Below are 57121 nucleotides of genomic sequence, written 5' to 3' on the forward strand. Positions count from 1 at the left end.
GGGGGGGAGGGGGGTGGTGTTTGCGGCTTCGGTCTGTTGTGGGTGTTTTTGGTGTTGGGGGGGGGGGGGGGGGGGGGTGGGGGGGGAAAAACCCCCCCCCCCCCCCCCCCCCCCCCCCCCTCCCCCTTCCCCCCCCCCCCCCCCTCCCCCCCCCCCCCCCCCCCCCCCCCCCACGACCTCGTACGGGCGCTGTCCTGATCGAGGCGCATCAAGCGCCCTTCGCCTGGCCCCCGCGATGAAGCGCCCGGGCGAAGCATGCGGCGGTACGGTCAGGTCGAGCCGAGGTCGAGCCGTCCCGGCCGGTTCCGCTGACCGCTCGACCACCGGGCGGTCGTCACCGTCTCACCGTCGGTTTCCGGCGCCAACGTCCGGCGGGCCGGGCCCGCATCCTGCCGTCGCTCGTAGGCGGCGGCCAGGTGGTCCTGGAGTTCGGCGTGCCGAAACTGGTACACCACACCAGCCTGGCGCAGCACCTGCCGCCGCAGTGCCTCCCGGAACAGCACCGGGAACCGCACCGGCGGACGTCCGTGCAGCAGCAACACGACCTGGGCGAAGCCCGTCAGCACTGCCGGGCCGAGGCCGGTGATGACGCCGTACATCGCCCCGATCACGATGCCGAGCTCCGGTCCGACCGACCACGTCCCGGGCCGAGGCGGATCCGCGACGTTGAACAGCGCGAACACGACGCCACCGAGGATCACCCCACAACTGACGGTGACCAGGGTGCGGCGGCGGTCGGCCCGAAACGTGCCGCCCGGGGTGCTCGCCGGTGAGTCGGCCAGCGGCGTCAGCCAGATGCCGAGCAGGCCGAACGTGACGTTGGCCCGGCCGATCGACGGACCGACGATCAGGAGGCCCATGAGAGCCAACCCGGAGAGCACGCCGGCGAACGGGCCGAGGACGAGTCCGACGCCCACCCCGACAGCCAGCGGCGGTCCCGATCCGGCCAGCCACAGCATCCGCAGCTCCGCCCGAGTCGGCCACCGCAGGTCCATACCGATCGGTTCGGTCGGGGTCGGCATCGAGGCGGAAGGGGAGGAGGTCAGGATGAACCCGACCGCGGCGACAGCCACGAGAAAGGCGCCCAGGAACGCCAACAACACATCGGACCGAGCCCCGCCGGTCAACGCCACGCACGCGCCGGCCAGCACTGCCGTCGGCAGCCCGATCCCGGTGGCGGCCGCGATCGACAGAGCCCTGATCGGAATCCAGGTCGGGATCTCCCACCAGCGCAGGTCGCGGCGCCCCCGCAGGTGGTGAGCGAGCCAGGACAGGTAGAACAGGTGACGCTGGTCGCGCCCGCCGCGCCGGCCGGAACCGGACGGGTAGGCCCGCTGCAGGAACTGGCCGATCACGCGGGCCTTCACCGCTGCCACCGAGGTGAGCCCGATCAGCTCCGCAGGGTCGGGTACGTCGCCGTCCGGCCCGTCGAACGCGTCGCGGGCCAGACTCAGGATCAGCGGGGTGGCGAACGCTTCCGCGACCGGCGAGTCGGGTCGGCTGAGCAGATGCTCGGTGAGCCGGTGCCAGAACCGGCGTTGCCGGTCACTGTCGTGACCACGGCGCAGGTACTCGACGGCGGTCCTCGACTCGACCTTGTCGAGCTGCAGGACGACCGGGCGCGGCAACCGTCCGCCGGCACGCGCCTGATCGTACCCCTCGATCCGGGAGGTGAGCACGATCCGCAGGCCGGCGGCCTCGCGCGCGATCCTGGTGAGCGCGGCCCGTTGCCCCGCTGTGGGCATCTCGTCGAGGCCGTCGAGGAAGAGCGCCACCCGCTTCTGCGCGACCAGGCGGCGTGCGACGTCCGCGCCGTATCGCGGGTGCCGCAGCGCCGGGAAGTTCGTCTCCATCTCCTCGACCACGTGGTCGAGCAGCGACCTCTCGTCCGGGTTCCATCCGCCGAGGGTGACCCAGACCGGCACCGGCGTATCGGCGCGCTCCGGTGCCGAGGCCGGTCTGACGCACTCCCTCGCTGCCTCGATCAGCAGGATCAGCATTGTTGCGGTCTTCCCGCTGCCGGCCGGGCCGAGCAGGACCAGTTGCTGGCGCTGGATCCGCCGATACAGGTCGGCATACAGGCGGGTGACCACGCCTTGTTCGCCCGGGTGGTTTCCGTCCAGGGCTCGGCGGCTGGCGCTTCGACGGCGCGGAACCCGCCGAACGTTTCCCTCGGAAGCGCCGAACACCTCGTGCATCGGCAGCGACCGCTGATGGTCCCGGTGCCAGGTGACCCGCACCGGGTCGGCGTTCGTCCCGATGCCCCAGGCATCGGCGTGCGCTGACCAGTGCGACACGGTGGCCTGGGCCAGCATGTTCGCCGCCTCCGTGAGCTGCTCCGGCGCCGACAACTGCGGCTCCTCACGACCGCGCCGCCCCTCCACCACCACGATGGCCACCACCAGCAGGACGATCGCGACCCAGGGGGCCCAGCCGAGCCATGGCGGAAGGGGGATCGTCTCAGAAGCCAGGTTGACCGCGAGACCGAGTACGGCGGACAGCACCACGGCCAGCGGTAGAAGGAAACGCCGCATCCAGATCTCCTAGGTCAACGTAACCTGCGTGCCGTATCGACGTGAGTGCTCTCGTAGGGGCACCCGGACGTCGGTCGCCGGCGCCTCGAAGACCTCGTCGGCAAACCGCACCCGGCCCCGGCAAATTGCAGATCCTCGCAGTCCTAACTTGGGTCTTGGCGGTTCGGTGCCGGCCCTGGCTCCTTGTGGGCACGGCCCCGTGGTCGATCGTTCTTTCGTCCAGAGTAGAAGTCTGACAACCAAGGGCCAGCGCGGTGAACGGGAAAACCGATCTGATTGCCTCGCGGATCGCCTGCGCCCAGGCGCCGTGGCGGCTGTCCTCAGCAGACAGAGACCGGGGTACGAGACATCCCTCAGATGCGGAAGATCGAATGGTCAGACGCTGGCGGATAGGGGTGAGCCTGCTCGGAGTGGGCGGCCGAGATGCCGGCCGAGAGGGAAGCAGACGGCCGCGTGACGACCTGCCTCGACAGTTGGCTGCTGAAGAGCCAGCCGGACGGCGCGTGCGTGAGCGGTGGGCTGAGGCATGCGGTTGGGACACGTATCCTCGTTCGTAGCGCGACGACGGCGCGACCGTCGAATCACCGCATTGAAGGTCAGCATGGTTCCACCCGCTCAGGTCCGCATCAACGAAGCGCTGGAAACCCACGCCACCTCGTTAGACCTGACCCTCCTCGGCCTGCGCGAAGTGCCGGATTCGTTGGCCGACCTCACCGTACTCACCGACCTGCGACTGGACGGCAATCAGCTCACCAGCCTGCCGGACTGGCTCGGGAACCTCACCACCCTCACAAGGCTCAGCGTGTCCAGCAACCGCCTCACCGAGCTTCCGGACTCGTTGCGGAACCTCACCGCCCTCACCGAACTCAAGTTGGGCCACAACCGGATTATCGATCTGCCGGACTGGCTGGGGGACCTTCCGGCCCTCGCGGAGCTGCACCTGTTCGGCAACAAGCTCACCGACCTGCCGGATTCGCTGGGCAATCTCGGTTCCCTCGCCAACCTGTACCTGCACGACAACGCGTTCACCACGCTGCCGGTCACGTTGAGCAGGCTCACCACCCTCGCCTATCTCTGTCTGTCCAACAATCGCCTCGCGATACTGCCGGCCTGGCTGGGGAGCCTGACCTCCCTGACCCGCCTGGCGCTGGATCGCAACAGGCTGACCGTGCTGCCGGATTCGTTGCGCAGCCTCACCAACCTCACCACGCTCTGGCTGGAGGACAACGCGTTCACCGAGGTGCCAGACCCGGTGCGGGACCTCACCGGCCTGACCGCCTTGTACCTGGAAGGCAACCCGCTCACCGGTCTGCCCGACTGGCTGGGGAACCTCACCGGCCTCGCTCGCCTCGGCTTGTCCGATATCGGCCTCACGACATTGCCGGACTCATTGGGCAATCTCACCGCACTCACCATGCTCTGGCTGAGCAACAACCACCTCACCGTGCTGCCGGACTCGCTGCGAAATCTGACCGCGCTCACCGACCTGTACCTGGACGGAAATCCGCTCACCGAGCTGCCCGACTGGCTGGAGAGCCGCGCACCCGCATCGGCCCCACTTCGATACAGACGCTAGGGCGGGCAGTGGGTCAGGAGGCTGTGGCGGGCTTCTTGGTGGGGTCGGCCGAGGTGGCGCCGTGAGTGGGGCGGCGGGTCAGGACCTGGGGGCCGGAAGCCGTGATGGCGACGGTGTGTTCGGAGTGGGCGGTGCGGGAGCCGTCGGCGGAGCGGATCGTCCAGCCGTCGTTGTCGAACTTGATCTTGTCGGTGGAGCGGCAGAACCAGGGTTCGATGGCGATGGTGAGACCGGGGGCGAGTTTCACGCCGCGACGGGCGCGGCCGTCGTTGGAGACGTGCGGGGCCTCGTGCATGGTGCGGCCGATGCCGTGGCCGCCGAACTCGGCGTTGACGCCGTAGCCGTAGGAGCGGGCGACCTGGCCGATAGCGGCGGAGATGTCGCCGAGGCGACCGCCGGGCTGGGCGGCGGTGATGCCGGCCTCCAGTGCGACCTCGGTGGCCTCGATCAGCTTCAGGTCGGCCGGGTCGGGGGTGCCGACGACGACGGAGAGCGCGGAGTCGGCGACCCAGCCGTCGATGCTGGCCGCCATGTCGATGCTGAGCAGGTCACCGTCCCGCAACACATAGTCGTGCGGCAGGCCGTGCAGCACCGCGTCGTTGACCGACAGGCACAGCACGTTGCGGAACGGGCCGCGGCCGAACGAAGGGGCGTAGTCCCAGTAGCAGGATTCGGCGCCGCGTTCGGAGATCCGGCGGCGGGCGTGGTGTTCGAGGTCCATCAGGTTGACGCCGACTGCGGCGACATCGCTCAGCTCGGCGAGCAGTTCGCCGACGAACTGGCCGGCCACCGCCATCCGGCCGATCTCCTCGGCGGACTTGAGTTCGATCACGACAGCCTCCCCCTCCGGGTGCGGTATTTTTATACCGGCATTTTTATACCACGTCAGGTCGGGGCACTCCGGCGGGATATCCTGCTGGCATGGTTCGCCAACCACTCACCGCCGAACAGATCGCAGCGGGCCAGCGCCTCGGAACCGCCCTCCGGGCCGCGCGTGCCGGCCGCAGCCTCGTCGAGGTGGCCCTGGCGGCCGGCATCTCCCCCGAGACGCTGCGCAAGATCGAGGCGGGCCGCCTTCCCGCGCCGGCGTTCGGCACCGTGGTCTGCCTCAGTCAGGCCCTCGGCGTCCCCCTCGGCGACCTGGCCGACGTCTGGCTGGCCGACATGCCCATCCGCCAGGCGTCCTGAAGGCCAGCCGCCCAGATCCTCCAACCAGCGGGGGTCGGTCACTCGCAGCGGTCCTCGGCGCCTCGGCCGTACGGCTCGCAGCAGTCGGGGCGGTGCCGGTAGACCCGCAGGTCGCGGCCGTGCCGCTCGCTGTACTCGGTCGTGATCTCGTACAGGCAGGCCCGCCACACGACGGTTTCCCCGCCGCCGGGCAGCACCTGGCCGTCACCCGGCCCGCCGCGCAGCAGCACGTCCACCCTTCGACGGTACGTTTCCGGTGAGCGCGCGACGCGGCGTGTGAAACTCTGCCCCTCGAGCGGGCGGCGTTGCGGGCCACGGCCCAGTCCCGCCAACCGAACGCGCATCCCCCAAGGACCGCCCGCCGGTAGCTGCGGCGAGGCTCTCCACCTGCACGTGGCGCTCGGCCGAGCGTCAGGCGCGCGGCGAACGACCGCTGGGCATTCGTTGTCGCGGATCTGGACCCGAGGCAGCCCGTGTCTCTCCCACCATGACGTGGGGGTGGGTGGGGATGAGCGGGACGTGCGGCCGGCGTGGTGGGGACTGGACGTGACTCCCGCCCGCCCACCGGGGAGGGCCGGAGCGGAGCGGATGCTGCGTCGGCCGGTCGCGCCGATGCTCGCGGCGCCGGTCGACGTGGTGCCCGAGGGCGCGGGCCTTGTGCACGAGCGTGCGGCTGCATGCCGACGGATAGATGAAGGGGGTAGTTCTCGGGGCGTTCCCCGGACTGAGGTTCGCTGTCGCCACCGTCGTCCCGACGCGGCGGTTGACGCCTGCACATACTGCGACTTGACGCAACCCGAGTTCGTGATGGACGTCCTCACCCAGCCGAATCAGTCGTCAGCGCTCCGTCCGAGAGGGCGGTAGCGGAGGTGTACGACGCCGTTTCGGAATCGGCGCTCATCGAGGAGCTCAAGGTCGGCGCGCATGCCGGTCGGCAGCCCTGGTTTGCCCCCGCCGACGACAATGGGCAGGATGAACAGTTGGCACTCGTCGACCAGCCCGGCCGTGAAAGCCTGCGTCGCGAGGTTGGCACCTCCTACGGTGAGATCGCTGCTGGCCGTGGCCTTCAGTTCGCGTACTGCGGCGGGGTCGAAACGGCGTTCGAGTCGGGTGTCGGCAGTTGACACCGCGGCGAGGGTCGTGGAGTAGACGACTTTGCTCGCCGCCTGCCAGGCGCTCGCGAATTCGGCCATGAGGTCGGACTGCGCGGCCAGAGCGGCGTCGGTCTCCCAGACGGCCATCGCCTCGTACAGGCGCCGTCCGTAGAGAAACGTGCCCACAGACCGCAGGAGGTCGGTGTGGAACGCGAATACCTCGTCGTCGATTGGGAACCAGTCGAAGGCGCCGCGTTCGTCCTCGATGTAGCCGTCAAGCGACACGTTGTTCACGTAGATCAGCTTTGCCATGCCGCTACCTCTCGATGATTAGCTGCAACAGCCTGGACATTCATCAGCGTGACCTCCAGCTTGGTGAACGCTTGGCGCCAACCCTCCTCGCTGGGGTGCGCCAGATGTTCGGGGAGCCATTGGCGGATCTCCAGTCGCGTCCGTCCGTCAGCCTCGTCGTGGAACTCGACCCGCAGTCTCGTCTCGAACGGCTCGATGTCCTCCCGCAGCCGGCCACTGACGTGCATGACGCCTTCGAGCAGTTCGCCGTCGGCGACGTCGGTGAGGTCGACGTGGATCTGCACGCGAAGGTCGGGTTCGGCTGCGTTGACCTCCGTCCACCGTTGATAGCCGCCGGGGCGTACGTCGAACTCGATCTCGTCGCGCGGTAGTGAGTTGCCGATCGGGCCCCACCACGCCGCCAGGTGGTCGGGATCGGTGAAGGCTCGGTAGACGAGCTCCCGCGGCGCGTCGAACACGCGGGAAATGACAAGCTGCGGAGTTTCGGTGTTCATTCGAGCTCCCTGGGGTCGTCGGCCATCCGGTCCGTTGCCGGTCCGGCGGCCTGCACCGTGGCGAGGTGGGCATCGAGGCGGGTGAGGGACGAGTCCCAGAACCGCCGGTAGCGCTCGATCCAGTCGGCCGCCTCGCGCAGCGGGGCAGCTTCGAGGTGGCTCGCGCGCCACTTGCCCGACCGTGACCGCGAGATGAGCGCGGCGCGCTCGAGCACTTTCAGGTGCCGTGACACCGCCGGCATCGAGATGGACAGAGGAGCGGTGAGCTCGGTGACCGTGGCGTCGCGTGCGGCCAGCTCGGCGATGATCGCCCGTCGAGTCGGGTCGGCGAGCGCCGAGAACACCGCGCTGAGCTGATCGGTGCCAGCCATCGGAAGCTCCCTTCACTTAACCAACATGTTAAGCGTATTGAGACACGAGTGATGTTGTCAACGGATGGGTCGCCGGGCAGGCTCGGTCCCGCCGCCGACATGCCGCCGAACGACCTGCGGCAAGACGGTGTCCGATTCTGCCGCGGACCGCGCGCTACCCGACGTGACGACGTGCCAAGGCGGCTCGTGCGCAGACACCTGTCGCTTCCCTCGGCCCGACGGTGCGGTCAAGGTCGAAGTACCGCACCCGAATCGTCACCGAGGCGATCATCGGCGGGGTGACCGGCCGCCTGCGCGAGGCGGACACGCTGCTGCTGGGCCGGTTCGACCGGGCGGGCCGGCTCCGCTACACCGGCCGCACGCACCCGCTGAACGCCGAGGGGGACGGCAGGAGTCCGGGGCGATCCTGTCTCCGCCGCAGTCGCCGCGGCATCGGCGAGCCGACGTGGCGCATCCGTGGCCGCAGCCGTTGCCGGCGTCCTGGTCGGGGCAACTGGACCGGCCGGAGCCGCTGGAGTACGTGCAGGTGGAGCCGACGGTGGTGGCGGAGATCGAGGCGGACGTGGCGTTCGAGCACCAGCGGTGGCGGCACCGGGTCAAGGCCGTCCGGGCTCGCCCGGACATGTCGGTGTACGACGTACCGCTGCTGCTCGGAGAGGAGGAGGGCTACTTCGGCGAGACGTTGTACGCGGCTGCGCCGCCGTCGGGGAAGTTCTCGGCCACCGCCACTTCCTCGATCCAGCCGAGGGCGGCGATCGCGGTGGGAAAGCCGCACGTGGTGATGGCGCCGAGGGCGACGGCGCGCACCTCGTCGAGCGTTGCTCCGTGCTCGACGGCTTTGCGAACGTTGGAGCGCACCGCCCCCTCGGCCTCGGCTCCGATCGCCATGGCAAGTCGGATCAGCCGGTCGGTCCGCTCGTCGAAGGGGCTGCGCTCACGTACGCGGCGGGCGAGCACCCCCTGCGCCTCGGCGACCTCCGGGAAGCGTTCGAGGAACTGCTTGTAGATGGTGGGCAGGTAGTCGACCACGTCTCCTCCGCCGTCCGTGAGTTCTCAGTCCCCACCCTAGTTGTGACGCGGGGGTGACGTTCGTTCCTGCCCTCACCGAACCGGTGACCCGGGCCGGCGGGCGGTCGCCTCACGCACCGCGGCCGGCGAGGCGGGAGCGGCCGGGACGGGGCCGCGGCGCGCGCGGTAGACGACGTACGGGCGCCACAGGTAGGCCAGCGGCGCAGACCAGACGTGAACGAGCCGGGTGAACGGCCACAGCGCCAGGAACAGGAAACCGCCGATGGCGTGCAACTGGTAGACCAGCGGCGCGCCGACCATGAGGTCGCTGCGCGGCGCGAACCAGAAGACGCTGCGGAACCAGACAGCGATCGTCTCCCGGTAGTCGTACCCGCTCCCGAGCAGGTTGGTGGCGACCGTGGCGGTCATGCCGAGCGTGACCATGGCCGCCAGCGCGGCATAGAGCACCTTGTCCATGAGGGTGGTCTTACGCCGGATCCGCCCGTTGACGAAGCGACGGGCGATGAGCAGGACCAGTCCGGCAACGAGCATGAGGCCGGTGATGGTGCCGCCCCAGACGGCGGTCAGGTGGTAGGCGTGCTCGGGGATGCCGACGGCCTCGGTGACGGAGGCCGGCACCAGCAGCCCCATGGCGTGCCCGCCGATGACGCCGAACGCGCCGAGGTGGAACAGCGGCGATCCCAGGCGCAGGATCCGGTTCTCCAGCAGCTGGCTGGTGTGGGTGGTCCACCCGAACTGGTCGTGTCGCCACCGCCACACGTGGCCGGCGACGAACACCGACAGGCACAGGTAGGGCAGGACGATCCAGATGACGGTGTTCATCGCGGCGCCTCCGACGGGCGGCAGGTGGGGTAGGGGGCGAGGCCGACGCCGGTGAGCTCGTCGGGGCCGAGGGCGTCCAGGCCGACGGACTCGACGGGCGGGCCGTCGAGGGCGAGTGCCGCGATGGCGTCCCGGTCGGCGTCGGTCAGCGCGGGCAGGGCGCTGGTGATCGCGTCGAGGAGCAGGTGGTAGGGCGTGCGGAGCTCGGCCAGCGCGGCGCGCAGCAGTTCGATACCGCGCCGGTGCTGGCGCAGCGGGGCTTCCCCCGCACCGGGGCCGACGGTCGCGGCGAACTCGAGCACGACCGGCAGCAGGTCGGGCAGCTCGCCGCCGGTCAGCCGCAGCCCGTGGGCGCGGTAGCGCTGCTGGAGGATGAGCAGCGCCATCCCCCGCTTGCGGGTGTCGCCGTGCAGGTAGTACGTCAGGTACAGGCCGGAACGTCGGCGCAGGTCGAAGGTCTGCACGTAGTGACGCTGCACGTCGATCGGCGCGGTGCCCAGCAGCCAGGTGAGGAACTCCTCGACCTGGCCGCGCAGCCGCGGGTGCCCGATCCACGCGGCTGCGCCACGCAGCTCGTCCCCGGCGCCGAGCAGGTCGGCGTCCGGGTAACCGAGCAACACGGACGTGAGCTGGAACAGCCGGATCCGGTCGGCCGCGGTCACCGGGACGGTGCCGATGGCGGAGGCGGTCACGACCGGCCCCACAGCGGGTTGATGGACAGCCCGGCCCGCCCGTCGCGGCGCCGGGTGACCAGCCCGCGCCGGCCGACGTGCACCTCGTCCTCGCCGTCGACCAGGTGGAAGCGCTCCACGGCCGCTGCGACCGGCGCCTCGCCCCCCATACCGGGCCCGCCCTCGCAGTCGAGTGAGCAGCCGGCCTGCGAGGCCTGCGCCTCGAGGGCGGCGGCGTCGGCGCGGTAAGCGGTCGGGATGACGTACCGCTCGTCGTACTTGGCGATCGCCAGCAGCCGGTACATCGACTCGACCTGGCCGGCGGTCATCCCGATGCGGTCCAACAGGTCCTGGGCGACGGTGCCGTCGAGGGTGCGGGCGCGCATGTACGAGCGCATGGCGGCCAGCTTCATCAACACGCCGGCGATGGCGTCGGCGTCGCCGGCGGTGAACAGCTCGGCCAGGTACTCCACCGGGATACGTAGGTCCCGGACGGTGTGGAACACCTCGTCGGCGTCCGTGTCGTCCCGGCCGGCCGCGCCGGTCGCGTCGAGCACCGGCGACAGCGGGGGCACGTACCAGACCATCGGCAGCGTGCGGTACTCGGGGTGCAGCGGCAGCGCGATGCGGTACTCACTGATCAGCCGCCACACCGGCGACAGCTTCGCCGCCTCGATCCACTCGTCGGGCATGCCGGCGTCGCGGGCCGCCTGTTGCACCGCCGGGTCGTGCGGATCCAGGAAGACGTCGCGCTGGGCATCGAGCAGGTTGCGTTCGTCCGGTACCGATGCGGCGGCGAGCACGCCGTCCTCGTCGTAGAAGACGATGCCGAGGTAGCGCAGCCGCCCCACGCACGTCTCGGAGCAGATGGTGGGCTGCCCGGCCTCGATACGCGGAAAGCACAGCGTGCACTTCTCGGCCTTGCCGGTGGCGTGGTTGACGTACACCTTCTTGTACGGGCACGCCGACACGCACATCCGCCAGCCCCGGCACCTGTCCTGGTCGACCAGCACGATGCCGTCCTCTTCCCGCTTGTACATCGCGCCGGACGGGCAGGCCGACACGCACGCCGGGTTGAGGCAGTGCTCGCAGATGCGTGGCAGGTGGAACATGAAGGTCTTCTCGAACTCGAACCTGACCTTCGCCACGGCGTCGGCGGGCATACGGGCGATGTTCGGGTCGGCGTCGGCGCGCTCGTGGGCGCCGCCGAGGCTGTCCTCCCAGTTCGCGCCCCACTGCACCGACATGGGCTCGCCGGTCAGGGCGGAGTACGGCCGCTTGACCGGCGTGTCGGTGAGGCCGGCGGGCGCGCTGACGAGGATGTCCTTGTCGAAGGTCGCCGGCTCGTAGTAGTCGTCGAGCGACGGCAGGTCCGGGTTGGCGAAGATCCGCGTCAGCCGCTTGACCCGCCCGCCGGAGCGCAGGGTCAGCCGCCCCTTGCCGTCGAGCTTCCACCCGCCGTGCCAGCGGTCCTGGTCCTCGTAGTGCTTGGGGTATCCGATGCCCGGCTTGGTCTCGACGTTGTTGAACCACACGTACTCGGTGCCCTCACGGTTGGTCCAGGTCTGCTTGCACGTCACCGAGCAGGTGTGGCAGCCGATGCACTTGTCGAGGTTCATCACCATGGCGACCTGCGCGCGAATCCGCATCAGTACTCCACCTCCTGGTTGCGACGGCGGATCACGGTGATCTCGTCGCGCTGGCTGCCGATCGGGCCGTAGTAGTTGAAGGCGTAGGTGAGCTGGGCGTGCCCACCGGCGAGGTGGGTGGGCTTGATCAGCAACCGGGTCATCGAGTTGTGGTAGCCGCCGCGGCGGCCCTTCTTCTCGGCCTTCGGCACGTTCACGGTGCGCTCCGGCGAGTGGTACTGGAACACCGTGCCCTCGGGCATGCGGTGGCTGACCACCGCCCGGGCGACGACGATCCCGTTGCGGTTGTGTGCCTCCACCCACTCGTTGTCCCGGACGCCGATCTTCGCGGCGTCCTCGACGCTCATCCAGATCACCGGCCCGCCCCGCGACAGCGCGAGCATCAACTCGTTGTCGTGGTACATGGAGTGGATCGACCACTTGGCGTGCGGGGTCAGGAACCGCACCGTCACGCCGCCGTCCACCAGCTCGCCGGGCCTGCCGAAGTGGCGCGCCATGTTCAGCGGCGGGCGGAAGGCCGGCAGCTGCTCACCGAGCTCGGCGATCCAGTCGTGCTCGACGAAGAAGTGCTGCCGGCCGGTGAGGGTGTGCCACGGCTTCGACCGTTCGACGTTGAGGGTGAACGGCGAGTACCGGCGACCGCCCTTCTCCGACCCCGACCACTCCGGGCTGGTGAAGACCGGCCGCGGCGCGTCCTGGGTGTCCGGGTACGAGATCCGGTCCTGCTCGTGGCCGGCGACCAGGTCGACGAAGGGCTGCCCGGTACGCTTCTCCAAGGCGGCGAAGCCGGCCGCGGCGACCCGGCCGTTGGTGGTGCCGGACAACGCGAGGATCGCCTCGCACATCCGGTCGGCGGTGGCCAACGACGGGCGCCCGGCGAAGGGGCCGTCCGTGACCACGCCGTTCTGGTGCCGCAGGTATTCGATCTCCGCGGTGACGTCGACCGTGATCGCCTTGGTGGTGGTGCCGAGGGTGTCCAGCAGCGGGCCCACCGCGCGCATCTTGGCGCCGATCAGCGAGTAGTCGCGTTCGATCTCGACCAGCTTCGGCATCGTGACACCGGGTACGGGCTCGCAGTCGCCCGCCTTCCAGTCGCGTACCCGGCCACCGGGCGTGGCCAGCTCGTCCGGGGTGTCGTGCAGCAACGGCACCGCGAGGACGTCCCGGCGCACACCCAGGTGAACGCTGGCGAGTTCGCTGAACCGGTCGGCGAGGGCGAGGAAGGTGTCGTAGTCGGTGTGCGCGTCCGCCGGCGGCTCGACGGCCGGGCTGAACGCGTGCACGAACGGGTGCATGTCGGTGGTCGAGATGTCGTGCTTCTCGTACCAGGTGGCGGCCGGCAGGACCACGTCGGCGTGCAGGCCGGTGTTGGTCATCCGGAAGTCGATCGCCGTGAGCAGGTCCAGCTTCCCGGCCGGCGCCCCGTCGCGCCAGACCACGTCGCGGGGCCGCTGGCCGGGGGCGCACTCCTCCGCGCTCGCGAGGGAGTCCACGCCGAGCAGGTGCCGCATGAAGTACTCGTTGCCCTTGCCCGAGGAGCCCAGCAGGTTGGCCCGCCACAGGGTCAGGCACCGGGGAAAGTTCATCGGGTCGTCGGGGTCCTCGGCCACCGCCTTGAGCCGGCCGGCCTTCAGTTCGTCCACCACGTACTGCTGGACCGTGCGGCCCGTGGCGGCCGCCTCGTCGGTGAGGTCCAGCGGGTTGCGGTTGAACGCCGGGTGGCCGGGGCTCCAGCCCATCCGCTGGGCGGCCGCGACCGTGTCCGCGAACGCCATCCCGGCGAACCGGCCGGTTCCCAGCGGTGACGACAGCTCGTCGGCGGGCACCCGCTCGTAGCGCCACTGGTCGGTGTGCAGGTACCAGAACGGGGTGGCGGCCTGGTGGCGCATCGGGCGCTGCCAGTCGAAGGCGAACGACATGTGCTGCTGGCCGGTCAGCGGCCTGGCCTTCTCCTGGCCGACGTAGTGCGCCCAGCCGCCCCCGTTGACGCCCTGGCAGCCGGTCAGCGTGACGAGCGCGATGAAGGCCCGGTACGTCATGTCGGAGTGGAACCACTGGTTCGCGCCGGCGCCGAGGACGATCATCGAACGGCCCCGGCTGCGCTCGGCGTTGCGGGCGAACTCGCGGCCGATCCGGGCGGCGAGCGCAGCCGGCACGCCGGTGATCTGCTCCTGCCAGGCCGGGGTGTTCGGGGAGTCCACGTCGTCGTACCCGGTCGGCCAGTCGCCCGGCAGGTCTCCGCGGCGTACCCCGTAATCGGCCATCAGCAGGTCGAACACGGTGGTGACGAGGTGGTCGCCCACGCGGGTGACCGGCACGCCGCGGCGCATCGTGGTGCCGCCTTCGGTGTCGCCGATGTCGAAGCGGGCCAGGTCGACCTCCACGGCGTCGTCGGTACGGCCGAGCAGTCCGAGGGCGGGCACGACATCGCCGAGGTCCAGGTTCCACCGGCCGGCGTCGTGGGCGCCGTAGCGGAAGCCGAGCGAGCCGTTCGGCACAACCGGCTCGCCCGTACGCTCGTCCACCAGCACCGTCTTGTGCTCGCCACCGTCGTCGCCGAGGTCGGCTGCGGTGAGGAACCGGTCGGGCGTCCACCCGCCGCCCGCGCGCTGCCGGAGCGTGACCAGGAACGGCAGGTCGGTGTACCTGCGCACGTAGTCGGTGAAGTACGGCACCTGCCGGTCGCGGAAGAACTCGGTGAGGATGACGTGGCCCATCGCCATGGCGAGAGCGCCGTCGGTGCCGGGGTGCGGGGCGAGCCAGTCGTCGGCGAACTTGACGTTGTCGGCGTAGTCGGGGCTGACCGCGACCACCTTGGTCCCCTTGTAGCGGGCCTCGGCCAGGAAGTGCGCGTCCGGGGTGCGGGTCACCGGGATGTTGGAACCCCACATCATCAGGTACGTGGCGTTCCACCAGTCGCCCGCCTCCGGCACGTCGGTCTGGTCACCCCAGATCTGGGGCGAGGCGACCGGCAGGTCGGCGTACCAGTCGTAGAAGCTGAGCAGCGTGCCGCCGAGCAGCGCGTGGTAGCGGGTGCCGGCGGCGAACGACGCCATCGACATCGCCGGGATCGGCGAGAAACCCACGACCCGGTCCGGCCCGTACGTCTTGGTGGTGTAGACGTGCGCGGCGGCCATCATGGTGATCGCCTCGTCCCACGTGGCACGGACGAAGCCGCCGCGCCCGCGCTGGCTCTTGTAGGCCCGTGCCTTCAGCGGGTTCTCCACGATCTCGGCCCAGGCTGACACGGGGTCGCCGAGGCGCTGGTACGCCTCGCGGAACATCTCGGCGAGGACCCCGCGCACGTACGGGTGGCGTACCCGCGACGGGGAGTACTCGTACCAGGAGAAGGAGGCGCCCCGGGGGCAGCCGCGCGGCTCGTAGTCCGGGGAGTCCGCACCCGTCGTCGGGTAGTCGGTGGCCTGGTGCTCCCAGGTGATCAGTCCGTCCTTGACGAAGACGTTCCAGGAGCACGAGCCGGTGCAGTTGACGCCGTGGGTGGAGCGGACGACGCGGTCGTAGCGCCAGCGGTCGCGGTAGAACGACTCCCAGCTGTTCTCCTCGACCTGGTGCAGGGTCCGACCATGGTCGCCGGTCGTCGTCCCGGTCAGGAAGCGGCGAGCGGCCAGCAGCGGCGCCACGCCGGGAACCTGGTCCGTCGCGGGAGGCTGGGCGGCGTCCGGCGAGCGGTGTGGTGACACGGCGGTCACTCCTTCGGCGTCGAGTGAGGCGACGGCCCGTGGCGCGTCGGTGCCGCGCTGCCGCGCCGCACCAGCCCAGCCTTTAGTGCGAATACCTCCGGATCGGGAGGCTGCGGTCCCGGGCCGGAAGGACCAAAGTCCTGATGTCGCGGGAACGGCGGTGGCAACGCCGGTGGCTGCGCTTCTGCGCCATCCCACGCCCAGCACGTGTTCCTGCATGCGAGGTGAAGGGTGGCGGCGGCCGAATCGCCGCGAGGCCGTGGTCAAGGCACGGGCTGGCGGTGAATCAGGAAGGGCCCGCTCACGAGCGGGCGAGCGTCGTGGCGCCGTCAGCGGCGGTGCCGCGTACCGGCCGGTCAGCAGGGCGCAGCCGCCGGCGGCGAGGGTCGGGGTCCGCCAGCACGGCTGGGTGGAACTTATGCTCGTCGGGACGCCGTCCGGGCTCCCGACCGGCGCCGGCCGGCGGTGTCGGCCGTGGGCACGACCAGGCGCACCACGCAGGCGTCCGGCGCGCCGAACGGCTCGAGGGCGGCGCTGGCGGACGGGGCCCCGGCCTGCTCCAGGGCGCCCTGGACCACGCCGACGTGGAGGTTGCAGATCGCGTCCGGGTTGCGGTTGACCAGCTCCAGGAAGGGGCACGTGTGCAGGTGGATCTCGGTCCGTCCGTCGCCGGTGTGGTGCAGGCGAGGGCTGAAGCCGAGGCCGCGTAGCACGGCGAGGAGAACGTCGGTCGGGTCGTCACCGGGCGGGGTGGCGGCGGCCAGTTGCCGGCCCCAGTCCTGCCCGGCCCGGGCGGCTTCGGCCCGCACGTCGCCCCGGTTTCGCCGAGACAGATGGTCGAGCAGGGCGACGGCCAGGGCCCGGTACGGCGCGGGCGCAGGAGCCTCGGCTGCGACCGTCCGGTAGCGCCAGGCCGGCCTGCCCGGCTGACCGCCGCTGGCCCGGGCCTTGACCAGCAGGCCCGCGTCGACCAGCCGGTCGAGGTGGGCCCGGGCGGTCGACGGGTGCAGCCCGGTCCGCTCTCCCACCTCCGCGATGGTCATGCCGCCCCCGGACGCCTTGATGATCTCCAGGATCGAGGCCCGGCTCGCGGTGCCGAGCGCCCGGTGCCGGCCCGTGTCGATCACTTCCCCGATCGGCCCTGTCCTCGTGGTTTCCACGCTAGACAACGTTACAACGTCGCCCGCCGTGAAAACTGGTCACTCCTGCGCCGGCCAGGGAAACGAGCCGGGCCGGTAGCCGCAGGAGGGGTCCTGTGCCCACAGGTCCCCGGTGACCGCGTACGCCCGGGCCCGAGATCCCCCGCACACCGCGCGGAACTCGCAGGCACCGCAGCGTCCCCGCAGCCGACCCGGATCCCGCAGGCCGGTGAACAGTTCGGAGTCGCGGTAGATATCCACCAGCGACAGCCGCCGGACGTTGCCCGCGGGCAGCGGCAGGAACCCGCTCGGGTGGACGTCGCCGCGGTGCGAGACGAAGACGAAGCCATTGCCCGCGCTGACCCGTAGTGGCGCCCGTCGCACCCGATCGGCCCGACCGGTCAGGCCGTGCTCGTCCAGGCGCGCGCGCAGTTCCCGGTACAGCGGCCCCAACCCGAACGCCGTCACCGGGTCCTCCCCGCGGCGCGCCAGCGCGTCGCGTTGCAGGCAGACCCGGCGGAAGTGGTGCGCCTCGGTGGCCTTCACCGGCACGGTTTCCCCGAGGTCGTAGAGCACGTGCAGCACGTCCTCGGTCTCCGCCGCGTCCAGGCTCGCCAGCGCCCGTCCACGACCGGTCGGCACGAGGAAGAAGACGCTCCACAGCGAGACGCCCCGATCGTGCACCTGGGCCGCGATCGCCGGCAGGTCGCGCACCGTGTCCCGGGTGACCGTCGTGTTGATCTGGACCTTGAGTCCCAGGTCCCGCGCGTCCTGCCAGGCCCGGCCGGTGAACTCGAAGACTCCCGGCACGCCCCGGAACCCGTCGTGCCCGGCGGCGGTGGCCGCGTCCAGACTCAGCGAGACGGCCCGGGCGCCAGCGTTCCGGATGCCGGCCAGGGCGTCCCGGGTGAGCGTCGGGGTGCCCGACGGCGACACCGACACCGGCAGGCCCAGCTCGTCCCCCCGGCGGACCAGCGTCTCCAGGTCCGGCCGCTGGAACGGGTCCCCACCGGTGATCACGAACAGCGGCGCGGGGCGGCCGAAGGCCGCGACCTGGGCCATGAGCCTCGTCGCCTCGTCGGTGTCGAGCTCGGCCGGGTCGCGCAGCGGCCGGGCCGACGCGCGGCAATGCCGGCAGGCCAGCGGGCAGGCCCGGGTGGCCTCCCAGATGACGATGAACGGGCGCTCCCGTACGTCATGTCGTGGTGTCCGCACCGACGCTCCCGCCCGGTGCGGCCCGCCGCCTGATGCCGATGTGGTAACCCGTGTCACGGCGTGGACGGTGCCCGGCGGAAACGGCGCACACCAGGGACCGGAGACCCTCGTCGGTGGGCCGCTCGACCCGGGAATGCCACGGTCGCCTCGGCCGTGCCGGCACGGCCGACGGCGCTCGTCCCCAGCCGCCGAGCCGCCCCGTTCCCACCTGCGGCCGCCGCGAATCCTGGGCGTCTCGACCACGGGCGCAACTGCCCGGTGATCTCGGGACCTTCGGCCCGGTCCGGCGAGATATCGGGTCGGCAGGATTTCCGGGACGTCCCTCCGGTCGGCGTCGCCGCGACCGGTCCAACCGTGGACGCCACAGCGACCGATCGGAGGCATGAGGCGTATGTCGCGAGCGACCGAGGAGGCGCAGCGGGCACTGCTGGCCGTGGGTGGCCGCACGCCCACCCGGACCGGCGGGGACGGACCACCTCGGCCATGGCACCGGGGCCGGACCCGGACGGGCCGATGACCCCCGTGCGGGTCCGGTACTTCGGCGGCACCCGGGCCGCCGCCGGAGTGCCCGAGGAGGACCAGCAGGCCGGCACGCTGGCCGAACTGCTCGACCGGATCGGCGACCGGCACGGACCGGAGCTGCGGACCGCCCTGCGGGCGTGCAGCTTCCTGGTTGACGGCACCCAGTGGCGTGACGAACACCAACTCCTACCGCCGGCCGCCACGGTCGACGTGCTACCGCCGTTCGCCGGCGGCTGAACCGCGAAGGAGACATCATGGCCGACCCACGGCTGGACGACTGGCTGCCCAGCGCCGCGGCGGCGCTCGACCTGCCGACGCCGTCGAGCGACGACACCCGCGCACTGCTCGACCTGGTGCGGACGGTGGCGCACGGTGTCTGCCGTCCGGCGGGCCCGCTCGCGGCGTATCTCGTCGGGGTGGCCGTCGGGCGGCGTGCCGACCTCGACGCGGCATGTGTCGCGCTGACTGCCCTCGTACCTGAGGAGGCCACGTGACCATCGTCGCGGGGCACACACCTCCCGGCCGACCGATTGGGCGGCGCGCCCGCTGGCGCACGCGTTCCCGACACCGAGCGCCGCGGAGTTGGGACTTCCGGCCCTGACTCGTCCCGTTTGGCTGCAACAGGCTCAGAACCAGGAAGCGGGTCGTGCTGATCCTTCTGGCTTGGGCACCCCTCGACAACCTCGACGGAGAAAGCGATGACCATGACCGGAGAAAGACACCCGGCGACGGGCAACCGGACGCAGCCGGCCAACACCAGCGGCGCACCCCTTCAACTCGCCGTCGTCACCCTCGGATTTCTGGTCAACTTCTGGGCGTGGGCGCTGCTCGGACCGCTGGGCCCGGGAATCAAGGAGCGGCTCGGCCTGAGCTTCGCCGCCCAGTCGCTGCTCGTCGCCGTGCCGGTGGTCGTCGGTTCGCTCGGCCGCATCCCGGTCGGGGCACTCACCGACCGGTACGGCGCACGCCTGGTGTTTCCCCTGGTCACCGTGGCGACGATCGTCCCGGTGCTGACGCTCACCGCGGTCGACTCCTACGTAGCGCTGATCCTGACCGGATTCTTCCTCGGCGTCGGCGGCACCGCGTTCGCCGTCGGTGTCCCGCACGTCTCCGGTTGGTATCCGCCGGCGCGGCGGGGCTTCGCCATCGGGGTGTTCGGCGTGGGCATGGGTGGCACGGCGATCGCGAACTTCACCACCGTCCGGCTGGCCGACGCCTACGGCGAACGGGCTCCGTTCCTGCTCGTCGCCGCGATCCTCGCCGGGTACGCGGTGCTGGCGTTCCTGCTGCTGCGGGACGCCCCCGGCCGCACCCGGCCCACCGGCTCCCCCTGGCGGCGACTGGCCGACGTCGGGCGGCTCACCGTGACCTGGCAGCTGTGCTTCCTGTACGCGGTCGGCTTCGGCGGCTTCGTCGCCTTCAGCGTCTACCTACCCGCCTACCTGGGCACCACGTACGAACTGAGCGCCGCCGACGGGGCGCTGCGCACCGCCGGCTTCGTGGTGCTGGCCGTGGCCGCCCGCCCCGTCGGCGGCTGGCTGTCCGACCGTCTGCACCCCGTGCCGGTGCTGGTGTGGTGTTTCGCCCTGGTGGCCGCCCTGGCCGTCGTCCAGGCCTTCGAACCGCCGCTGATGCCGGTTGCCACGGTGGCCCTCCTCGGCATGGCGAGCCTGCTCGGTGCCGCCAGTGGAGCCGTCTTCGCGCTGGTCGGCAAGGTCGCCCCGCCCGAGCAGGTCGGCGCGGTCACCGGGCTGGTCGGCGCGGCGGGCGGCCTCGGTGGATTCGTGCCGCCCCTCGTCATGGGCTGGGTGTACGGCGCACAGGGCTCGTACTCGATCGGGCTGATGCTGCTGTCGGACGTGGCGCTGGCCGCAGCGGTGTTCACCGCGGTGCGGATGAGCGGCTTCGCCCGCCGGTCCGGTCGGCAGCCGGTGGCGGCGTGAGACCTCGCGGTCGAGCGGGGATGTGCTGGAGTGCGCGGGTATCCACGACGTGCTCCTGACCGTGTTGCGCAACGTCAGGGTCGCCGGGCCGCCGTCGGTCGTGCAGGGGCAAGGGCGACCGCGCCGCTGAGGCGACCCTGACCTCCGCGTCGATCGAGGCCCGCAGGTCGTTGACGTGCGCCGTCAGCTCGGTGCAGAACCGGTTGAGCTCGGCCGGGTCGAGCTGGGCGAGGACGAGTTCCAGTTTGCCGCCGCCCGCCCGTGCCACCGCCAGCCGAATCCCGCCGCCGCGACGGTCGTGGCGGGCGTGTTGGACGGTGCCGCCCGACGGCGGTGCGGCCACCGTGGGCCGCGGACCAGGATCAGCGCGACCCCGGCGCCGCCCACCCGAGCAGCAGCGGCAACCGGATCCGCCGCCTCGTCGGCGTCGAACGGGTTCGGGTGAGCGGCGGTACCGGAGCTGGTCCGGAAGCAGACCGAGGGTGGCCTCGAAGTCAGCGACGAGGTCGCCGGTGAACAGCTGGAAAGCCCGACTGCCAGGGCATGTTCGCGGAATCGCCGTGCAGCGAATCGGTCCAGGGTGAACCGCCGACCATCACCGGCTCCGGTTCGTCGGCCTTACCCGGCTTCGTCGGGTCCTCAGCCTGCTTCGTCGACCCGAGCCCGTCGGCGCCGAGCGGGCGGAGTCCATCCGCGCCGAGCGGGCGGTCCCGTTCCGATGCCGGCGGAATGAGCGTGTCGGGGACAACGGCTGCCGGCTCATCGGCGTCCGGCTGCGGCCAGCGCCGCCACCGCTGGACACTGGCGACCCCGACCAGGAGCAGCGAGCCCAGCAGCAGCGTGGTCCCGGTCCGTACGGGGGTGAGCAGGTCGATCTGGTAGCCCGCCACGCTCAGCTTGTGACCGAGCAGGTCCAGCAGCCGTGCCGGGCTGAACAACAGGCCCACGTAGCTGACCGTGTACGCCAGTCCGGTCAGCACCGAGCCGAGCGGGGAGATCCGTACGGTGGCGGTGAGTCCGAGCAGAAGGCCAGCAGCCGCAAGCACCAGCAACGGCTTCAGCAGAGCGTCAGGGGCCAGGGCCTCACCACTTTCCTGCGCATCCCCGAACACCCGCAGGGACCGGCCTTGTCCAGCGGCGAGCAGGACCCAGGCCAGCGGACCCACGACGAGCGCGGCGATTACGGTCTTGATGTGTCGCATTCGGGCAAGGTACCGAGCTTCCGTCGTTGACCGGCAACGCGATAAGCAAAACTTAACCTGCCACCACACTGCGTCGTACGGCGTAGCTGACGGTGTCGAAGGTGGGCGGTCAGCATGCGTAGCAGTCGATGAGTTCCACGCCGAAGATCGCGCCGACCCACCCCTCGACGAGGGTGTGCGTGGTGCCGGCGGCTCGCGCCGCCGCACCGCCACGGGCGGGGCACCCGAGCAACGCTGTCCGTCACCTCTGCCGCGAAACGGGTCGAACGCCAGAAGGGGGCGGGACGGGCTCGCGGCGTACCCGTAACTACGACGTGGCCGGATCGGCCTCCGCCATGGTGGTGATCCGGTCCCACGCCGGGATGGGCAGGGCGATCACGGCGGCCGGGAAGAGCCCGTGCTCCTCGTTGTCGATGTGCCGGTGCAGCCGGTCCAGGGCGGCGAGCACGGCGGGCCAGTCCGGGGCCGTCCGATCCACCGCACCGAGCACGCCGTGGATGTCGTCGTGTTCGGCGCAGAGCTTGTCGACGGCCTCGGCCAGGCTGCCCTCCTCGCGCAGTTCGACGAAAAGGCCGGTCTCCTCGGTCGCGGTGTGCGGGAACAGCAGGGAGAGCAGGGCGTCCAGGGCGGCCAGCCGGTCGTCGGTCCCGGCGAGGATGGCCCGACGAAGCTCGCCGGCCGCGTTGGCGATCTCGTCGTGCTCGGCCGACAGCCGGCCGATCAGCGGGAAGTCGCGGCAGCCGCAGTAGTTGCACATTGTCCTTCTCCCTCTCCAGGCGCGGTTCGATCGTCCACCCGGTGCGGCGTGGCCAGCCAGGCCGAAAGACCCGCCGGCGCCGGGGCGGTGGTCACACCGCCCCGGCGTCCCGCGATCCGTCGTCGTGCCGGTCAGCGGGGTGCGAGCGTCCGGCTCAGCCGGATCTGCCACACCTGCGGGCCGTCCTGCAGCCACTCGGTCGCCACCGCGCCGCCGTAGCGCTGATCGATCTCGGCGAGCAGCGGCCTGGGCGCGTGCGGCGCGACCAGGATCAGCGCGTCACCCGCCCCCAGCCGGTCCAGGGCGGCGAGCACGGTGGCGTGCCGCTGTCCGTACGGGAGGTCCCGGACGCCCAGCCGGGGGTCGATGCTCAGCACCGGCGCCTCGCCCACGCCGGCCGGGGCGTCCCCGCCGCACCCACAGGAGCCGCCGCCGCACCCGCCCCCGGCGGCCGGCGTCGCCTCGCCCAGCAGGTCGTGCATCCCGGCGAGCAACCCCGCGAGCGAGACGTCCGCGGCTCCGACCAGCAGCGGTACGACCAGGTGGTTTTCCTTGTCGAGGTGCACCGCGAACAGCGCGGCGAGGGCGCGAGCGGCCGCCGCCGCGGGCACCGCGCGGGTGAGGCCGGCCAACTCGGAGACGAGCCCGACGATCGCCTTGTGCTCACCGAGCATGCCGTCGACGAGCAGCTTCCCCTCGGCGAGTGCCGCCGCGGCGGGGTACAGGGCAGCCTCCTCGGCGTGCGCGTGCGGCAGCAGTTCGGCGTGCAGCCACCGGACGAGTTGGTCGCGAGCGCGCATCGCCTCCGCGTCGTCGCCGCGGCCGGCTGCCTCCACCAGGTGGTTGGTCAGCGTGTCGAGGGTGGTGGCGAGTGCGGCGTGGTGCTGGACGACCGCTGCGGCCGCCTGACGGTCCGCGGTCGCTGCCGACTGTGACATGGCGCCCTCCCGGGATTTTGACGCCGTTTGACGTTGTAACGTTAACCATCGTGAAAACCCGTGGAGAAGGGCCGGTTGGGGAGACGATCGGCACTCCCCGCCATCGGGCCGTCGACACCCGGAGCCGGGTGGCGATCCGCAACCTGGTGCGGCTCTCCCTGCCACCGACACCGTCCGAATCGGACCCGTCATGACCACGCCCCGGCCGATACCCGTCGCCTGGCGGCTGCCGGCCCTCGCCGCTGGCGGGGTCGCCCTGCTCACCGGCCTGTACGCGGCCCTGCTGCTGCTCGGCACCCGGGTACCCGCGCCCCCAGGACAGCTGGCGGAGGTGCACGGGCCGCTGATGGTCCTCGGCTTCGTCGGGACCCTGATCGCCCTGGAGCGGGCGGTGGCACTGGGCGACCGCTGGGCCCTGCTCGCGCCGGCCTGCTCCGGCGGCGGCGCCCTGCTGCTGGTGCTCACCGGGCCGAGCCTCACCGCCCGCCTGTTGCTGATGGTCGCCTCGGTCCTCCTGCTCGGCGTCTACCGGCAGATCTGGCGGAGGCAGCCGGGCGTCGCGCTGCTCGCCCAGGCCGCCGGCGCGCTGGCCTGGTACGCCGCCGCATTGCTCTGGCTCGCCGGACTCACCGTGGCCGAGATCGTGCCGTGGCTGGCCACGTTCGTGGTGGCCACGATCGCGGGGGAACGCTTCGAACTGGCACGGGTGGCGCTGCCCCCGCGCGCCGGTCGGTGGTTCCTCGGCGCCCTGTCGGCACTGATGGCCGGCGTGACCGCCACCGCCGCCTGGCCCGGCATCGGCCCGTACCTCTTCGGCGCGGGACTGCTCGCCGTGGTGGCCTGGCTCGCCGCCTTCGACGTCGCCCGCCGCACCGTCCGGAGCCGGGGTCTGCCCCGGTACGTGGCGCTGGGCCTGCTCGCCGGCTACGCCTGGCTGGGACTGGCCGGCCTGCTCTGGGCCGGGGCAGGCGCCAGCGCTGACGGCCCCCGCTACGACGCCACCCTGCACGCCGTCTTCCTGGGGTTCACCATGTCGATGATCTTCGTGCACGCCCCGGTGATCCTGCCGGCCGTGCTGCGCCGACCCCTGCCGTACCAGCGCCTGCTGTACGCGCCGTTGGCGCTGCTGCACGCCTCCCTCCTGGTGCGGGTCGTCATCGGTGACGCCCTGCGGGTGCAGCCGGTGTGGCGTGGGGCCGGCGTGGCCAACGTCCTCGCGGTCCTCGCCTTCGTCGGCCTCGCGGTGGTGTCTTCGCGGCGACCGCCCCGGAACCGGGACGCGTCGCCGACCCGACCCGTTGCGACGGCGGTGCGGTGATGGCCGTGACGGACCGGGCGGCCACACCTGCGTCGACGGGGACCGGTCGGGCCGGCTGGCACCGGCGGGTGACCGCGCTACCGATGGCGTACCTGGCCGGGCTGGTCGTCCTCGCCTTCAGTCACCCGTTCCTGCCCTCCTGGCGTTGGCTGGCGATCCACCTTCTCCTGCTCGGGGCGGTGACCAACGCGATCGTGGTGTGGAGCGCCCACTTCACCGTCGCCGTGCTGCGCGCCCCGGCACCGCCGAACCGCCGCGGGGAGACGGCCCGTCTCGCCGTACTCAATGTCGGTGTGGTGGCGGTGCTGGTCGGCGCCCTGGCTGGCCGGCCGTGGGCCGGCGTCGCCGGCGCGGCCCTCGTCTTCACCGCGATCGTCGCCCACGCCCACTGGCTGGCCGGCCGCCTGCGCGCCGCACTGCCCGGCCGGTTCACGGTCACCGTCCACTACTACCTCGCGGCGACCCTCGCCATCGGCGTCGGCATCCCGGTCGGAGCCTGGATGCTGGTGGTGGACGACGCCACCCGTCCCCGGCTGACGCTCTTCCACGCCCACGTCAACCTGCTCGGCTGGGTCACCCTCACCGTCCTCGGCACGCTGCTGACGCTCTGGCCGACGGTGCTGCGCGCCCGGATGGCCGCCGGCGCCGCCCGCGCCGCCGCGCTCGCCCTGCCCCTGCTGACCACCGGACTCGTCCTGCTCGGCGTCGGGCTGCTCGCCTGGTGGCGTACGGTCATCGGGGTCGGCCTGGTGCTCTTCGTCCTCGGGGCGCTGGCCGCGCTGCGTCCCGCCGTCACCGCTGCCCGCGCCCGGCCGCCCGCCTCCTTCGCCACCTGGTCGATCGCGGCGGCCGCCGGCTGGCTGCTTGTCGCGCTCGCCGTCGACACCGCGACCCTGCTCGCCAGCACCGGGCCGGAGGCGGCGGCGGGCCGCTTCGGGATCGTGCTCGTCCCGTTGCTGGCCGGCTTCGTCGCGCAGGTCCTCATCGGGTCGTTGAGCTACCTGCTGCCGGTGGTCCTCGGTGGCGGGCCGGGGCCGGCGCGGCGCCGCATCGCCATCCTCGACCGCAACTGGCCGCAACGGGTGGCGATGGCGAACGCGGCCCTGGTGGTGTTCGCCCTGCCGAGTCCCCCGTTCGTTCGCATCACCACCTCACTGTTGATCCTCGCCGCGCTGGTGCAGTTCCTCGTGCCGGCCGTGCGGGTCCTACTCGCCGCGCGGAGGTAACCGTGTCCGGGCCCGCCCCCACCACGCCGACCCGCCCCCTCGGCGGCGTCGCTGTGGGCCTCACCCTCGTCCTGATCGCCGTCCTGGTCGGCGTCGCCGGCCAGCGGCTCTCCACCGCACCGTCCGGTGCCGGCACGACCGCGAACGGATCCGTGCCGGCCTCCGGGCGCACCACCACCGTCTCCGTGGTCGCGCAGGGGATGCGGTTCCAACCGGACCGGATCACCGTTCCGAGCGGCGACCGCCTGGTCATCGAGGTGACCAACCGTGACGACCGCCGCCACGACCTCGTCCTGGCCACCGGCCAACGGACCTCCGCCATCGGCCGTGGGGCGACCGCGCGCCTGGACGCCGGCGTGATCGGCGGACCGGTGGCGGGGTGGTGCTCCCTGCCCGGGCACCGCCAGGCCGGCATGACGCTGACGATCACGACCACCGACGCGCCGGCCGGCACCGGGCACGAGAGCGGGCACACCGCACCCGGCGCGGAGGTGCCGCGCGTCGACGCCATGCCGCCCCCGCGGCGACCTTCACCGCCCGGGACGCCGCCGCGCCAGCCACCCCGCCCGGTCGCCTGCACAAGCGGGAACTGCGGGTGCGCGAGGTGGAGCGCGAGGTCGCCCCGGGCGTACGGCAGAAGCTCTGGACGTTCGACGGCACGGTCCCCGGGCCGGTGCTGCGCGGCAAGGTCGGCGACACCTTCGAGATCACCCTGATCAACGACGGCACGGTCGACCACGGGATCGACTTCCACGCCGGTGCGGTCGCCCCGGACGAGGTGATGCGCCCGATCGACCCCGGGCAGCGGTTGACCTACCGGTTCACCGCCACCCGGGCCGGCATCTGGATGTACCACTGCTCGACCATGCCGATGCTGCACCACATCGGCAACGGCATGTACGGCGCGGTGATCATCGACCCGCCCGACCTGCCCAGGGTCGACCGCGAATTCGTCCTCGTCCAGTCCGAGCTGTACCTCGGCGGCGACGGCGAGCCCGGCGACCTGGCGAAGATGCAGGCGGAGCGGCCCGATGCCGTCGTCTTCAACGGCTACGTCGCCCAGTACGCCCACCGGCCGCTACCCGCGCGGGCCGGCGAGCGCGTCCGGGTCTGGCTGCTCGATGCCGGCCCCAACCGGGACAGTTCGTTCCACGTCGTCGGCGCCCAGTTCGACACCGTCTACCGGGAGGGGCGGTGGGAGGGCCGGCCGGCCGACCCCGGTGGGGCTCAGGTGCTCTCGCTGACTCCGGCCGCCGGCGGCTTCGTCGAGACGGTCTTTCCCGAGCCCGGACACTACCCGTTCGTCAGCCACGCCATGGTCGACGCGGAACGCGGTGCCCGGGGCGTCTTCGAGGTGACGCCCTCCTGACAGCTACCGCCGCCGCGACGACCGGAGGCCACGCCAAGCGGGCGCACGCCCATCCCGGCCGACCTCCCCAGCGGGTGGTTCGGTGTTGTGCCGGGTCACGAGCTGGTTCCCCTGAGTGCTGCGCGCGGCGGTTGATGGCCGGCCGCCCGCGTCTGCGTTCGCCGGCAGGGTTGACGTGGTCAGGCGTGGCATGGATTCTTGTTACTGGTATAGACCGGTGTGGCCAGCTGATCTGTTGGGAGTCGAGGATGCGGCGCGGCGGACCTCGGGCCTCAGCCTTCGCGGCGTTCCGCTCGGTGTGTGCCATGCCGGGATTCATGCCGATACCAGGCGCCAGCCAAGTTGAAGGAGTGGAGGTGTGATGTTTCTGTCGCGTTCGTTTCGTGGCTTTCGCCGTGCCGGAATATTCGCCGGACTGGTCGGGCTCGCCATTGGACTGGTGAACCCTCCTCCTGCCCGGGGCGAGGCCCAGGCTCCTGATCGGGTGGATGTGGCGCGCATTCTCCCGGTGCCGCAGCAGGTAGCGCCGCGTCCGGGCTCCGTCGTCCTGCCCGGCGATGTCGATGTCGTCGCGGGCGCGTCCGTGGATTCGGCGGCCGAGGAATCGCTCGTGGATCTGCTCGGGGCGCACGGTGTCACGGCCAGGGTCGTCCGAACCGCGGACATGTCGACGTCGCGCCCGTTGATCCTCCTCGGCGGGCCGGGCGAGACGTCGGCGAGCACCGCGGTGCTGAGTGCCCTCGGGGTCGAGGGGCCAGCGGGGCTGCCCGGTGAGGGGTACGTTCTGGCGGCCGGCCACGATCGTCTCGGGCGACCGCGGATCGTCCTCGCGGGTCTGGACGGCGCCGGCACCTTCTACGCCGTTCAGTCACTGCGTCAGCTGCTCGTGCCGGAAGGCTCCCGGGTAACGGTCGACGGTGTGGCGGTGCGCGACTGGCCGGGTTACCGAATTCGTGGCGGCATGGAGTCGTTCTACGGACCGGTGTGGTCGCAGGAGGACCGGCGTTCGCAGATCGAGTTCCTGGCTCGGCACAAGATGAACCAGTTCTTCTACGGGCCTGCGGACGATCTGCGTACCGGGTCGGAGTGGGACTCCCCGTACGACGCGGCGGAACTGGGCCGGCTGAAGGAGATCGTGGACCTGGCGCGGTCGCGTCATGTCGATTTCGTGTACCGGGTCTCGCCGGAGGCGCCCTTGGCCCCGGGTCAGGGGATCTGCCACGTGCGCGAGTCCGATCGGGCCAAGCTGCTGGCCCGCTTCGCGCAGTTGTGGGAGATCGGGGTCCGCAGTTACGTCATCGCCTGGGACGACGTGTCCGGTAACTTCGCGTGCCAGGAGGACCGGGACGCCTACCGGGGCGATTCGTCGCCGCTCGCCGCCGCCCAGGCCGGGGTCACCAACCTGGTCCAGCGCGAGTTCATCGAGAAGCACCCCGGCGCCACCCGTCTGGTGACCGTGCCGACCGAGTACTGGGGCATGACCCGTACGCCGTACAAGAACCGGTTCGACGAGTTGGTGAGCGCCGACGTCGACCTCTACTGGACCGGGCCGGAAGTGGTCTCGCCGAGCATCACCCGGGACGACCTCCGGGCCGCGCAGGCCGCCTGGCCGCGGCACCGGATCATGCTCTGGGACAACTACCCGGTCAACGACTACAGCCCCAACCGGCTGCTGTTGGGCCCACTGGTGAAGCGCGACGCCGGCATGGCGGACGACGTCATCGGCATCTCGTTCAACGAACTCGTCCAGCACCAGGAGGCCTCGCTGATCTCACTCGGCACGCAGGCCGACTACGCCTGGAACCCCGGGGCCTATGACCCGGAGCGCTCCTGGACGCGCACGCTGCAGATCGTCGGCGGCGACGCCTACCAGGAACTGCGGCTGTTCGCGGAGAACAACCGGGCCAGCGTCCTCGACAACACCGCCCGGCCGCGGTTCGCCGCGCTCATCAACCGGCTCATCGCCGAGTACTCGGCGGGCCGGCCGGTGGGCGACGAACTCGAGCAGCTCGATCGTGAGATGCGCCGCCTGGCGGAACTGCCCGCCGCGCTCCGGGCACAGCTCGACAACCCCGCGCTGCTCAAGCAGATCGGACCCTGGCTGGACCGCGTCGGAACGACCGGCCAGGCAGGCCGGGCGGCCGTGGCCATCCTCCGGGCCCAGGACCGGGGCGACGGCGAAGCCGCCTGGCTGGCACGACGGGATCAGGCGCGTGCCCGCGGCATCCTCGACAGGACGTGGCACCAGATCAGTCCCGGTCCGGTCGACGACCTGCTCAGCTTCGCGGCCTCGCAGAGCGACGGCTATATCGGTGACCGCTGGTACGGCGACCTTGGGGCTCCGACGGGCCTACCGGCTGCCGCCCAGGGGTCGGCGCTGGGCAACCTGACCGACCGGCGCGACGACACGGCGTATGTCGCCGCCGGCACACCGCAGGACGGCGACGCGATCACGGTGCCGATCACCAAGCCGCACCGGCTGTCGGCGGTGACCGTGGTGCAGGACGCGACCGCTCCCGCCGACGGCATGATCCAGGCGCTGGTCGACGGCGCCTGGGTGGATCTCGGACCGCTCGCTGACGGGTTCACCAAGGTGCCGGCCGCGGACCTCGCGGCCAGTGCGGTACGGATCCGGTGGACATCGGGCAGCGCGGCCCCGCACATCTACGAGATCGTCCCGCACTACTCCGACGTGTTCAGCGGCGCCGTGTCGGTCGATCCGCCGGGATCGCTCATCGCGCCTGGTAAGACGAAGCGATTCCAGGTCGCCTTCGAGGTGTTCGCGGATCACCGGATCAGTGGCCAGGTGAGCGCCACCGGCCCGGCCGGCTGGACCATCGACCCGGCGAAGCAGGTGTTTCGTGCCCAGCCGGGGGGCCGAACCGTTGTCGCGAGCGTACCGGTGGAGGTGACCGTCCCGGCCGATGCCGAGACGGGACGCCACCAGGTGACGGTGTCCTTCGCCGAGGACGGCGCGCCACCGGTGAACGTGTCGCTGCCGATCCTGGTCGGGGAGCAGAGCTACCCGAACCTCGTGACCGGGGCAGACCCGGCCGGCTACTGGCGGCTCGGCGACGCTACCGACTCCAGCACCGCCGTGGACGGCTCCGCCAGCCGGCAGAACGGCGCCTACCTGGCCGGTGCCCACCCGGGGGCCGAGGGCGCGATCACCGGTGACCGGGCGGCGGACCTCACCACCGGGTACATCGAGGCGCCGCGAAGCCCGCGAACCGACCTCCAGGGCGCGTTCACCCTGGAGGCGTGGGTGAAGCTCGACACGCTCGCCCCGGCGCCGGGGCAGGCGATCATCGAGAGTTACACCGGGCCGGCGGTCAACGGGTATGCGCTGAGGGTGACAGACGGCGTCCTGCAGGCGTGGTCGCTGGGCGCTGCCGGAAAGGGGTACGGCCTGGTGACCGGCCGTACCCGGCTGACACCGAACACGTGGCACCACGTCGCCGCCGTCTTCGACGGGTCACGACTGACCGTGTACCTCGACGGGGTGGTGGACAACAGCGCTGCGACGTCGGTGTCGCCGGGCAGCGGTACGGCGAGCGTCAAGCTCGGCGGCCGCGGGGACGACGCGAACCAGCGGCTCCAGGGCGACCTCGACGAGGCGGCGATCTACGACCGGGCCCTGACCGCGGCCGAACTCGAGGCGCACCACCTCACCGGACTCGGCTGACCGGCCTCCGCCGATGTGCGTCAGCCCTCCGATGACGGGGGGCTGACGTGCATCTGGATGGCGTAACGATCCCCGCGGTAGAGCGACCGACCGAACTCCACGACCTTTCCCATGTTGTCCACCGAGATGCGCTCGATCAGGAACGCCGGGCTGTCCTCCGCGACTTCGAGCCGCGTCGCCTCGGCGTCGGTCAGCCGGGCGATGGTGACCGTCTGCCGCGCCGATTCCAGCCGCACCCCGAAGACGCGGCCCAGCACCTCGTACAGCGAGTCATCGCGCCCCATCACCGCCAGCAGGTTGGGGAACCGCGTCGCGGCGAGGTTGGTCCGCTCCAGCGCCATCGGGATGCCGTCCGCGGTACGGATCCGTTCGATGTAGTGGGTCGGCTCGCCCGGGGCGATGTCGAGGCTGGCGGCGACGGCGCGGGTGGCCGGGCGGGTACGGGCGCGGTACGACTTGGCGCCCGGTGCCATGCCGCGCATCCGCATGTCCTCGCTGAACGAGCGGAAGATCTCCGAGTGGGTCAGCGTGGGGTGCTGCACGAAGGTCCCGCGCCCGGGCACCCGCCGGACCATTCTCTTCGACTCCAGCGCGTCGATGGAGCCCCGGACGGTCATCCGGGCGACGCCGAACCGTTCGGCGAGGACCCGCTCCGAGGGAAGCAGCGCGCCGTCCCGCGAGCTCAGGACCATGGCGGTGAGCACGTCTCTGATGTGCTCACCCTTGCCGCGGTTGTGCTCCGCCGGCAACGATTCAAGCGCCCCCTCGCTCGGCTCGTGTCGCCTCCTTGGCACGGACCCGATCCCCTCTCCCCGTAGTTGGAGCCATCCTACGGGCAGTTTCCGCCCCGCCGCCGACATCGATGCAACCCGTTGACCTCCGGTCTATACCAGTATTACGCTCGGCGCGTCCGCAGGTCTCGAGGATGGCGGCCATGACGATCGGAGACGAGATGCCCAGAAGATTCGGTGTGATGGGGGTGGTGGCGACACTCGCCGTAACCCTTGCCGCCTGCGCGCCGGGCGACAGCGGGGATGGCGGTGGCGACGCCGTCAACCTGAAGGTCTGGGGTTGGCGGCAGGAGGACGTCGCGGCGTACAAGAAGATCTTCCAGATCTACGAGAAGGCCCACCCGGGCGTGACCGTGGAGTACGTCCCCTACAAGAACACCGAGTACGACACGATCCTCAAGACCGGCCTCACCGATGCCAACGGCCCCGACGTCGCGCAGCTGCGCTCCTACGGACTGCTCCAGCCGCTGGTCGGCTCCGGCAGCCTGGTGCCCCTCGACGACCAGGTCGACAAGCTGAGCGGATTCCCGAAGCCGATCCTCGACGGCGCGAAGGGCGAGAAGGACGGGCGCGTCTACGGCGTTCCGTTCGCGATCCAGACGCTGCATGTCATCTACAACAAGAAGATCTTCGCCGACAACGGCATCGCCGCCCCCACCGCCTGGGCGGACATGATCGCGGGCTTCGACAAGCTCAGCAAGGCCGGCGTCACCCCGCTGGCGAACACCGTCACCGACAAGTGGATGCTGCCGATCGAGCAGGAGATCTTCGGAGCCACCACGTACGGCGGCCCCGACTACCTCACCAAGATGCTCAACGGCTCGGCGAAGTTCACCGACGCGCCCTGGGTGAAGTCGCTAGAGACCTGGAAGGGCACCCAGAAGTACTGGCCGGCGCAGGCGTCCGGGGTGAACTACAGCGACGCGCAGGCCCTCTTCACCTCCGGCCGGGCCGCCATGTTCCCGGGTGGCGTGTGGGAGCTCGCCGGGTTCAAGAAGGCCAACCCCCAGCTCGACATGGGCATCTTCAACGTGCCGCCGGCGCCCGGCGCGGCGGTCGACAAGACGCTGGTGCCCGGCTACGTCGACGGGTCGTTCGGTGTCTCGGCGAAATCCCGCCACCGGGACGCGGCGCTGGACCTCGTGCGGTGGATGGCGACGGAGGAGTTCGGCAAGGCGCTGTCGAACGAGCTTCAGCAGATCTCCCCGGTGCCGGGCGTCGAGCCGCAGGACGAACTCCTGGCGCAGGCACTCAAGGCATACCAGGCGAACCCCAGCCCGTACGTCACCTACGCGTACTTCTCCGGCGGCACACCCACCGCCTGGGACCTCGCCTCCGAGGCGTTCTCCGACTACGTCCTGGGCCGAGGCAACGCCGCTGACGTGGCCGCACACATCCAACGAGGGGTCGATCAGTGGTTCCGGCCCAAGAACTGACGGTCCGTCCCGCCCGGCGGTCACGCCGCCGGGCGGGACGGGTCTCGGCAGGGTGGATCACGACGTTCTGCCTGCCGGCGTTCGCGCTCTACGGGCTGTTCCTCGTGGTGCCGCTCGTCACCGCCTTCTACTACGGGCTGTTCCGCTGGGACGGCACCCGTCAGGGGGAGTTCGTCGGGATCGGCAACTACCGGGAGATCCTCACCCGCTACCCGCTGAGCGACGAGATCCCCGCCGCGCTCGGACACAACGTGCTCTTCTTCGTCGGCACCATGGCGATCCAGAACACCATCGGGCTCGGCCTGGCGGTGCTCCTGCACCGCAACCCCCGGGGCAAGCGGCTGTTCCAGACGCTCTTCTCGCTTCCGTACCTGATCAGCCCGCTGATCGTCGGGTACATCTGGTCGCTGTTGCTGAGCCCCACCTTCGGCCCGATCAACTTCGCGCTCAGTGCGGTCGGCCTGGACGCCTGGGCGCGCCCGTGGCTCGGCGAGCCGGACCTCGCCCTGCCGGTGCTGATCCTGGTCAACGCCTGGCAGTGGATCGGCGGACCGATGCTCATCTTCGGTGCCGCTCTGGCCGGCATACCCCAGGAACTAGAGGAGGCGGCCGCGGTGGACGGCGCGTCACCGACCCGCACGTTCTGGAGCATCCGGTTCCCCCTTCTGATGCCGGCGGTCGGCGTGATCACCGTGTTGACGTTCATCGGATGCTTCAACATCTTCGACCTCGTCTACGCGCTGGGCGGTTCCGACGGCGGGCCCGGCGGCGCCATGGACGTGCTGGGTCTGCTCTATTACCGGACCGCCTTCCAGGGCGGCAGCAACGCGATCGGAGAGTCGTCGGCGTTGGCCATGCTGATCTTCGTGCTCATCTTCGGCGTCTCCCTGGCCCTGGAACGGGCGCTGCGCCGCCGGGAGGTCCACTAGATGAGTGCCATCCTTCGCGCCGCCCCCCGCCGGGCATCGAAGGTCGGAGCCGGGACCGTACGTCCGCGCGGCACCCGCCAGCGTTCGCTGCTGCACGGCGCGGGCAGCCAGCTCCTCCTGTGGACGTATGCCGCGATCGCCTTCGGCCCGCTGCTGCTGGTGCTGATCGGCTCGCTCCGGCCCAACGCGGAGATCCTCCGCGCGCCGGTCGGCCTGCCCAGCTCGTTCGACCTGAGCAACTACACCCGCGCGTGGCAGACCGCGTCGATCTCGACGTACTTCGTCAACTCCCTCACCGTCACCTGCGCCTCGGTGGCACTGTGCGTCAGCGTGTCGGCGATGGCCGCCTACGCCCTGGCCAGGTGGAAGTTCCGGGGCCGCGCCCTGCTGGCGGCGTTCTTCCTGTCCGGGTTGATGATTCCTGCGAAACTCGGCCTGCTGCCGGTGTTCTACATGTTCCAGTCGATGGGTCTGATCGACAGCCGGATCGGGCTGGTGCTGCTCTACGCGGCGAGCGGAATCCCGTTCTCGGTCTTCGTGATCATGGGCTTCATGCGGGGACTGCCCGGTGAGCTGGAGGAGGCCGCGCGGATCGACGGGGCGAACGAGGGCCGGCTGTTCGTGTCGGTCGTCCTGCCCCTGATGCGGCCGGCGCTCGCGGTGGCAACCGTCTTCCAGTTCGCGCCGACCTGGAACGACTTCTTCTACCCGTTGGTACTGCTGCGCAGCGGCGACAAATACACCATTCCGGTCGGGCTGACCCGGTTCTTCGGCGAGTTCGCCGCCGACCGCGGCACCCTGTTCGCCGGACTCGTGATCGCCCTGGTGCCGCTGGCCGTGGTGTTCGCACTCGCGACCAAGCAGATTGTTGCAGGACTGACCGCAGGGATGTCGCGATGACCACGACGATCACCATCGACGGCGGCAAGTCGGAACTTCGGCTGCTGCTGCGTACCCCGGCGGGCCGTCGGCTCGGCGTCGGTCCGGGCTTCTCCTACCAGCCGCACGAGGATGGCGTCGAACGGATCCTGGCCGCCGTTCGTGGCGCCGCGGCGACGATCTCCCTCCCCGCGCAGGTGGCCGGCGTGGTAGCTGGCCTGACCGGCGTACCGGGGGAGCATGCTGAACGCCGGCGTCTCGCGCTCGCCCTCGAGCGGCAGTTCGGCGGCCGGGCCGTGGTCGTGGAGGACAGCATCCTCGCGCACGCCGGCGCTCTCGGCGGTCCCGGCGTGCTGTTGTGTGTCGGGACCGGGACGACCGTGCTCGCCGTGGACGCGGACGGCGACCATGCCCGGCTCGACGGATGGGGTCCCCACCTCGGCGACCGGGGCAGCGCGTACGCCATCGGACTGGCCGGAATGCGCGCCGCGACCGCGTCGCACGACCAGGTCGGGCCGGCAACGGTACTGGCCGACAGTCTCGTCACCGCGCTCGGCGGCATCGACCTGGCGTCGCTGCAGCGTTACTACCGGGACCCCGCGATGGTCGCCCGTACCGCGGCCTTCGCCCGCGACGTGCTCGACGCGGCCGCGCAGGCCGACCCGGTGGCGGGGCGGATCTGCGCCCAGGCCGCGGCCGATCTCGCCGATACGGCGCAGGTGGCAGCCGTCCGGCTCGGCCTCAGCGGGGCAGCCCGGCGGGTGTCCTTCAGCGGACGGCTGCTGGCCCCGGGGAACGCGCTCCACCAGGCGCTGGCGGCCGAACTCGAGGCCAGGGGGCTGTCGCTGGTCACACCCAGAGCGGAGCCGCTCGACGGCGGGCCGGCGTTGCTGAGCGCTGTCGCCCCCTACGCACGCCTGCTGGCGAGCCACGGAACCGGTGGCGACGCATGAGGGTCGGACACGGGGTGGTGCGTCTCGAGGTCGTGCCCGGAGAACCCATGGGTGGCTATGCCGACCGCTCCGACGGCGTCCAGAACGTGCTCGACCCGCTGGAGGTCCATGCCGTCACGTTCGCCGACGACGGCCACCGGTTCGCGCTGGTGGTCGCGGATCTGATCTGCGTCAACGTCGACGTCGTCGAGCGGATCCGCAGCGCCATGCGGGACATCGGCGTGCAGTCCTGCTGGGTCGCCGCCACCCACACCCACGCGAGTCCCGAGGCGGGCTGCAGCCCCGGCGGCGAGGCCACGCCACGGCACCTCGCCGACCGGCTCGAAGCCGCATCGCTGGCGGCCGCACGGTCCGCCGTGGAGTCCGAGCGCGCCGCCAGACTCGGCTGTGTCCGCACACTGGTTCCCAGGCTGGCGGGTCGCCGTAACGTCGCCGACGCGGGCCCGCTGGACATTCCCGTCGACACCCTCACGGTCACCGCGGGTGCCGACGTGGTGGGGCTGGTCGTGATCTCTCCGGTCCACCCGACCATCCTTCCCGCCGACAACAACCATGTGAGCGCGGACCTGAACGGCGGCATCCGCCGGGCGCTGTCCGCACCGGGCAGGTGGGTGGTCGTCGCCACCGGTGCCGCCGGCGACATCAGTACCCGGCAAACCCGTCAGGGGCGGGGGCTCGACGAGGTGGATCGGCTCGGGGCCTGGTTGGCCGACCGGGTCCTACCGGTGCCGCCGCATGCCGGCGGGGGCACCCCGACGCCGGTACGGCCGCCGATCTCGCGAACCGTCACGCTCGCCCCCAAGCAGCCCGCGGAGCTCGACGTAGCCCTGCGGCAGACGCCGCTGCCGGTGGGCAAGGACGAACGCATCCGCTGGGTCCTGCAACAGGGGAGGCGGATCGCGGAGGAGCAGGCGGCCCGCCGTCGCACCGAACCGTACGTCATCGACGTGGAGGCGGCGGACCTCGACGGGATCACGGTCGTGGCCGTTCCCGGCGAGCTGTTCCTGGAGCTGGGCGAGACGATCCGTTCGGCAGCGCCCGGCCGGGTGGGGGACATCGTGGTCCTCGGCTATGCGAACGGCTACCTCGGCTACCTACCCGCCCGCGACACGCAACCCTGCTACGAAACCTATGTCAGTCCGGTCACCTCGGGCAGCGGCGAGATCGTCGTCGAGGCTGCCGTCGAAGCCGCCGTCGAAGCCGTCGGCGACCGTGAACATTCCAGGAGGATCAGTGCCTGAGCCGGCCTATGCCACCATCGCCCGGAACGCACTCGAACAGGTTCTGGCCACGGAGCTCGACGCCATCGAGGCCGCAGCCGGGCTCGTCGCCGACGCCATCGCCGCCGACGGCGTCCTACAGGCGTTCGGGACCGGCCACTCGCGGATCGTCACCCTCGAACTCGCCGGGCGCGCCGGTGGGCTCGCCGCCGTCAGCATGCTGGCGGTCAAGGATCTCGTGATGTTCGGCGGCGCCGACCCGGGGCCGATCCTCGACCCGACGTACGAGCGCGAGTCCGGTCTCGCCGAGCGGATCTACCGCCTCGCCGCACCCTCCGAGCACGACGCCTTCCTCATCGTCTCCAACTCCGGCATCAACGCCGCCGTCATCGAGATGGCGACGCTGGCCCGCGAGCGTTCCCATCCGATCGTGGCGGTCACCTCACTGGCACACACTCGCTCGGCCGGTGCGCGTTCCACCCAGGGACCGCATCTCGCTGACCTGGCGGATGTGGTGATCGACAACCACGCGCCCGCAGGAGACGCGGCACTGGAGATCACCCCAGGAGTTCGGACCGGGGCGGTCTCGTCGTTCACCGGAGTCCTCATCGCGCAGCTCCTCACCGAACTGGTCTGCCGCCGGCTGTTGGCCCGCGGCATCGACCCGCCCGTCCACGTATCCGCGAACCTCGCTCAGGGCGACGCGCACAATCGCGGCCTCTATGAGCGGTACCGGGATCAGGTCCGGCCGATCGAACCCTGATCCGCCACGGACGGAGGCTTCCAGGCGTCGGGGGAGACGTTTCATCGGGGGAAGTCCTAGTTGAGTCGGCCTGGAGCGCGGTGCCTGCGTTGCCGCTGGTCCGTTTCTCCAGGCCGCTCGCCGAACCCGCCGTTGCGCGTCTTCGCGCAACGGGCTCTCCACGGTTGCTGCCCGTCAGGCGTTGTCGGGTGTAGCGCAGGGGTTGGGGATCGCGCGACGTATCTTGACTCCGGTCTATACCAGTATTAGCGTCTGCCGCATCTGCCCGAACGCGCGGGTGGTCATGGGCACCGAGTGCACGCCCGCCAGCCCGCGTCGCGGTTACCGACTCGATGAGGAGCAGGGCTGATGGCTGCTAGACAAAGTACGAACCGATGGGCATGCACGGCTGCGCTCCTGGTGGCTTGTCTCGCGGCCGGGGGAGTCGTCCTGGCGCCGGTTACCGCAGCGGCGCCGGCTTCACCACGGGCTGCGTCCGGGCCGTCAGCTGGGGACGCCATGCCTGACGGGCCAATCGGTCGTCCAGACCAGCCGGCGTTCCCCGACGGATACGTCCAGCGCGTGCAGGCGGCCCTGCGGCAAGGGGCCGACACGTGGGGCGAGCAGCTCATGGCGCTGCCTGACGGCCCGACGATGGCAAACATGCGGGACCTTCTCGTACCGGCCAACCACGGCGACGACTTCTGGCACGACACCCGGTGGAACAACCTTCCATTGACATACCCGATGCCGGACCTCAAGAACTTCAGCGCGCAGCGGGACTTCAGCTTCCACTTCACCGACGGCAGCCAGATCAACTCGGACTTCGCCGACGGGCGGACTCGGCAGTGGGTCAAGTTCTACGTCGGCGACGGGACCGAACTCTACGGCTCGTCCGAGACCAGGCTTGACGAGCCGACGCTCGCCGATGGTTACCAGCCGGTGCTGCAGAACCGCTACACCGACCGCCAGGGACGGACCTATGAACGGGAGTCCTACGTCACCCGGTTCTCCGGCTCCGCTCGGCTCATGAGCATGATCCGCTTCATCGTCCGGCCGGGGGACTCCGGCCAGACGTCGGCCACGCTCCGCGTCAACCTGAACGGCATGTACGTCGCCGGGGCCGTGGCTGTCGAGAACAACCTCAAGGTGGGCGACAAGCTCGCGCTCGCCTACAGCGGCCAGGCTGCGTGGAGCGCACCGGATCTGACCTACACCCTCGACCTCAGCAAGGGCCCGGCGGAGGTCCACCTGCTCATGATGAACCAGCCCCAGGCGCTCGGGACGGTCGTCATGGACAGCAGCGGATACGACGCCAGGCGGGCACAGATGACCGCCTACTGGAAGGGCCAGCTCGACACCGGGAGTGGGGTGCAGATTCCGGAGAAGTACACCGCCGACGCCATGCGGTCCATGCTGCTGGCCAACCTCGTCATGGGCTACAACCTCACGATCGGCAACGGCTACGAGCTGCCCGACGACCCGAAGTTCGCCTGGATCCCCGAGGTGGTGGCCACGGTGGGGTCGCTCGGCGACTTCGGCTATGCGCCGCGCACCCGGCAGACGATGGACGAGTTCCTCGTCCGGGGGCAGTACCTTGACGGGTTCACGACCTGGGAGCGGGGCATCAAGCTCCAGGCGGCCGCGAGGTACCACCTCCAGACCGGGGACTCCGGACTCATCACGGCCCACCTGGCCACCTTCAAGGCGTGGCTCAACGACATCGCGGCCCAGCGGAGCAACGGGCCCAACGGGCTGCTCGCCAAGACGAGCCTCTATTCCGACAACAGCGCACGGGCTCACGGCATCCACCACCAGGCAGACGTGTGGCGTGGCCTGCGCGACATGGGTGTCGTCCTGCGTCTCATCGGCCGCCCCGACGACGCGGCCGCCTTCACTGCACAGGCAGACGGGCTACGCGCCGCGACCCTCGCCGCGATCGACCGGAGCAAGACCCAGTTGCCCGACGGCTCGGTCTTCGTGCCCGTTGCGCTGCTCGAGCCGAACGACTTCGACCCGGCCGGGATGATCACGAACTCACCGCAGGGCAGCTACTGGAACCTCATCATGCCGTACGCCCTGGGCAGCGGCTTGATCGATCTCAACAGCCCGGTCGGGCAGGGGCTGACGACCTTCCTCAACAAGCACGGCGCCACGTTCCTCGGGCTCACCCGGTTCAATCTCAGCGGTGAGCCGGTCGAGGCGTGCCAGACCCGCCCTGCCGGCCCGTGGCCCGCAGCGGACGGTTACCGTTCGAGCGGCGTCGACCAGCAGTACGGCTGGTCCTACCTCAAGTATCTCGACCAGATCGGTGATGCCGACCGGATCGGGCTGACGTTCTACGGCATGCTCGCCCAGGGCTTCACCCGCAACACCTTCATCGGGGGCGAGGGCGAAACCGTCGCGCCGTGCCCGATGGAGTACTACCGCTCCCAGTTCCGGGCACCCCTGTCACCGAACAATGCCACGTACCTCAAGGCGCTGCGGGGGATGCTCGTCAACGAGACCCTCGACGCCGCGGGTGTGCCGACCGAGCTCGACCTCGCGCCGGCAACGCCCAAGCCGTGGCTGTCCGACGGCCAGACGGTCGGGGTCACCAAACTGCCGACCCTGTTCGGCCCGGTGACCTACTCCATCAACTCGGCCGTTGCCCGGGGCACGATCGAAGCCACGGTGACGCCCCCGCCCGCCGCGGCGGGTCGCCCCGGGCTCCAGCAGGTCAAGCTGCACCTACGACTGCCGGCCGGCTACCGGCTGGAGGCCGCGACCGCCAACGGCGCGGCAGTCGCCATCGAGGGCGACGCCGTGACGGTGCCGGGCACAGGGACGACGACCGTTCGAGCTACGGTGTCGCGCGTCAAGGTGGGCCAACTGTCCCGGGCGCAGGTCGTTGCGACCGAACTGGCGACCATGGTCGCCCCGGGGGCGACGACTGATCTCGGGATGCTCGTCGAGATGTCCGGGACCGCGGTCGTCCAGGGCCGGATCTCGGTGGACCTTCCGAACGGATGGACGCCATCGTCCGAGCAGATCCTGTTCACCCGCAACGCCAGGAACGGGCTCGCTTGGCAGCAGGTCCGTACGCGCGTCTCGGTCCCGGAGAATGCGGCGCCGGGTGACTACCGGATCGTCATGACCGCCCGCCCGGATGGCGGGGAGCCGAGGGCGTTCACCACGACCGTGACGGTGGCCAGGCCGACTCCCGGGACCTACGCCGACCTGGTGCGGGCCGACGGCGCCGTCGGTTACTGGCGGCTCGACGACAGCGGGGCGACAGTGCTCGACAGGTCCGGGCACGGCAACAACGGGGTCGTCCGGGGATCCGTGGTCCAGGGCCAGCCGGGGCCGCTGGCCGCTGGGAACAGCCGGTCGATGAGCCTTGAGGGCGGTTACATCGAGGTACCCGACTCGGCAAGCCTGAGCCTGACCGGCCCCTATGCCCTGGAGGCATGGGTCTACGTCCGGGAGGGCGGCGACCAGGGCGTGCTGGAGAAGTACGACTCGCCCGCCCGTAACGGGTACCTCCTGCGCCTGGGTGCGAAGAACCGGCCGGCGGCGATGAACCTCTCGGACTCCCTGTCCACCACCGGTCCGGTCGGTGCTCCCGTGCTGCAGTGGGGCTGGCACCACCTGGTGTCCGTCTTCGATGGCTCGACGCTCAAGGTCTATCTCGACGGCACCGAGCGCGCGTCCGTGCCGATCAGCCGGGTGCCGACCGACGGGGCTGCCTCGCTGAAGATCGGGGCACGAGGGGATGACGCGGCGAACCGCTTCGGTGGCTGGATGTCCGAGGTCGCCGTCTACGATCGCGCGCTCACCCCGGAAAAGGTGAAGGCCCACTACGTCAAGGGTGTGACGGTCGTGAGACGGTGAAGCCTGTTGATCAACCGACCTCGGTCGTACTGTCGTAGCGGCGGATCTGGTGGCCCGCAGGGCCGGCACTCACCCTTCGGGTTGGCCGATGGCGGCCCGGATCGCGTCCCGGATCGGCTCGATGGTCGCCACCCCCACCGCCGGTGTTGTCCAGGACGCAGAACAACGGATGGTAGCCGTAAGGTCGGTCCGGACCGCCCTGCGGCGTTGCCGCTGTGTTTTCCCCGGACCGCCTTCCGGCTGAAGTGGGGGCAGTCATTACTGACACTCTGCAACGGGCAAATGTAACGGTTGATGAGGAGTAACGACGCCAGCGGCAACACCACCTGCCGGCCGTCGGGCACCAGCGCGAACGTGTGCGACGCCACCAAGGCGGGCAGCCGGACCTGACGTGGGACGCCGAAGGCGAACTCGCCACCGTCGGAGGGTCCGATGGTGTGCCGGATTTGGGCGAGGATCCAGATTAATTCAAAATCATGATTACAGGCTTGGATGGAGCCATTGACGAAGCTCTATGGTCTAGTCCAGTATTTCCAAAGCCGATGCGTGCCTGCCGCGCGTCACGGCCTCCAGTCACGATCCTCAAGTTCCTAGGAGTGCGCCCATGCGAAACGGCTACCCTCGGGGACGCTGGCGCTTCCCACGCACAGTGGCCGGCTGTGCGCTCGCCTCGCTGCTCGGCGCGGTCGGGCTGTTGGGCTCACCGTCCACGGCCAGCGGCGCTGCGGCAACCCCGCCTCTCAATCCACAGCCACGGGAGCTGTCCGTCACCGGGACCCCGCTCAACCTGCCGGTCGCAGTGACAATCGTCCGCGGCGCGGCCGCGGACCAGCCGGCCGTGGACGCCGTGGTGGCCGCTTTCGCCGTGTACGGCACCAGGGTCACCCTCACCGAGACCGATCCCGGCGCCGGAACAACCGTCTACGTCGGAGGAGCGGGGGAGACGCCCGCCAGCGCGGCCGCCCTGAACGCAATCGGGGTCACCACCCCGAGCACCCTGCCGGATCAGGGTTATCTGCTGGCCACCGGGACGGACTCCGGCGGCAGGCAACGGGTCGTGCTCTCCGGCGGCGACAAGGTGGGCACCTTCTACGCCGCCCAGACCCTGAGGCAGCTCCTGACGTCGGATTCCTCTGGCGCGGAGATCGCGCGCGTCACGATCAAGGACTGGCCAGCCTTCTCGTTCCGCGGTGGTATGGACTCGGCCAACCCCCCACCACCCGGGGTGGCCTTGTGGACGAAAGCTGACCGGCTGGAACAGGTGGAGGTCCTCGCCCGGAACAAGATGAACCGCTTCTTCTACGGGCCCGCGGCGGACCCACGTACGGGCGGCAGCGGCAGCAACAACTGGCGGACCCCGTACACGGACGCCGAACTTGGCGACCTTCAGGAAGTCGTCACCAGGGCCAACAACCTGCACGTCGCGTTCGTATACCGGATCTCACCCGAGATGCCACTCGACCAGGCCAACGGCATCTGCCACTCGTCCGCCACGGAGCGCAGGACGCTGCTCTCCCGGCTCGACCAGCTGCGCCAGATCGGAGTCAGGCACTTCGTCATCGCCTGGGACGACGTCTTCCCGACACGGCCGTTCTCCTGCGCCACCGACACCGGCACGTACGGAACCGGGGTCACGGCGTGGGCCCGGGCACAGGCCGACGTCACGAACTTCGTCCAGACACAGTTCATCGGCACCCACGCCGACATGGGCCAGCTGTACACCGTCAGCAGCGAGTACGCCGGGACGGCGGTCAGCAGCTACCGCACCGAGTTCGACACCCGGCTGGGCACCGAAGTGGGCGTGTACTGGACCGGACCCGAGGTGCTGTCTCCGCGTATCACCAAGAAGAATCTCGACGACGCACAGTTGGCGTTCCCCCGGCACCGCCTCGCCATCTGGGACAACTTCCCGGTCAACGACCAGGTCTGGGACCGGCTCCAGATGGGCCCGCTGGCCGGGCGCGAGCCCGCGCTCTCGGCTGCTCCAGGAATCCTGTTCAACGAGATGACCCAGCAGGGCCCCTCTCAGCTGCCCCTGCTCACCGCCGCCGACTTCGCCTGGAATCCGGCGCAGTACCAGCCAGAGAACTCCTGGTCCCGCGCCATCGACACCCTCGGTGGGCCGAAGGCCAGCCAGCTCCGAACCTTCGCCGACATCAACCGCTCGTCCGTCATCGACCACACCGACTCGGTGGCCCTGGCGGACGCCATCAGAAGCTTCCGCGTCGCCCTCCGCACCGGAACCGGGGTGGACGGCGCCGCCGCCGCACTCAAACAGAGGCTCTCTGACCTCAGAACGGCCAGCACGGACCTGCAGACCATGCAAAGCAGCCTGACAACCCAGGCGAAGCCTTGGCTGCAGCAGACGGTACGCCTCGTGGACGCGGCGACCCGCGCCGTGGATCTTCTGACCGCCGAGCGCGCCGGACAGGCCACCGTCGCGAAGAACCTTCGCCAGGAGATCCGTGACCTCCTTCCCGCCATCGCCGCCCACCCCGAGTCGGTGGCGCACGGCGTGCTCCACCCCCTGGTGACCTTCGCGCTGCGCCGGGGCATCGACCGGGTGGACCTGAGCGGGGACGGGCGCTCCGACGTCCTGGCCGTGACGGGAAACGGCGCGCTGAACGCGTACGAGAACCTGCGCACCACGGTGAACTGGCCGGAGCTGGGCGCCACCCAGGCGGTCGGGCAGGGATGGTCTGCCTCGCAACTGCCCATCATCGGTGATCTTGACGGTGACCGGCTCGCGGACCTGCTCACAGTGACCAGCACCGGAGCCCTGACGCAGTTCAGGAACACCGGGTCCTTCACGGGTGGCATGTTCGCCGCAGGCGTCCAGGTCGGCGGTGGCTGGCAGGGGACGTTGGCGGTGCACCTGGCCGACCTCGATGACGACGGGCGCGCCGACCTGCTGGGGGTGTTCCCGGACGGCACGCTCAAGGCATTTCGCAACGCCGGCATGAACAACGGCGCGGTCACCTGGGGTCCGGCTGTCCCGGTCGGCCAGGGGTGGAGCACCGCCGAGCTTCCCTTCGTCGGTGACCTCACGGGTGACGGAAGAGCCGACCTGATGTCCATCAAGCCGGACGGATCGCTGTGGCACTTCCTGAACACCGGCAGCTTCAGCGGAGGTCTGTTCGCCGCCGGTCAACGGGTCGGTGCGGGCTGGACCGGTTACCTGGCCATGCACGTCGTCGACCTCGATGGTGACGGACCTGCGGATGTGCTCGGCGTGCTGGCGGACGGGACGCTTGCCGCCTTCCGCAACCAGGGTGTGACCAACGGGCTGGTCAGCTTCGGGCCCCGAGCTTCGGTGGGCCAGGGTTGGAACGCCAACATGCTGCCCTACCCGACCGATCTGAGCGGGGACGGCCGCGCCGACCTGGTCTCGATCAACGGTGCGGGCCGGCTCATCACGAACGTCAATGCGGGTCGTTTCGCGAGCGGATTGATGTTCCCGACGGCGGCAGCACACGGCCCAGGATGGGGCGGAACCATTTTCCTTCGCTGACGGGCCGCCTCAGTTGGCCATTGGGCGACGATGCCGACGCCCGTGTGGTGGCGCGGCACCAGCTTGCCGAGGTGGCGGGGTACAGCTCGAGCGAGCTGTACCCCGAAGCCGTTCCGTTCCGTCCCACGTTCTCGTCGCTCACCGTCACGGCCACGCTGCCGCCTCGCTACGGCGCGGGTTGAGCCGGGCTGGCACACTCGCCGCATGACAAGACCCACCATCCGGGCCACAGTCGAGTCGGGTGCCGTGTACGACGACCCGGGCGAGGACCTTCTGCTGGATCTCGCCGAGCGGGTCCACTCGGCGGGCGAGGAGTTCCTGGTTGTCCATCGCACTGGCGCCCCCGACGGGCAGACCTACATCCAGTGCGCCGAGACCAGGGACGACGACGGGAGGTGGCGTCTGGTCGTCGAGTACCGCGACGGCGGGCCGGACCGTCACTTCCAGGCGTACGTCGACGAACTGGACGTGCTCCAGTCGGTCGTCACCGGTTGGGCGGCCGGCCGGCCCGACTGGCGCGGCGGCCTCGAATGGGAGCGGCTCACGTTCGATCAATGAGACGCCCTGGATCCCGACACGACCGGACGCCCGGAGCCGAGGCGTTCGAGGCTGCGCACCGATGCACGAAACACGTGTGCAGGCAGGCAGCGAAGCAGCCTCCTCCGGTCTACCTGACTGCCCTGGTCAGCCCCGACGATCGCACCTGGGACGTCGTGCACCCCTGAGCGCACGCGCAGGGCCGGCGGGTGGCCACCTGAGCCGGTCGGCCGCGGTGCAACACAACGCGTGGCGGCTGCGGCAACAGCGCAATCATCGCTATCCTGTCGCAGCAGCCGACCGGCTGACCTCCATCGCCAACAACGAAACCACGTGAAGCAGTGTCTTGGCAGCGGCGGTTGAACTCCCGGGGAGACCCATGGTGAGCGACATGGAACTGCGGCATCTCCGCCGCTGTATCGAACTGGCCGTCGAGGCTCTCGAAGAGGGCGACGAGCCGTTCGGCTCGGTGCTGGTCGACGCCGACGGGACCGTACTCGCCGAGGACCGCAACCGGGTGGCGGGCGGCGACCGGACCCGCCACCCGGAGTTCGAGCTGGCCCGCTGGGCCGCGGCGAACATGTCCCCTGAACAACGAGCGCAGGCGACCGTCTTCACCTCCGGCGAGCACTGCCCCATGTGTGCTGCGGCGCACGGCTGGGTGGGTCTCGGCCGGATCGTGTACGTGGCTTCTTCCGAGCAGTTGGCGGGCTGGCTGGCCGAGATGAACGTGCCGCCACCACCTGTGCGGTCTCTGCCGATCCGGGACATCGCTCCCCACGTCGTGGTGGAAGGGCCCGTGCCTGACCTCGCCGCGCAGGTGCACGACCTTCACCGCCGCTACTACGGCGCACGCTGACGCGCGTCTCCACCCGATGCCGCCGCAGCGCGGCCGGCCGCCCCGGGCCGTCACCCAGACGGCGGCTTCGGTGTGCCGAGGGCCGGCTGCGGTCAACTGCGACGGAACCAGGGGGCGGCGGTGGTGTCGTTCTTGTAGAAGCTGATCAGCGCCTGGGCGACCTTTCTCCGGCCGGAGGTGCTGGGGTGCACGCCGTCGCTCTGGTAGTCAGCGCAGGACCACTCCAGCCCGTCGCTGCGCCCCGGTACGCCGCCCACCACGTCGTCCGCGCCGAGCCCGTCCGCCCACAGATACGGGCCCCAGGCCAGCCATGGAGCCGGGGCGCCGCCGCCGGCGTACGCCAGTCGCGGATCTCCGGCGATCTGGTCCTCGACCAGCCACTTGACGGCAAACGCCTGCTCGTAGGCGCCGGTGCCGCGGGTCGGGGTGGAGTAGTCACCGTAGGTGCGGCTGGACAGGTGGACGATTCGCAGGTTCGGGTACTTGCTCCGGGCGATGGTGACGATGCTGCGGAGGGAGTCTCGTAGCTTCTGCGCCCCGCCGGGGAACGCGCCCAGCCCGTCCCCGGCGAACTGCTGCTTCAGCCAGACCGTCTGCACCTGGGCCGGGGTGACCCCGGCCTGCCTCAGCCGATCGTTGAGGATCTGCCAGGTGCTGCTGTTCGGGTCGGCCCAGTCGGTCGCAGCACGCCCGCCCTGGGCTCCGTCGACCATCACCAACCGGGGGTTGATGGTGGTGTCACCTGCCGCCGCCTGCATGAACGCCTGGAACTCCTGGGTGGTGTTCGACATGCCGATCGAGGCGAGAACGATCCGGCCGTCGGTCGGGTCGGCGGCGCCCGCCGCGTTGCGCGGGACGACCTGGGTGGCCGCCAGGGACCGCCCCGCCGAGTCGTGTGCGGCCGGGCGGACGTTGACGCCACCGAGGTAGAGCCCGCCCTGCGCACCGAGGTACGTACCGGTACGCAGGTCCGGCAACGGCGTGCGACCGGTGTGGGTACGCGTGCAGTCGGATGCCTGTGCGGCGGTGGGTGGACCGGCAACCGCCAGTCCGGCCGCCAGCACCAGGATGCCCAGGGCCGCCGGCGCCGATCGGCCGCGTGGCCGGTCCTGCCACGAGATGAGTCTCATCCGCTCCTCCACGCTCCACAGCGAACGGCGACGGCGCTCCCGGTCTGCACAATATATGGGTATTAATCGATTAGATAGTGGGCGCGGTGGAGCGGACACGGCTCAGCCTGTCAGCCACCTCGCGGGTGGGTGAGAATGACGGCATGCCGAGCCGTCTCACCGTCATCGCCATCGACGCCATCCGACCACGACTGATCGCCGACTTCTGGTGCTCGGTTCTCGGCTGGCAGGTTGTTGACGAGGATGGCGAGGTGATCACCATCGCAGCCGCCGACCGTTCCTGGCCGATGATCGACGTGGTGGCTGTGCCAGAGGGCAAGGTGATCAAGAACCGGCTGCATTTCGACCTGCGTGCCGACGGCGTGTCCACCGCGGAGGAGCTTGACCGGTTGCTCGCCCTCGGTGCGCGACGCGTCGACGTGGGACAGCCCTCCGACGTGAGCTGGGTCGTGCTTGCTGATCCTGAGGGCAACGAGTTCTGCCTGCTGTCACGCCCTGTCCAGGAGCTCTAGGACAGCGGAGAGCCAAAAAACTTCGGACGGCGATGTCGAGAACCCGTGGCTGGCTCCGTCCCCGCGGTGAACGTGACCAGAATGGGTCGCACCGGCACCGAGGAGAAACACCATGGCCAAGTACTTGCTGCTCAAGCACTACCGCGGCGCTCCGGCTGCTGTCAACGACGTGCCCATGGACCAGTGGACGCCGGAGGAGATCTCGGCGCACGTGCAGTACATGCGCGACTTCGCGGCCCGGCTCGAGGGACCGGAGAGTTCGTCGACGGTCAGGCGCTCGCCCCGGAGGGGACGTTCGTCCGGTACGACGGTGAGGGTCGCCCGCCGGTCACCGACGGCCCGTTCGCCGAGACCAAGGACCTCATCGCCGGGTGGATGGTGATCGACGTCGACAGCTACGAGCGCGCCATCGAGCTGGCTGGAGAGCTGTCGGCCGCCCCTGGGGCGGGTGGAAAGCCGATCCACGAGTGGCTCGAGGTGCGCCCGTTCCTGGCCGAGCCGCCCACCATCACGGAGTGATCTGATGGACGAGGCCCTGCTCCGGAGCCTCACGCCGAGCGTCCTCGGGATCCTCGTCCGCCGCGGAGCCGACTTCGCGGCGGCCGAGGACGCCGTGCAGGACGCGCTGGTCGAGGCGGTCCGCGTCTGGCCGGCCGACCCGCCGCAGGATCCGAAGGGCTGGCTGGTCACCGTGGCCTGGCGCCGGTTCCTCGACGCGACCCGGGCGGACGCCGCCCGCCGCCGGCGTGAGGACCTCATCGACGAGGAGTCGGCGCCCGGGCCCGCGCCCGCGCTCGACGACACGCTCCAGCTCTACTTCCTGTGCGCCCACCCGTCACTGACGCCGTCGTCCGCGGTCGCGCTCACGCTGCGCGCCGTCGGTGGGCTGACCACCCGTCAGATCGCCCAGGCATACCTGGTGCCCGAGGCGACCATGGCGCAACGCATCAGCCGGGCCAAGCGCACCGTCTCCGGCGTGCGGTTCAACCAGCCCGGCGACGTCGCCACCGTGCTGCGCGTGCTCTACCTGGTCTTCAACGAGGGCTACTCCGGCGACGTCGACCTCGCCGCCGAGGCCATCCGGCTCACCCGGCAGCTCGCGACCGCGATCGACCACCCCGAGGTGGCGGGGCTGCTCGCCCTCATGCTGCTGCACCACGCCCGGCGCGCCACCCGGACCGCGCCCGACGGCAGTCTGATGCCACTCGCCGAGCAGGACCGCGGCCGATGGGACACCACGTCGATCGCCGAGGGCATCGAGATCCTGCAGGCGGCCCTCGCCCGTGACCGGCTGGGCGAGTTCCAGGCCCAGGCCGCCATCGCGGCACTGCACGCCGACGCGCGCACCGCCGAGGAGACCGACTGGGTGCAGATCGTCGAGTGGTACGACGAACTCGCGCGCCTGACCGACAGCCCGGTCGTCCGGCTCAACCGTGCGGTGGCCGTCGGCGAGGCCGACGGACCGCGCGCCGGGCTGGCGGCGCTCGCGGCGCTGGACGACGCACTACCGCGCCACGCCGCGGTGGCGGCGTACCTCCACGAACGCGACGGCGACCTGGCCACGGCGGCACGGCTGTACGCCAAGGCGGCCCAGAAGGCCCCCAACCTCGCCGAGCGCGACCACCTGACGCGCCAGGCCGCCCGGCTCAACGCCCGTCGGCGTCGCTGACGGGTCGCGCTCGGATCCCCGCCCGCGCCGACGAGGCGGGGCGTGTGCCGCCCGGTCGATGCGCGCGTGCTCATCGTGGTTGCTGCCGACCGCGGCGGGCGTACTTGGCGCGGAACTTCTCCACTCGGCCCTCGGTGTCGAGCAGGCGTCGCCTGCCGGTCCAGAAGGGGTGGCTGGCGGAGGAGATCTGCACGTCGATGACGGGGTATGTCTTGCCGTCGGTCCACTCGATCGTCTGGTCGCTGGTGGCGATGGAGCGGGTGAGGAAGGCGAAGTCGGCGGCGCGGTCGCGGTAGACGACGGGCTTGTAGTCGGGGTGGATGTCGGATCTCATGTGGGTTCTCCGTCGGCGTCGGTGTCGGTCGGGTCGAGGTCGGCGAGCGGGAAGCAGCCGGTGAACGGGTCGTCGTAGCCGCGCCAGGCGTCCTCGCCGTCGGCGAGTTCGGCGTCGGTGAGCAGGCAGCCGGTGAGGGTGCGGTGCAGGCCGGCGGGGTCGAGGTCGAGGCCGATGAAGACGAGGTGCTGGTTCCGGTCGCCGTAGTAGGGGTCCCAGTCGATGGCGGCGGCGAGCCGGCGGTGGTCGGACGCCTCGTCCCAGTACGGGTCGGGGAGGGCGGCCAGCCAGCGGCCGAGGGAGCCGAGGCCGAGGCCGCCTCCGGCGAAGTCCCAGGCGATGACCGCGTCCGGTTGGCTGGCCAGCCACAGGTGCCCTCGGGAGCGGATCACTTGGGCGTTGACCTCCTCGAGGGCGTCGTGCAGCCGTCGGGGGTGGAAGGGGCGGCGGGCGCGGAAGACCGCGGACACCACTCCGCAGTCGGGGTGTGGATCGTGCAGGCCGAGGTGGTAACCCTCCAATCCACGGGTCAGGACGCCGGGGGTCTCGGTGCGGTGCCGGTGGGTGCCGCGCAGCTGGCGGGTCAGCGCGGCGGCGTCGATCTGGTCGCCGTCGACACGTACCTGCGTCGCCCACGGCGCCATGCGCTCCAGCAGCACCGACAGCCGGCTGGTCTCGTACGCACCCTCCCGTGACTGCCCCCACAGGACGAGGGTGTCGACGTATTCGATCTGGCGGACGATGACGTCGGCGAGCCCACGGTCGTCGTTGTCGGCGGCGTGGATGCCGAGGGTCTTGAGTTCGTCGGTGCTGGCCAGCCCGTCGAGCAGGTGCTCCGCGTCGACGACGGTGACGTACGAGTCGACGTGCAGCAGGTCGGTGATCGGCGCGCCGTCGACCAGGCAGTGCGCGCAGACGGCGGCGACGGCTTCCGGCTCGACCACCTCCGGCAGCATCAGCACCAGATCCCGGTGCGGGTGGGCGCGCGCCAGCCGGGCGAGGGTCGGCAGTACGTCCTCGCGCAGGGTGCAGGAGACGCAGCCGTGGGCGAGTGCGACGCGCTCGTCCTCGAGTATTCCCTCGCTGTCGCGCACGATCCGGTGGACGGTGCCGGCGCCGAGGCCGGCGAGGTCGTGCCGGACCAGCAGCAACGCCGGGTCCGCCGCGAGCAGGCTGCGGGCAACGGCGTACGTGGCGGACGGCCAGAAGCCACTGAGCACGGTCAACGACGGTCGGGCGTCGGACGCCGGCACTCCGGTGTCGGCCGGTGCGAGCGGGGACGTTGACATCGCAGTCCTCTCGGCTTAGTTGAAAACGATTGTCATTATAAGCATGTGGTCGACGGCGAGTGGCGGGTGAGGTCTTCTCGCGCGAAAGCGCCGGGTTGGCCCGGCGGTGCCGGTGGCGTGGTCGTGGTGCCGGTGCCGCTGCCCCCGGCGTCCGGTCGAGGTTGTTCGGGCCCCGGGTGGAGGCCGCCCGATCGGCCACGGTAAGAATGAAAACGATTATCGTTACGGCGCTTCGTTCCTGAAGGAGTATCTGTGTCCCGTCGCTGTGATGTCACCGGCGCGAAGCCGAGCTTCGGCAACGCCGTGTCCCACTCCCACCGGCGCACCCGCCGCCGATGGAACCCCAACCTGCAGAACCACCGCTACTGGCTGCCCTCGGAGCGACGCTGGGTCCGTCTGACGCTGACCGCCAAGGCGCTGAAGACGGTGGACCGCAAGGGCATCGAGAAGGTCGTCGCGGAGCTGCGCACCCGGGGCGTGACGCTCTGATGGCTCGGCAGACCGACGTCCGTCCGATTGTCCGGCTGCGCAGCACCGCCGGCACCGGCTACACGTACGTCACCCGCAAGAACCGCCGCAACGACCCCGACCGGCTGGTGCTGCGCAAGTACGACCCGGTCGTCCGCCGGCACGTCGATTTCCGGGAGGCGCGCTGACATGGCCCGCAAGAGCCTCGCCAACCGACAGGCCCGCCGCGCCGACCTCGTCACTCGCCACGCGCCGCACCGCGCCGAGCTGAAACGGACCATCGCCTCGCCGGACACCGACCCGGCGGTGCGGGACGACGCCGTCCGCCAACTGGCGCGACTGCCCCGCGACTCCAGCCCGGTGCGGCTGCGCAACCGGGACGTCATTGACGGCCGACCGCGAGGTGTGCTGACCCGCTTCGGGTTGTCGCGCGTGCGGTTCCGGGAGATGGCGCTGCGGGGCGAGCTGCCGGGGATCCGCAAGGCGTCCTGGTGACGACGCCACCCACCGCGCTGGCATCCGTATCGACGAGGTCGGCGTACCCGACGGACGCGGGTGCGCGAAGAGGAACGACCAGCCTGTAGGGCCGCGAGACACGGACGGATTTCATCGACTGGGGCGGACTGCCGCCGGCGGGGTGCCCACGCCGGCGGCAGCCTCGGGCGCCGGCAGGGTGGTGCTGCCCGGCAGCTGGTCGATACCGGACCGTACGGTCAGGACAAGGCGATGCGTACCTCGATCCGGCCGTCGGTGCGGCACCCGCAGCGTGTGCACCCGTCGCCGGACGTCGCGCAGACAGGTCCGGGACGTGCCGGTAACGGTGGCCGGTCGTACGCTGTCCCTTGACCGGACCGGTCTCCTGCACGCAACGTTCCTTGGACATCGAGGCTGCTTTCGCCCGCGCCGTCCGGCCCGCGCCGGAATACCTCGGTTGCCTGGTCCGACCGGCCGCGCCGCTGGGACGATCCGTAGGTGAGGGCGGAACCGCGCGAGTGCGTACCGGAGCGGCCGGTGGGGCGGCGCCGGGTGGACTGGCGGCAGTGGGCGCCGCTGACCCTGCTCACCCTGGCCGTGCTGGTCGGCGCCGGGTCATGGCTCGCCGGGCTGCCGGAGGCGGCCCGACTGGTCTGGGTAGCGGTGACCCTCGTGGCACTGCTGCCGGCCACCTGGTCGACGCTGCGGCAGCTGTGGCGCCGGCAGTTCGGGGTGGACGTGATCGCCGTCCTGGCGCTGGTCGGCACGCTGCTGGTCCGCGAGTACCTGGCCGGCGCGGTGATCGCCGTGATGGTCGCCACCGGGCAGGCGCTGGAGGACTACGCGCAGCGTCGGGCCAGCCGTGACCTGCGCGCGCTGCTGGAACGCGCGCCCCGGCAGGCGCGGCGACGTACCCCGGACGGCGGGATCGAGGTGGTGCCCCTGGACCAGGTGGCGGTGGGAGACCGGCTCGTTGTCGGCCCCGGCGACGTGGTGCCGGTGGACGGGACCGTCGAGGAGGCCGCGACCCTGGACGAGTCGGTGGTGACCGGCGAGTCGCAGCTGGTCACCCGGGGCGCGGGAGAGCAGGTGGCCAGCGGTGTGGTCAACGCCGGCGCCGGGTTCGGGCTGCGGGCCGGCAAGAGCGCGGCGGAGAGCACGTACGCGGGCATCGTCCGGCTCGCGGAGGAGGCCACCGCGCACAAGGCCCCGATGGTTCGACTCGCCGACCGGTACGCCGCCGCGTTCGTGCCGTTCACCCTGCTGCTGGCGGGGCTCGCCTGGCTGCTCTCCGGCCAGTTCCTGCGGGCGGTGGCGGTGCTGGTGGTGGCCACCCCCTGCCCACTGTTGCTGGCCACCCCCATCGCGATCGTCTCCGGGCTGTCCCGGGTGGCCCGGCGCGGCGTACTGGTCCGCGACGGCGGGTCGCTGGAGCTGCTGGGCCGGGCCCGCACCCTGCTGATGGACAAGACCGGCACGCTCACCACCGGCCGCCCACGTGCCGCCGAGACGCTGGTCGCCCCCGGTGGCGACCGGGACGAGGTGCTGCGGCTTGCCGCCTCCGTCGAGCAGCTCTCCCCGCACGTGCTTGCCGCCGCCCTGGTCCGGCAGGCCCGCGAGCAGGGGCTGCCGCTGGCCGAGCCGAACGACGTCACCGAGGAACCGGGGCGCGGGGTTACCGGCCGGGTGGACGGCCGCCTGGTCCGAGTCGGCCAGCTCACCGGCGAACCACCCGAGTGGGCGCGTCGGGTACACGAGCGCGCCGAAACGGCCGGCCGTTCCACTGTGTGGGTCAGCGACGACCGCATCCCGCTCGGCGCGATCCTGCTGGAGGACCCGGTACGTCCCGACGCCCGGCGTACCGTGCGGCGGCTTCGGGAGGCCGGCCTCCGCCGGCTGATCATGGTCACCGGCGACCGGTCGGGGACCGCTCGGCACGTGGCGCAGGCCGTCGGCGTGGACGACGTGATCGCGCAGTGCTCGCCGCAGGAGAAAGTGGCCCGGGTCCGGGAGGAGTCCGGCCGGACGATCACGGTGATGGTCGGCGACGGCGTCAACGACGCCCCGGCCCTGGCTGCGGCGCACGTGGGCGTGGCAATGGGCGCCACCGGGGCGACGGCGTCCGCCGACGTCGCCGACGCGGTGCTCACCGTGGACCGGCTGGACCGGCTCGCCGACGCCGTCGACATCGCCCGGTACGCGCGCCGCATCGCGGTGCAGAGCGCCACCGTCGGAATGGGCCTGGCCGTCGTCGCCATGATCGCCGCTGCGGCCGGCGGGCTGCCCCCGGTCGTCGGCGCGTTCCTCCAGGAGGGCATCGACGTGCTGGTGATCCTCAACGCGCTGCGCGCCCTCGGGGGCGGCCTGCGCCGCCGCGACGTCCCGCCGGAAACCCGGAAACTGCTCGACCGGTACGCCGGCGAGCACGGCGGGGTGCGGGACGTGCTGACCCGGCTGCGCGACACCGCCGACCTGGTGGCGACCCGTCCCGACGCGCTGGAATGTGTGCCGGCGCTGCGCGACGTGCACCGCCGCCTGGTCGACGAGGTGCTGCCGCACGAGGCGGCCGAGGAACGCCACCTCTACCCGGCGCTGGCGGGCCCGCTCGGCAGCGCCGACGCGACCTCGACGATGAGCCGCGCACACGTGGAGATCCACCGGCTCATGAACCGGATCGGCGGCCACCTGACCCAGCACCCGGACGGCCGGCTGCGCCGCGAGGAGGTGCCCGACCTGCTGGCCGCCCTGTACGGCCTGGACGCCGTGCTCCGGCTGCACCTGGCGCAGGAAGAGGAGGACTTCTTCTCCCTCAACCCGACCTACGCACCAGAACGTTAGGGGTGGAGTGGATTCCGGCGGGGCATCCTTGGCGATCACACGGTGCCGCGGGAACCGCGGCCGACGCACCGACCGGACCACTGCCAGTGGTGGTGGCAGCGCCGTCGCCGGCCCCGGCGACCACGTCGTACGGGCCGTCCGGGGAGCAGTTGACCCGCCGTCCCCGCCGATGCCGACCCCGGTCGGGCTGGAGATCGCCGAATCGGAGCGGCTCGCGCTCGGCACGGTGAAGTGGGTGAACGCCCCGCAGGCCGGTCAGCGGCGGGTGATCCAGGGCCGCTGCCGGTCGACCGGCGCGGCTGCTGCGGTGACGCGGATCGCGTAGACCGTGCCGGACCCGGATGGTTGGCGGCCGAGCCAGGTGTGGCCGGTCAGGTGGCACCAGGCGGGTAGGTCGACGGCTGCGACGGGGTCGGTGGCGACGACGTGCACGATGGTGCCCGGCGGGACGCCGTCGATCTCCTCCCGCAGGCGGAGCAGGAGGGTGACGCAGAGAAGGCCGCTGCCGTCGACGGTGCGGACGGCAGGGTCGGTGGGCGGGCTCATCGGCTCCTCGTGGTGGCGGCGACGGCGGGCAGGATGGCGAGGGACACGAGGCCGCCGACGAGCGCCAGGGCCGGACAGCCGGCGGCGGAGACGACCAGGCCGGAGGCAAGGCCGCCGGTGGCGCCGGCGACAGCGATGGACAGGTCCATCATGCCCTGGGTCCTGGCCCCCGTCGGCCGGGGGCACCGCGTCGGTGACCATCTGCGGCGCCGGCGACGAGGCCGACGTTCCCGCCCAGTCCGAGTAGGGCGATGGCGATGGCGAGCAGGCCTTCCAGGGCGGCCAGGCCGTCAAGACCGTAACCGGTGCGCCGCCCCGAGCGCGACGAGACGCGAAGCAGGCGCCGGGCGCTGAGGATCCGCTGATCCTCAGCGCCCGGCCCGAGAACTGCTCGGCGGTCCGGGACGCCTACTCGCAGCCCAGGGCCTCCTTGTACCCGGCGGGCGGGCCTCCGGCGGCCACCTTGTCGGCGGTCTCCCAGAACACCTCCGGCCAGTCACCCTCGTCGTTCATCTGGTGTAGCACCTTCCACTTGTGGCTGCTGCGCAGCGCGTCCGCGGCCCGCTGGAGGGCGGCGTCGTCGCCGGCCTCTTTCGCCCGCAGCCATTCGGCGATCCATCCGCAGCCGATCCGGCTGGTCAGCTTGGCACCGAACTGGTATGCGTCGTTGGTGCCGAGGCCGTTCAGCGCGGCGATGTCGAAGCCCGGCGGGAGCGGCACGTCGGCGAGCACCTTGGCCGCCTGCTCGTTCACCCGCTCCGGTGTGACGATCTCGGCCGGAAGCGCGGCCAGCCAGGTGCGGGCGTCGACGCGGACCACGTCGGCGACAACGCGATCGAACTCGCTCCGCGTCCAGGCGCCCCCGGTACGCAGTTCGACGAAGGAACCGTCTCGGGGACGGAGCATGACGGCGAAGTCGCTCGCGCTGTACCGGAACAGGTCGGCCGGCCAGCCGTCGACCTGCACCGGTTCCGGCTTGCTGACCTGGAGCCGATCCTTGTGGTAGTCGTCGTACTGGGCGGCCGGGTACCAGTTCATCTCCAGGTGCTGTCCGCCGTTGCTGAACGCGATGGTGCCCTCCTTCTCGGCGAACCCGTAGACGGTGGTCGCCTTCCAGCCGGGTTGGTCGATCAGCAGCCGCGGGTTCTCCTCGGCCGCCTTGAGCACCATCGCCGAGTACGCGGCCGGGCCCGTCGCTTCGGAGGTGACCGCCGGGGTCGCCGGGCGCCCTTCCGGCTGATCGACCTTCATGATCGAGACGGCCAGGACACCGGCGAGAAGGGTGGCGGCGACGCTTGCGCCGGCGAGCCCGCTCATCATGCCGCGGCGTGCCCGGGGGCGCTTGCCGGGCGGCTCGGCGACGGGTCCGAGGGTCG

The 57121-nt window shown here is 71.1% G+C and carries 50 protein-coding genes and 1 pseudogene (1 of these 51 cut by a window edge); 28 read left to right on the top strand and 23 right to left on the bottom strand.

The genetic code is table 11. From position 1 onward, the window contains the following. Window positions 1-269: 269 nt before the first annotated feature. Window positions 270-2534, bottom strand: coding sequence for an NACHT domain-containing protein (locus ACZ6O2_RS26925; protein WP_466024789.1), 2265 nt, complete (start codon window positions 2532-2534; stop codon window positions 270-272). A gap of 589 nt (window positions 2535-3123) precedes the next feature. Between ACZ6O2_RS26925 and ACZ6O2_RS26930 the strand changes: the two genes are divergently transcribed. Next, the gene (locus ACZ6O2_RS26930; RefSeq protein WP_466024790.1) at window positions 3124-4110 is read left to right on the top strand and encodes a leucine-rich repeat domain-containing protein; all 987 of its coding nucleotides are present in this window, start codon (window positions 3124-3126) and stop codon (window positions 4108-4110) included. Between the two features lie 13 nt (window positions 4111-4123). On the opposite strand, the gene map is transcribed toward ACZ6O2_RS26930, so the two are convergent. Continuing rightward, window positions 4124-4942 carry a type I methionyl aminopeptidase gene (gene map / locus ACZ6O2_RS26935; RefSeq protein ID WP_350710556.1) on the bottom strand — a complete coding sequence of 273 codons (819 nt, stop codon included), beginning with the start codon at window positions 4940-4942 and terminating at the stop codon, window positions 4124-4126. Between the two features lie 89 nt (window positions 4943-5031). Here map and ACZ6O2_RS26940 point away from each other — a divergent pair, with 89 nt between their 5' ends. Then, window positions 5032-5298 (top strand): helix-turn-helix domain-containing protein, encoded by a 267-nt coding sequence (locus tag ACZ6O2_RS26940; protein WP_350710558.1) that lies wholly within the window; start codon window positions 5032-5034, stop codon window positions 5296-5298. A 38-nt stretch (window positions 5299-5336) separates the two neighbouring features. Here the strand turns inward: ACZ6O2_RS26940 and ACZ6O2_RS26945 are convergent, their stop codons facing one another. The 11 genes from ACZ6O2_RS26945 to ACZ6O2_RS26995 all read right to left on the bottom strand — a co-directional run bounded on the left by ACZ6O2_RS26945 (window position 5337) and on the right by ACZ6O2_RS26995 (window position 17795). Beyond that, window positions 5337-5534 carry a hypothetical protein gene (locus tag ACZ6O2_RS26945; protein ID WP_350710560.1) on the bottom strand — a complete coding sequence of 66 codons (198 nt, stop codon included), beginning with the start codon at window positions 5532-5534 and terminating at the stop codon, window positions 5337-5339. A gap of 594 nt (window positions 5535-6128) precedes the next feature. Further along, on the bottom strand, window positions 6129-6704 hold the full coding sequence (locus tag ACZ6O2_RS26950) for a dihydrofolate reductase family protein (RefSeq protein ID WP_466024791.1): 576 nt from the start codon (window positions 6702-6704) through the stop codon (window positions 6129-6131). Continuing rightward, on the bottom strand, window positions 6692-7198 hold the full coding sequence (locus ACZ6O2_RS26955; RefSeq protein ID WP_466024792.1) for an SRPBCC family protein: 507 nt from the start codon (window positions 7196-7198) through the stop codon (window positions 6692-6694). Before ACZ6O2_RS26955 ends, ACZ6O2_RS26950 begins: the two co-directional genes overlap by 13 nt. Beyond that, window positions 7195-7569, bottom strand: coding sequence for an ArsR/SmtB family transcription factor (locus ACZ6O2_RS26960; protein WP_466024793.1), 375 nt, complete (start codon window positions 7567-7569; stop codon window positions 7195-7197). The genes ACZ6O2_RS26955 and ACZ6O2_RS26960 overlap by 4 nt, the downstream gene beginning before the upstream one ends. 666 nt (window positions 7570-8235) lie before the next feature. Further along, window positions 8236-8598 (bottom strand): carboxymuconolactone decarboxylase family protein, encoded by a 363-nt coding sequence (locus tag ACZ6O2_RS26965; RefSeq protein WP_466024794.1) that lies wholly within the window; start codon window positions 8596-8598, stop codon window positions 8236-8238. A 72-nt stretch (window positions 8599-8670) separates the two neighbouring features. Continuing rightward, window positions 8671-9420 carry a respiratory nitrate reductase subunit gamma gene (gene narI, locus ACZ6O2_RS26970; RefSeq protein ID WP_466024795.1) on the bottom strand — a complete coding sequence of 250 codons (750 nt, stop codon included), beginning with the start codon at window positions 9418-9420 and terminating at the stop codon, window positions 8671-8673. Next, entirely contained in the window at window positions 9417-10082 is a 666-nt protein-coding gene (gene narJ, locus ACZ6O2_RS26975; RefSeq protein ID WP_466024835.1) for a nitrate reductase molybdenum cofactor assembly chaperone, read from the bottom strand. Before narJ ends, narI begins: the two co-directional genes overlap by 4 nt. Before the next feature lie 26 nt (window positions 10083-10108). Then, window positions 10109-11740: a nitrate reductase subunit beta gene (gene narH, locus ACZ6O2_RS26980; protein ID WP_466024796.1), complete on the bottom strand. Its 1632-nt coding sequence runs from the start codon at window positions 11738-11740 to the stop codon at window positions 10109-10111. Beyond that, entirely contained in the window at window positions 11740-15441 is a 3702-nt protein-coding gene (locus ACZ6O2_RS26985; RefSeq protein ID WP_466024797.1) for a nitrate reductase subunit alpha, read from the bottom strand. The genes narH and ACZ6O2_RS26985 overlap by 1 nt, the downstream gene beginning before the upstream one ends. Before the next feature lie 416 nt (window positions 15442-15857). Then, window positions 15858-16601: a helix-turn-helix transcriptional regulator gene (locus tag ACZ6O2_RS26990; RefSeq protein ID WP_466024798.1), complete on the bottom strand. Its 744-nt coding sequence runs from the start codon at window positions 16599-16601 to the stop codon at window positions 15858-15860. A 39-nt stretch (window positions 16602-16640) separates the two neighbouring features. Then, window positions 16641-17795, bottom strand: coding sequence for a TIGR04053 family radical SAM/SPASM domain-containing protein (locus ACZ6O2_RS26995; protein ID WP_466024799.1), 1155 nt, complete (start codon window positions 17793-17795; stop codon window positions 16641-16643). Window positions 17796-18278: 483 nt separating this feature from the next. On the opposite strand from ACZ6O2_RS26995, the gene ACZ6O2_RS27000 reads away from it, so the two are divergent. The 3 genes from ACZ6O2_RS27000 (at window position 18279) to ACZ6O2_RS27010 (ending at window position 20260) form a co-directional block, all read left to right on the top strand. After that, complete coding sequence (locus ACZ6O2_RS27000) at window positions 18279-18554, top strand: MoaD/ThiS family protein (protein WP_466024800.1); 276 nt, start codon at window positions 18279-18281, stop codon at window positions 18552-18554. Between the two features lie 17 nt (window positions 18555-18571). Then, window positions 18572-18811 (top strand): DUF6457 domain-containing protein, encoded by a 240-nt coding sequence (locus ACZ6O2_RS27005; RefSeq protein ID WP_466024801.1) that lies wholly within the window; start codon window positions 18572-18574, stop codon window positions 18809-18811. A 210-nt stretch (window positions 18812-19021) separates the two neighbouring features. Continuing rightward, window positions 19022-20260 carry an MFS transporter gene (locus tag ACZ6O2_RS27010; protein WP_466024836.1) on the top strand — a complete coding sequence of 413 codons (1239 nt, stop codon included), beginning with the start codon at window positions 19022-19024 and terminating at the stop codon, window positions 20258-20260. Between the two features lie 494 nt (window positions 20261-20754). Here the strand turns inward: ACZ6O2_RS27010 and ACZ6O2_RS27015 are convergent, their stop codons facing one another. The 3 genes from ACZ6O2_RS27015 to ACZ6O2_RS27025 all read right to left on the bottom strand — a co-directional run bounded on the left by ACZ6O2_RS27015 (window position 20755) and on the right by ACZ6O2_RS27025 (window position 23157). Further along, window positions 20755-21462 (bottom strand): hypothetical protein, encoded by a 708-nt coding sequence (locus ACZ6O2_RS27015; protein ID WP_466024802.1) that lies wholly within the window; start codon window positions 21460-21462, stop codon window positions 20755-20757. Between the two features lie 307 nt (window positions 21463-21769). Further along, entirely contained in the window at window positions 21770-22219 is a 450-nt protein-coding gene (locus ACZ6O2_RS27020; RefSeq protein WP_466024803.1) for a hemerythrin domain-containing protein, read from the bottom strand. A gap of 131 nt (window positions 22220-22350) precedes the next feature. Beyond that, on the bottom strand, window positions 22351-23157 hold the full coding sequence (locus ACZ6O2_RS27025) for a DUF2249 domain-containing protein (protein WP_466024804.1): 807 nt from the start codon (window positions 23155-23157) through the stop codon (window positions 22351-22353). A 190-nt stretch (window positions 23158-23347) separates the two neighbouring features. Here ACZ6O2_RS27025 and ACZ6O2_RS27030 point away from each other — a divergent pair, with 190 nt between their 5' ends. The 5 genes from ACZ6O2_RS27030 to ACZ6O2_RS27050 all read left to right on the top strand — a co-directional run bounded on the left by ACZ6O2_RS27030 (window position 23348) and on the right by ACZ6O2_RS27050 (window position 30755). Beyond that, window positions 23348-24475, top strand: a complete 1128-nt coding sequence (locus ACZ6O2_RS27030; RefSeq protein WP_466024805.1) for a hypothetical protein — start codon at window positions 23348-23350, stop codon at window positions 24473-24475. Between the two features lie 68 nt (window positions 24476-24543). After that, complete coding sequence (locus ACZ6O2_RS27035; RefSeq protein WP_466024806.1) at window positions 24544-25701, top strand: hypothetical protein; 1158 nt, start codon at window positions 24544-24546, stop codon at window positions 25699-25701. A gap of 200 nt (window positions 25702-25901) precedes the next feature. Continuing rightward, window positions 25902-26417 carry a hypothetical protein gene (locus ACZ6O2_RS27040; protein ID WP_466024837.1) on the top strand — a complete coding sequence of 172 codons (516 nt, stop codon included), beginning with the start codon at window positions 25902-25904 and terminating at the stop codon, window positions 26415-26417. Next, window positions 26306-27070, top strand: coding sequence for a multicopper oxidase domain-containing protein (locus ACZ6O2_RS27045; protein WP_466024838.1), 765 nt, complete (start codon window positions 26306-26308; stop codon window positions 27068-27070). Before ACZ6O2_RS27040 ends, ACZ6O2_RS27045 begins: the two co-directional genes overlap by 112 nt. Before the next feature lie 361 nt (window positions 27071-27431). Continuing rightward, on the top strand, window positions 27432-30755 hold the full coding sequence (locus tag ACZ6O2_RS27050) for a beta-N-acetylglucosaminidase domain-containing protein (RefSeq protein ID WP_466024807.1): 3324 nt from the start codon (window positions 27432-27434) through the stop codon (window positions 30753-30755). A gap of 20 nt (window positions 30756-30775) precedes the next feature. Here the strand turns inward: ACZ6O2_RS27050 and ACZ6O2_RS27055 are convergent, their stop codons facing one another. Then, complete coding sequence (locus tag ACZ6O2_RS27055) at window positions 30776-31549, bottom strand: GntR family transcriptional regulator (protein WP_466024808.1); 774 nt, start codon at window positions 31547-31549, stop codon at window positions 30776-30778. 140 nt (window positions 31550-31689) lie between these two features. On the opposite strand from ACZ6O2_RS27055, the gene ACZ6O2_RS27060 reads away from it, so the two are divergent. From ACZ6O2_RS27060 to ACZ6O2_RS27110, 11 genes are all read left to right on the top strand, one after another. Beyond that, a complete protein-coding gene (locus tag ACZ6O2_RS27060) occupies window positions 31690-32982 on the top strand; it encodes an ABC transporter substrate-binding protein (protein ID WP_466024809.1) in 1293 nt (430 codons plus the stop codon). After that, on the top strand, window positions 32961-33911 hold the full coding sequence (locus ACZ6O2_RS27065) for a carbohydrate ABC transporter permease (RefSeq protein ID WP_350710588.1): 951 nt from the start codon (window positions 32961-32963) through the stop codon (window positions 33909-33911). The genes ACZ6O2_RS27060 and ACZ6O2_RS27065 overlap by 22 nt, the downstream gene beginning before the upstream one ends. Next, window positions 33912-34811 carry a carbohydrate ABC transporter permease gene (locus ACZ6O2_RS27070; protein ID WP_466024810.1) on the top strand — a complete coding sequence of 300 codons (900 nt, stop codon included), beginning with the start codon at window positions 33912-33914 and terminating at the stop codon, window positions 34809-34811. It begins immediately after the preceding gene. Further along, a complete protein-coding gene (locus ACZ6O2_RS27075) occupies window positions 34808-35743 on the top strand; it encodes an N-acetylglucosamine kinase (protein WP_466024811.1) in 936 nt (311 codons plus the stop codon). The genes ACZ6O2_RS27070 and ACZ6O2_RS27075 overlap by 4 nt, the downstream gene beginning before the upstream one ends. 47 nt (window positions 35744-35790) lie before the next feature. Beyond that, window positions 35791-36984, top strand: a complete 1194-nt coding sequence (locus ACZ6O2_RS27080; protein WP_466024812.1) for a hypothetical protein — start codon at window positions 35791-35793, stop codon at window positions 36982-36984. Beyond that, window positions 36977-37726 (top strand): sugar isomerase domain-containing protein, encoded by a 750-nt coding sequence (locus ACZ6O2_RS27085; protein WP_466024813.1) that lies wholly within the window; start codon window positions 36977-36979, stop codon window positions 37724-37726. The genes ACZ6O2_RS27080 and ACZ6O2_RS27085 overlap by 8 nt, the downstream gene beginning before the upstream one ends. Window positions 37727-38368: 642 nt before the next feature. Continuing rightward, window positions 38369-41578 (top strand): LamG-like jellyroll fold domain-containing protein, encoded by a 3210-nt coding sequence (locus ACZ6O2_RS27090; protein ID WP_466024814.1) that lies wholly within the window; start codon window positions 38369-38371, stop codon window positions 41576-41578. 604 nt (window positions 41579-42182) lie between these two features. Next, window positions 42183-45089 (top strand): beta-N-acetylglucosaminidase domain-containing protein, encoded by a 2907-nt coding sequence (locus tag ACZ6O2_RS27095; RefSeq protein ID WP_466024815.1) that lies wholly within the window; start codon window positions 42183-42185, stop codon window positions 45087-45089. A 20-nt stretch (window positions 45090-45109) separates the two neighbouring features. Continuing rightward, window positions 45110-45271 (top strand): hypothetical protein, encoded by a 162-nt coding sequence (locus ACZ6O2_RS27100; protein ID WP_466024816.1) that lies wholly within the window; start codon window positions 45110-45112, stop codon window positions 45269-45271. Window positions 45272-45293: 22 nt separating this feature from the next. After that, entirely contained in the window at window positions 45294-45647 is a 354-nt protein-coding gene (locus tag ACZ6O2_RS27105; RefSeq protein WP_350710601.1) for a hypothetical protein, read from the top strand. 370 nt (window positions 45648-46017) lie between these two features. Next, window positions 46018-46485, top strand: a complete 468-nt coding sequence (locus tag ACZ6O2_RS27110; protein ID WP_350710603.1) for a nucleoside deaminase — start codon at window positions 46018-46020, stop codon at window positions 46483-46485. 92 nt (window positions 46486-46577) lie between these two features. Here ACZ6O2_RS27110 and ACZ6O2_RS27115 read toward each other — a convergent pair whose 3' ends face one another. Beyond that, complete coding sequence (locus ACZ6O2_RS27115) at window positions 46578-47615, bottom strand: hypothetical protein (RefSeq protein WP_466024817.1); 1038 nt, start codon at window positions 47613-47615, stop codon at window positions 46578-46580. A gap of 77 nt (window positions 47616-47692) precedes the next feature. Here ACZ6O2_RS27115 and ACZ6O2_RS27120 point away from each other — a divergent pair, with 77 nt between their 5' ends. The 3 genes and pseudogenes from ACZ6O2_RS27120 (at window position 47693) to ACZ6O2_RS27130 (ending at window position 49796) form a co-directional block, all read left to right on the top strand. Further along, a complete protein-coding gene (locus ACZ6O2_RS27120) occupies window positions 47693-48127 on the top strand; it encodes a VOC family protein (protein ID WP_466024818.1) in 435 nt (144 codons plus the stop codon). Window positions 48128-48239: 112 nt separating this feature from the next. Beyond that, window positions 48240-48646: pseudogene (locus tag ACZ6O2_RS27125) on the top strand (YciI family protein). 4 nt (window positions 48647-48650) lie between these two features. Continuing rightward, window positions 48651-49796, top strand: coding sequence for an RNA polymerase sigma factor (locus ACZ6O2_RS27130; RefSeq protein ID WP_466024819.1), 1146 nt, complete (start codon window positions 48651-48653; stop codon window positions 49794-49796). A gap of 70 nt (window positions 49797-49866) precedes the next feature. Here ACZ6O2_RS27130 and ACZ6O2_RS27135 read toward each other — a convergent pair whose 3' ends face one another. Together ACZ6O2_RS27135 and ACZ6O2_RS27140 are read right to left on the bottom strand one after the other, a co-directional pair. Then, window positions 49867-50130, bottom strand: coding sequence for a type B 50S ribosomal protein L31 (locus ACZ6O2_RS27135; RefSeq protein ID WP_466024820.1), 264 nt, complete (start codon window positions 50128-50130; stop codon window positions 49867-49869). Beyond that, window positions 50127-51419, bottom strand: a complete 1293-nt coding sequence (locus ACZ6O2_RS27140; RefSeq protein WP_466024821.1) for a CobW family GTP-binding protein — start codon at window positions 51417-51419, stop codon at window positions 50127-50129. The genes ACZ6O2_RS27135 and ACZ6O2_RS27140 overlap by 4 nt, the downstream gene beginning before the upstream one ends. A gap of 252 nt (window positions 51420-51671) precedes the next feature. Between ACZ6O2_RS27140 and rpmB the strand changes: the two genes are divergently transcribed. The 4 genes from rpmB (at window position 51672) to ACZ6O2_RS27160 (ending at window position 55199) form a co-directional block, all read left to right on the top strand. Beyond that, entirely contained in the window at window positions 51672-51908 is a 237-nt protein-coding gene (gene rpmB, locus ACZ6O2_RS27145; protein WP_350710612.1) for a 50S ribosomal protein L28, read from the top strand. After that, window positions 51908-52075 (top strand): 50S ribosomal protein L33, encoded by a 168-nt coding sequence (rpmG, locus tag ACZ6O2_RS27150; RefSeq protein ID WP_350710614.1) that lies wholly within the window; start codon window positions 51908-51910, stop codon window positions 52073-52075. The genes rpmB and rpmG overlap by 1 nt, the downstream gene beginning before the upstream one ends. A 1-nt stretch (window position 52076) precedes the next feature. Beyond that, entirely contained in the window at window positions 52077-52382 is a 306-nt protein-coding gene (rpsN, locus tag ACZ6O2_RS27155) for a 30S ribosomal protein S14 (protein ID WP_350710615.1), read from the top strand. Window positions 52383-52859: 477 nt separating this feature from the next. Then, window positions 52860-55199, top strand: a complete 2340-nt coding sequence (locus tag ACZ6O2_RS27160) for a heavy metal translocating P-type ATPase (RefSeq protein WP_466024822.1) — start codon at window positions 52860-52862, stop codon at window positions 55197-55199. Between the two features lie 255 nt (window positions 55200-55454). Here the strand turns inward: ACZ6O2_RS27160 and ACZ6O2_RS27165 are convergent, their stop codons facing one another. The 3 genes from ACZ6O2_RS27165 to ACZ6O2_RS27175 form a co-directional block, all read right to left on the bottom strand. After that, the gene (locus ACZ6O2_RS27165; RefSeq protein WP_350710619.1) at window positions 55455-55745 is read right to left on the bottom strand and encodes a sulfurtransferase TusA family protein; all 291 of its coding nucleotides are present in this window, start codon (window positions 55743-55745) and stop codon (window positions 55455-55457) included. After that, on the bottom strand, window positions 55742-55897 hold the full coding sequence (locus tag ACZ6O2_RS27170) for a hypothetical protein (RefSeq protein WP_466024823.1): 156 nt from the start codon (window positions 55895-55897) through the stop codon (window positions 55742-55744). Before ACZ6O2_RS27170 ends, ACZ6O2_RS27165 begins: the two co-directional genes overlap by 4 nt. Window positions 55898-56153: 256 nt before the next feature. Continuing rightward, window positions 56154-57121 carry the 3' portion of a hypothetical protein gene (locus ACZ6O2_RS27175; RefSeq protein ID WP_466024824.1) on the bottom strand. 115 nt of this gene lie beyond the right edge of the window, so only the last 968 of its 1083 coding nucleotides appear in the window; its start codon lies beyond the right edge, outside the window; the stop codon is at window positions 56154-56156.

The organism is Micromonospora sp. NPDC048040 (genome assembly GCF_055587185.1).

Excerpts from the sequence above, each read along its gene's own strand:
- ACZ6O2_RS26925 (WP_466024789.1), bottom strand. The coding sequence starts at position 2,534 with ATGCGGCGTTTCCTTCTACCGCTGGCCGTGGTGCTGTCCGCCGTACTC.
- ACZ6O2_RS26940 (WP_350710558.1), top strand. The coding sequence starts at position 5,032 with ATGGTTCGCCAACCACTCACCGCCGAACAGATCGCAGCGGGCCAGCGC.
- ACZ6O2_RS26950 (WP_466024791.1), bottom strand. The coding sequence starts at position 6,704 with ATGGCAAAGCTGATCTACGTGAACAACGTGTCGCTTGACGGCTACATC.
- ACZ6O2_RS26955 (WP_466024792.1), bottom strand. The coding sequence starts at position 7,198 with ATGAACACCGAAACTCCGCAGCTTGTCATTTCCCGCGTGTTCGACGCG.
- ACZ6O2_RS26960 (WP_466024793.1), bottom strand. The coding sequence starts at position 7,569 with ATGGCTGGCACCGATCAGCTCAGCGCGGTGTTCTCGGCGCTCGCCGAC.
- narI (WP_466024795.1), bottom strand. The coding sequence starts at position 9,420 with ATGAACACCGTCATCTGGATCGTCCTGCCCTACCTGTGCCTGTCGGTG.
- narH (WP_466024796.1), bottom strand. The coding sequence starts at position 11,740 with ATGCGGATTCGCGCGCAGGTCGCCATGGTGATGAACCTCGACAAGTGC.
- ACZ6O2_RS27000 (WP_466024800.1), top strand. The coding sequence starts at position 18,279 with ATGGCACCGGGGCCGGACCCGGACGGGCCGATGACCCCCGTGCGGGTC.
- ACZ6O2_RS27005 (WP_466024801.1), top strand. The coding sequence starts at position 18,572 with ATGGCCGACCCACGGCTGGACGACTGGCTGCCCAGCGCCGCGGCGGCG.
- ACZ6O2_RS27010 (WP_466024836.1), top strand. The coding sequence starts at position 19,022 with ATGACCGGAGAAAGACACCCGGCGACGGGCAACCGGACGCAGCCGGCC.
- ACZ6O2_RS27015 (WP_466024802.1), bottom strand. The coding sequence starts at position 21,462 with ATGCGACACATCAAGACCGTAATCGCCGCGCTCGTCGTGGGTCCGCTG.
- ACZ6O2_RS27020 (WP_466024803.1), bottom strand. The coding sequence starts at position 22,219 with ATGTGCAACTACTGCGGCTGCCGCGACTTCCCGCTGATCGGCCGGCTG.
- ACZ6O2_RS27025 (WP_466024804.1), bottom strand. The coding sequence starts at position 23,157 with ATGTCACAGTCGGCAGCGACCGCGGACCGTCAGGCGGCCGCAGCGGTC.
- ACZ6O2_RS27030 (WP_466024805.1), top strand. The coding sequence starts at position 23,348 with ATGACCACGCCCCGGCCGATACCCGTCGCCTGGCGGCTGCCGGCCCTC.
- ACZ6O2_RS27040 (WP_466024837.1), top strand. The coding sequence starts at position 25,902 with ATGCGGTTCCAACCGGACCGGATCACCGTTCCGAGCGGCGACCGCCTG.
- ACZ6O2_RS27050 (WP_466024807.1), top strand. The coding sequence starts at position 27,432 with ATGTTTCTGTCGCGTTCGTTTCGTGGCTTTCGCCGTGCCGGAATATTC.
- ACZ6O2_RS27060 (WP_466024809.1), top strand. The coding sequence starts at position 31,690 with ATGACGATCGGAGACGAGATGCCCAGAAGATTCGGTGTGATGGGGGTG.
- ACZ6O2_RS27070 (WP_466024810.1), top strand. The coding sequence starts at position 33,912 with ATGAGTGCCATCCTTCGCGCCGCCCCCCGCCGGGCATCGAAGGTCGGA.
- ACZ6O2_RS27075 (WP_466024811.1), top strand. The coding sequence starts at position 34,808 with ATGACCACGACGATCACCATCGACGGCGGCAAGTCGGAACTTCGGCTG.
- ACZ6O2_RS27080 (WP_466024812.1), top strand. The coding sequence starts at position 35,791 with ATGGGTGGCTATGCCGACCGCTCCGACGGCGTCCAGAACGTGCTCGAC.
- ACZ6O2_RS27090 (WP_466024814.1), top strand. The coding sequence starts at position 38,369 with ATGCGGGACCTTCTCGTACCGGCCAACCACGGCGACGACTTCTGGCAC.
- ACZ6O2_RS27095 (WP_466024815.1), top strand. The coding sequence starts at position 42,183 with ATGCGAAACGGCTACCCTCGGGGACGCTGGCGCTTCCCACGCACAGTG.
- ACZ6O2_RS27105 (WP_350710601.1), top strand. The coding sequence starts at position 45,294 with ATGACAAGACCCACCATCCGGGCCACAGTCGAGTCGGGTGCCGTGTAC.
- ACZ6O2_RS27110 (WP_350710603.1), top strand. The coding sequence starts at position 46,018 with ATGGAACTGCGGCATCTCCGCCGCTGTATCGAACTGGCCGTCGAGGCT.
- ACZ6O2_RS27115 (WP_466024817.1), bottom strand. The coding sequence starts at position 47,615 with ATGAGACTCATCTCGTGGCAGGACCGGCCACGCGGCCGATCGGCGCCG.
- ACZ6O2_RS27130 (WP_466024819.1), top strand. The coding sequence starts at position 48,651 with ATGGACGAGGCCCTGCTCCGGAGCCTCACGCCGAGCGTCCTCGGGATC.
- ACZ6O2_RS27135 (WP_466024820.1), bottom strand. The coding sequence starts at position 50,130 with ATGAGATCCGACATCCACCCCGACTACAAGCCCGTCGTCTACCGCGAC.
- ACZ6O2_RS27140 (WP_466024821.1), bottom strand. The coding sequence starts at position 51,419 with ATGTCAACGTCCCCGCTCGCACCGGCCGACACCGGAGTGCCGGCGTCC.
- rpmG (WP_350710614.1), top strand. The coding sequence starts at position 51,908 with ATGGCTCGGCAGACCGACGTCCGTCCGATTGTCCGGCTGCGCAGCACC.
- rpsN (WP_350710615.1), top strand. The coding sequence starts at position 52,077 with ATGGCCCGCAAGAGCCTCGCCAACCGACAGGCCCGCCGCGCCGACCTC.
- ACZ6O2_RS27165 (WP_350710619.1), bottom strand. The coding sequence starts at position 55,745 with ATGAGCCCGCCCACCGACCCTGCCGTCCGCACCGTCGACGGCAGCGGC.
- ACZ6O2_RS27170 (WP_466024823.1), bottom strand. The coding sequence starts at position 55,897 with ATGATGGACCTGTCCATCGCTGTCGCCGGCGCCACCGGCGGCCTTGCC.